A 57,671-nucleotide genomic window follows, 5' to 3' on the forward strand; every position below is an offset into this window, starting at 1 on the left:
TATAACAAAAAAGTAGACATGTTTTTTTTATGTCTACTTTTAGTTTACAACTTCACCTTTAAAGGCTGGTCTATATTATATTATAACATGAAATTTATTTTTCTTCTGCTGTTGAGAAACAATGAGGAGGTCTAGAAGTACCTCCTGTTGTTGGAGGGATCTCCACTTGTCTATTTTGTAAAATTTTAACTGTAAGTTCTATAACCATTTTTTCTTCTATTTTGTGGAAGAATTTTTCCTCAAATGGAAACTCGGAATCATAAGGACGATGACGACCAATAAATTCGTCAAATTCAAAAATTCTTGCACTAATTAATTCACAGAATGGAAGTTCATTGAAATTCTCAACTATAATTTGATTAAATTCGGAGAAGTCTCCTGATAATAATTTATCTTTTTCAGCAAAGTGTTTATGTGGTAAATCACTTACTTTAAAGAATTCAAATTCTGCACTAGAGTTTACCGCAAGTTCTGCCGGTGGTGTAGAGAAAGTAACAGGTGTAGAGCATTCAAAAGGAACATCTATTGTGCAATGGTGTAGTTCTCCGCATACTCCTTCCATATTTGCGCATTTTCCTGTAGAATAGTCAATGTTTTTACGAACAAATCCTTTAATGAATAAAACATTGGTAGGTTGCAGCAAAGTACATTGAGTGATCTTTACTTTTTTCTTTATATTCTTAATTTCAAGGGCTAGTTCTGGCAGCTTAATCAATGCGTTAACATTGAATTGTATAGTTAATTCAGCTAACACTACTGGAATTTTAGCAGTAACGCCGGTTGTTATTCCAGTCGGGGTAACTGGAGTATTAGCACAGCTATCTAAAACATTACTTTTAACATCAACACAAAAATTTTGATGTTTTGAGTTAGTATTACATTCAGGAACTGAAGGTTTGCTATTACATTTTGATTGACCATGGCTACTATCAAAGACTCGTATATTACTAATATTTGTATTTCCTATTGCATTGTACATACTTTGTTTCCTCCTTAATATTATTTAGATGTGATATTTTTATGTCTGTCCATACTACAATATATTCCTAAAATTTAATTAGGTGATAATATTTATTAAAAAGAAAATAAAATCATAAAAAAAATGTCATAAAATAATTTTTGTAAAAATAATCATAATATGGTATAATATTTCTAGTTTCGAAAAGAATAATCGCTGAATTCGCTTTTGAAGCGGGGGAACCAATATTTTGGGGTGAATCCTTTAGAGGACGGGCATAACCCTTTAGCCCGAACCCGACAGCTAACCTCGTAAGCGTATTAAAGGGGGCATGAAATTGTACTGATTTCAGACTATGGTTGCCCATAGTTTTTTTTGTCCCTCCAAATCGGTTGACATAAAAAATGAGAGGAGAGATATAATGATGGGATTGAACTTTAGTATTATTGGTGCTGGAAATGGCGGTATGGCTATGGCTGGTTATTTAGCCATTATGGGATATAAGGTGAACCTATATAATAGAACCTTAGAAAACATAATACCTCTAATAAAAAATCCAATGATATCTTTAACAGGTGAAAAAAAAGGAACAGGGGTATTAAATAGAGTAACAAATATAATGAAGGATGCCATAGAAGGAGCAGATATAATTATGGTAACAGTTCCTGCCATAGGACATTATCAGATGGCAGTAGAGATGGCACCATATTTGAAAGATGGTCAAATAATAGTACTTAACCCTGGGCGTACAGGAGGAGCTTTAGAAGTATATGAGACAATAAGAAAACATAAATGTGATAAAGACGTAATTGTTGCAGAAGCTCAGACTTTTATATATGCTTGTAGAACTACCTCAAGTAATAGTGCACATATTTTCCAAGTAAAAAATGAAGTGACCATAGCTGCCATACCTTCATCTAAGACAAATCATGTTATTAATCTACTAAAATTTGCTTATCCACAATTTATTCAAGCCAAAGATGTTTTAGAAACAAGTATAAATAATTACGGAGCAATTTTCCATCCAGCACCAACACTATTGAATAGCGGTCATATTGAAAGAGGGGCGCCTTTTGAATATTATACAGAAGGAATAACTCCATCTATAGGAGATTTTATAGAAAAGATGGATCAGGAGAGAATGGAAATAGGAAAAGCTCTTCAGATAAATACCTTATCGGCTAAAGATTGGCTATACGAATCCTATGGCGCAAGAGGAAAAAATCTATATGAAACAGTACAGAACAATCTGGCATATAAAGGCCTTCAAGCACCAAAGGGTCTGTCCATTAGATATATATATGAGGATGTGCCATATAGTTTAATACCAATGTCTTCCATAGCTAGAGAACTAGGGATTAAAACACCAGCTATTAACTCAATTATAAATATTTCAGAATTAATTACTGGAAAAGATTTTTATGCGGAGGGTAGAACAATAGAAAGATTAGGTCTTAAAGGTTTATCAGTACATGAAATGCATAAAATTGCACAAATAGGCAAAATAGATAAAAAAGATGAGGAAGGTGTTGCTTAGTGAAAAAGATTATTGCAGGTACTTTAGGTAATTGTGTTCATGTAGCAGGAATAATGAACTATCTAAATTTAGCTGAAAAAGAGAACTATGGCACTGACTTTATTGGAATAGGGAAGTCGGTAGATGAAATAATAATGCTAATTAATGAAAAAAAGCCTAATATAGTGGCTTTATCCTATAGATTAACACCTGAACCACTTCATAAAATTTTAGAGGAATTGAAGGATAAAATAAATAAGAATAGTGTTAAGAATATAATTTGGCTATTTGGAGGGACAGAGCCAACAGCCTTAGTAGCAAAAGAATGGGGAATATTTGATAAAATATTTGATGGTACAGAAGATATCGACGAAGTTATAGCATATTTAAAAGGAAAAAATTATTCTGGAGAAGAGTCCTATCCAAGAGAACTGATATCCAGAATAAAGTCTAAATATCCATATCCAATATTAAGACATCACTTAGGATTGCCTACCATAGAGGAAACTGTAGAAGCTATAGAAAAGGTGGCAGAAGCAAGAGTAATAGATATAATATCAGTTGCACCAGATCAAAATGCCCAAGAATTTTTCTTTGATCAAGAAAATATGGATGAAAGATTAAATGGTGCAGGAGGAGTGCCACTTAGGTCTAAAGAAGATTTTAGGAAGCTTTACAAAGCAGCAGAGAGAGGTAACTTCCCACTATTACGTTCCTATAGCGGAACCAAAAATATAGTTCAATTTGCAGAAGTGCTAAAGGAAAGCATAGATAATGCTTGGTGTGCAGTTCCACTATTTTGGTATAGTGAATTAGATAAGAGAGGACCTAGAACTCTATTAGATGCCATAAGAGAAAATCAGCTAGTGATGAAATGGCATGGAGAAAGAAATATACCTGTGGAAGTAAATGATCCACATCATTGGGGATTAAGAGATGCTCACGATGCTATAGGTGTTGCAGTAGCATATATAGCTGCATATAATGCAAAAAAAATGGGTGTAAAAGATTACATTGCTCAATATATGTTTAATGTACCAGCATCGATTTCACCTGAAATGGATTTGGGAAAGATGCTGGCAAAGATAGAACTAGTAGAAAGCCTTATAGATGAAAATTTCAAAGTATATCGTCAAGCAAGGGCAGGCCTTGCCAGTTTCCCAGCAAACCTATATCAAGCTAAAGGACAATTAGCAGCATCAGCGTATCTAGCCATGTCAATTAAACCTCATATTTATCATGTTGTTGGATTTTGCGAAGCTCATCATGCAGCTAGATCGGAGGATATAATAGAGTCGGCTATGATAGTAAGAGGAATACTCAAAAATGAATTCTTAGGTTCAGTGGATATGACAAAGGATAAAAATGTAGTTGAAAGAAAAAATGCTTTAATAGAAGATGCAAAGATAATAATAGAGAGCATTAAATCATTAAATTTAAACTTAGAAAATCCATTAACAGATCCAGAAACTTTAACAGAAGCGGTGAGAATTGGAATATTAGATGCACCACATTTGCAAGGATCGCAAATAGCTAAGGGACAGTTGAAAACAAGAATGGTCAGTGGTGGATTATATGCTTATGATGAGAAACAAAAGAAGATAATTACAGAAAAAGAAAGAATTAATTTGCTCCTAAAAGAAGCAGGATATTTACAGATATAAAAATTAATAAAGAATGAATAAAGGAACTAAGAATATGGTTTAGTTGTTTTACTATATTAATTAAAATATTCTTATAAATAAGATTCAAAATATGTAGTTATAAATATATTAATTAAATATTTAATACGATAAAAAATACGGAGGGCATTCTCCACAAGAGAGAAGTCTCCGTATTTAATTTATTCTATTGCAAATAAAAATTCACCTTCACAAGCAAGTTCATCTCCAACATAAGCTTTACCCTCGCCAATTCCTATGGAACCTCTGATTCTAGTCAAAACTACTTCCATCTTAAGTGTATCTCCAGGTACTACTTTTCTTTTAAATCTCACTTTGTTTATTCCAGCAAAGTAAGGTGTTTTTCCCTTATGCTTTTCATCAGATAGTAGGATCACAGCTCCTACCTGAGCCATAGACTCGACTATTAAGACACCTGGCATCACAGGCATATTAGGGAAATGACCTTGAAAAAATGGTTCATTTATAGTTACGTTTTTATATCCTATGCCTTTAACGCCTACTTCTTCTATCAAAACTTTATCTATAAAGAGAAAAGGATATCTATGGGGAATAATTCCCTTTATTTCTTCTATATTTAATGATTTATCCATAAAACCCCTCCTTTTTAATCTTTTTTAGGGAAAAATTAATGATTGATTATTTTATTATATTCATATATACTAAGTCTTAAAGTTTTATTCATATCATATTAATAATAATCTAAAGAAAATTAATTTGCAAATATTTTTAAAGGAGGTGGTAGATGGGAATAGTAAGTAGTAAATCACAATTTAATATGGAGGTGGAAAATGAAAAACATTTGTGTAGGAATTTCTGGTGTAGGGAGCTATGTACCTGAAAAAATTGTTACCAATCATGATCTCTCCAAGATTGTAGAAACATCAAATGAATGGATCATAGAAAGAACGGGGATACATGAAAGACGAATAGCAGATGATGATATGGCAACCTCTGATATAGCAACTAAAGCAGCAATAAATGCTTTAGAAGATGCTAGGTTAAGACCAGAAGATATTGATCTTATAATTGTGGCAACAGTAACAGCTGACCATGCTTTTCCATCAACTGCCTGTATAATTCAGAAAAATATAGGAGCAGTAAAAGCGGCGGCATTTGATATAAGTGTAGGATGTTCAGGATTTGTTTATGGATTATCAATAGGAGAAAACTTCATCAAATCAGGGACATATGATAAGGTTTTAGTCATAGGTGCAGAGACACTATCTAGAGTAGTGGACTGGCAAGAGAGAAATACTTGTGTATTGTTTGGAGATGGTGCAGGAGCCTGTGTACTAGAAAAATGTGAGGAAGGATTTGGAATTCTTTCAATTGAGCTAGGCTCTGACGGTTCTAATGGAGAGGTATTAGTTCAGCCAGCAGGAGGCTCTAGATTACCAGCCAGTATGGACACTGTAGAAAATAGACTTCACTTTATAAAAATGGATGGTAAAGAAGTATTTAAATTTGCTGTAAGGGTCATGGAAAGAGCATCTACCAATGCTTTAGAAAAAGCTAATCTTCAATTGGGGGATTTAGATTTTTTAGTTCCACACCAAGCTAATATGAGAATAATAGATGCAGCAGCTAAGAAGTTAAAACTTGAAAAAGATAGAATTTGTGTAAATCTAAATAAATATGGCAATATGTCTTCAGCCTCTATTCCAGTAGCCCTTGATGAAGCAGTTAAGGATAATAAAATTAATAAGGGTGATAATATACTTTTAGTAGCATTTGGAGCAGGTCTTACTTGGGCTTCAATGACTATAAAATGGAGTAGGAGGGAAGATAGATAATGTGGAAGACTAGAATAACAGATATGTTAAATATTAAGTATCCTATAATACAAGGGGGTATGGCCTGGGTAGCAACTCATGAATTAGCTGCAGCTGTATCAGAAGCTGGAGGGTTAGGAATCATAGGATCAGGCAATGCACCAGGAAAAGTAATAAGAGAAGAGATTAGAAAGCTTAAGGAACTGACAGATAAACCATTTGGTGTAAACATTATGTTAATGTCACCTTTTGCTGAGGATATTGTAGGTATAGTATGTGATGAAGGAGTTCCTGTTGTAACTACAGGTGCAGGAAATCCAGGGAAATATATAAAGAATCTAAAAGAGAATAATGTAAAAATCATACCTGTAGTACCTACTGTGTCTTTAGCAGTGAGATTAGAGCGAGAAGGCGTTGATGCCGTAATAGTAGAAGGAACTGAAGCCGGCGGACATATTGGAGAATTGACTACTATGGTTTTAGTACCTCAAATTGTTGATGCAGTTAAGATTCCTGTTATAGCAGCAGGAGGAATAGGTGATGGAAGAGGATTTTTAGCAGCTTTGACTTTAGGAGCAGAAGGAGTGCAGATAGGCACTAGATTTGTATGCTCAACTGAAGCCAAGGTTCATATAAATTATAAAGAGGCTATAGTAAAATCAAAAGATAGGGAGACTTCAGTAACTGGGAGAAGTACTGGCCATCCCGTAAGAGCGTTGAAAAATAAATTTACAAGGGAATTTTTGGAGCTTGAAAAAATAGGTGCTCCTTTAGAAGAACTAGAGTTATTAGGTTCGGGAAGATTAAAACTAGCTGTAGTAGAAGGAGATATAGACAAAGGTTCTTTAATGTCTGGGCAGATTGCAGGACTTATTAAAGATATTAAGCCATGCAAAGAAATAATTGAAGATATAGTTTTTTCAGCACAGAAAAGATTAGATTCATTGCATTCACTAAAGGAAGGTGATATCAATGGATAAACTAGCATTTATATTTCCTGGGCAAGGATCACAATATGTTGGAATGGGCAGTGATTTTTACGAGAATTTTGCAGAGTCAAAAAAAGTATTTGATGAAGCAAATGAAGTATTGAATATGGATTTAAAGAGTATATGCTTTAATGGCAGTGAAGAAAATTTAAAAAGAACGGAAAATACTCAGCCGGCCATATTAGCTACAAGTATAGCAATCCTTAAAGCTATACAAGGTAGAGGTATAGATTGTGAATATACAGCAGGACTTAGTTTAGGTGAATATAGTTCATTAGTTAGTAGTGGAAGTATGGAGTTTAGAGATGCTCTTAAAGTTGTAAAAGAGAGAGGTAAATTTATGCAAGAGGCAGTTCCCTTAGGAGTGGGAGGAATGGCTGCAATACTTGGATTAAATAGGGAAAAAATACCTTCTATTTTACAAAAAACTAAGGAATACGGATTAGTTGAAGTAGCAAACTATAATAGTCCGGAACAAATAGTTTTATCAGGAGAATTAAAAGGTCTTGAGATTGCATGTGAAGAAGCAATTAAACTAGGTGCTAAAAAAGCAGTACCATTGTCTGTATCTGCACCATTTCATTCGTCTTTATTAGTTTCAGCAGGAGAAAAATTGAAGAATGAATTATCTAAAGTAGATATAAAAGATGCTCAAAAGAAATTTATCTCTAATGTAGATGCTAAGCTCTTATCGAGCAAAGATGAGATCAAGCCAAAACTAGTAAACCAAGTAAGTAACTCGGTATTATGGCAGCAATCTGTGGAATGTATGATAAATGAAGGTGTAGACACATTTATAGAAATAGGACCGGGCAAATCTCTCTCAGGGTTTGTAAAACGTATTGGCAAAGCTATGGGCAAGGAAGTAAAGGCCTTGAGTGTCAATGACGTGGTTTCTTTTGAAGAAACTATAAACTATATCAAGGGAGGGGAAGAAGATGAGCCTAAATAATAAAGTAGCCTTAATAACTGGAGGATCAAGAGGTATAGGAAAAGAAATCGCCTTAGAGTTAGCAAAAAATGGTGTTAATATAGCAATCACTTATGTTAATAATCTAGAAAAAGCTAAAGGAGTACTAGATGATATAAAATCCTACGGAGTCAAGGCAGTTGCCATAAAGGCAAATGTGTCAGTAGAAGAAGATGTACTACGAATGATAAAGACCATAGAAGAAGAATTGGGCACTATAGACATTTTAGTAAACAATGCAGGAGTTACAAAAGATAATTTAATCATCAGGATGAAAGAAGAAGACTGGGATGAGGTAATGGATGTTAACCTAAAGGGGACATTTCTCTGCACTAAGGCAGTATCAAGAATAATGATGAAGAAAAAATATGGAAAGATAATAAACATTACTTCTGTAGTAGGAATAATAGGAAATGCTGGTCAAGGAAATTACAGTGCGTCCAAGGCTGGAGTCATTGGATTTACTAAATCTATGGCAAGAGAATTAGCAAGTCGTGGTATTAGAGTAAATGCCATAGCACCAGGCTTTATTGAAACAGATATGACAGATGTATTGAAGGACGAAATAAAAGAAGCTATGCTAAAATCCATACCCTTAAATAGCTTTGGAAATCCAAAAGATATTGCAAATTTAGTAGTATTTTTAGCCAGCGAAAGATCAGACTATATAATAGGCCAAGTAATAAACGTAGATGGCGGAATGATTATGACCTAACACAACGAACGACAGTGAGTTGATGTAGGTCAAACGCAATGAGCACCAAATTTGCACGACCATTAGGGAGTGAACAAATTTGAGTTGCGAAACTGCGTCGTAACTTTGAATCTTGAATTTAAATTTAAGGAGGAATATAAAAATGATATTTGAAAAAGTTGTAAATATAATAGCAGAACAATTAGGAGTAGATGATATAGAGAGCATAACTATGGAGACTTCTATTATGAAGGACTTAGAAGCAGATTCCTTAGATGCAGTAGAGATTATGATGGCACTAGAAGACGAATTTGGAATTACTGTGCCTGATGAAGATGCAGAGAAGTTTAAAAACATTGGAGATATAGTAGAATATGTAGAAGGAAAAACTGAATAGTACCTTAATATTGGAGGTAAAAAAATTGAAAAGAGTCGTAATAACGGGATTAGGTGCTATAACACCTATAGGCATAGGGAAGGAAAGTTTCTGGAATTCTCTAATACAAGGAAAATCAGGAGTTGGGCTTATAACTAGATTTGATACAGCAGATTTTGACACAAAGATAGGTGCTGAGGTTAAGGACTTTAGTCCATCTGATTATATGGATAAGAAGGAAGCTAAAAGGATGGATAGATTTACTCAATATGCAGTAGTAGGTGCAAAGCTAGCCTTAGAAGATGGAAAAATAGACTTAGATAAATTAAACTTAGATAAAGTTGGTGTTGTAATCGGAATTGGTATCGGTGGCATGGAGACTATGGGAACTGAATTTTCAAAGCTAGAAGATAGAGGACCAAGTAGAGTTAGTCCTTTATATATACCAATGATGATATCAAATATGGCACCTGGACAAATATCTATGACCTTTGGATTCAGAGGTCCAACTATGACAATAACCACAGCCTGTGCATCAGGCACCCATGCTATAGGGGAAGCTTTTAGGATGATAAAATCAGGTAATGCGGATATGATAGTAACAGGTGGAGCAGAAGCGTCTATAACACCTATTTCATTAGCAGGTTTTTGTTCAATGAAAGCTCTTTCAACTAGAAATGATGATCCTATAAAGGCATCACGTCCTTTTGATAAGGAGAGAGATGGATTTGTAATGGGAGAAGGAGCAGGTATATTGATTTTAGAAGAGCTAAATCATGCATTAGCTAGGGGAGCAAGTATATATGGTGAAATCGTAGGATATGGTTCTACCTCAGATGCTTTTCATATAACTCAGCCAGATCCAGAGGCAAAGGGAGCATCAAGAGCTATGGAAATGGCACTTAACGAAGCAGAGGCTGATTACCATGATATAGAATATATAAATGCCCATGGTACATCTACGTATTTCAATGACAAACTAGAAACTCTAGCAATAAAAAATGTTTTCAAAGAACATGCAAAGAATATAAATATTAGCTCAACAAAATCAATGACAGGTCATTTACTAGGAGCTGCCGGTGGAATAGAGGCTATAGCAGCTATTATGGCAATAAAGGAAGGGATAATTCCTCCAACTATAAACTATGACAATCCAGATGAGGAATGTGACTTAAACTACACACCAAATAAAGCAGTAAAAAGAGATATAAACTATGCTCTATCAAATTCATTAGGATTTGGTGGACATAATGCAACGGTATTATTTAAAAAATATATAGGTTAGAATGAAAGGACTTTGAGAGATCAAAGTCCTTTTAATTTTAAGGTAAATTACATAAAAACTGTAAGTTTCTACGAAAATATATATAAGTTTCAACAAGTGCCAAAATACAGGATACTTATATGATAAGATCGCATTACTAAAAGTAAAACGGAAAATAATAGGGGGATGATATTTTAAGAAAGGCATTTTTCTATATCATTAGCATTAAGCCTTAGAGAAATAACATTAATTATATCTATATCAATTTTTATATTAAGTTTGATAACTGATAATTATAGACTAGATAAATTATAACAAACATTATGTATTGAGAATCAAATTTCTATATATCTAAAATAGGGGGTGATACTAATGAGAGTATTGGATGATAAATGACAGTTATTTATTAGTTATGTTTCTAGATTTATAAATTGATATTTTGAAAGGGGATTGGGATTATGAAAAAAAGTTTTTTTATTAGTTTGTTAATTTTATGTCTTTTAGTAGCAAATACAGTTGTATTCGCTACTGAGAACAAAACAAATGTTGGCCTTTCTACAATAAAACCATATGAAAGTGAAATTACAATTAGTGGTACTAAAGTTCCTACATCAACGTGGAATATAGCTACTGAAGGTATTTATGAATTTGCAGGTCAAGCAGCATATGAAACTTTATACACAGAATATCTAATAACGGGGAAAACATCTTATGATATTAGTGTTTATAATAAGAAAGGCTATTTAGATTATTTAAATATTGAAGTTTTTAAAAAGAAATTTGGATTTGATGAATCTTTAAAAACACAAAGTATACAGGGGCAAACCACAAAGAACTTTTCTGTTTCTAATTTAAAAACTAGTGATAAAATATATATAGCTTTTTATGTCCCAGTACATGCTAATGGAAGTATAAAATAAACAATAAATAAAGAGATATTAAGTCTTTATGAAATACAGGAAACCTTATATATTAAGTCTAATTTTAACTAACTTTTATATAAGGTTTCTTTATATAACATTAAATAAATGATTCTATAAATAAGAGAGGTTTTACTATATTAACTATATTTTGAAAGGATATTATAAAATGACAAATACAATATTAAAAAGAAGAAATACAACATTTAAAATGACAAGTACTATGTTGAAAATTTTTGCAATGTTATTTATGTTATTTGATCACATTTGGATCTTTATTCCTAATATTCCTTACTTCTTTCATTGGATTGGAAGACTTTCTGCACCAATTTTTATATACTGTTGTGTTTTGGGATTTATTAACACAAAAGATAAGAAGAAATATATTATAAGGTTATACGTTTTTAGCTTAATAATGGGTATAGAAAATTATCTTTTGGATATAAATTTTAATTTTATAAGAACGCTCTTCTTAACTTCTATAATTCTTTTCATTGTTGAAAAGCTTAAATGTAGAGAGAAGAATTCAAAATTATATTTATTTCTTTTTATATTTTGGCAGATAATAACTTCATTACTTATTACTTTTTTAGTATTTAATTCAAATCTAACTGAAAAAAGTCTATATATGATTGTTACCGTATTATTTAATATATTTAATCTTGATGGTGGAATATTATTTATTCTTTTAGGTGTAGCAATGTTTGTTTTCAAAGATTCAAATGAAAAGCTTCTAATATCATTTATATTAATTACATGTATTTTTGTTGCTTTGTTTAATACTAACTTATTGTCAAGAGTTTCTAGTTTATTAGGTCTACGTGGTAAATATGCTGCAATATTTAATTCTATCTTTAACCTTTTATTTCAGGCTCATCCTTCTGTTGCAAATGCAGATTTGTTTTATGGCAATCCCCAGTGGATGATGATTTTTTCACTGATATTTATTTTTATGTATAATGGAGAGAAAGGAAAAGGGTTTAAATATTTATTTTATATCTTTTATCCATTACATATAGCTATACTATTTTTTATGCAATCTATATTATTTTAAATTTAAGTTCAAATGTAGCCGTAAACATTGTCTAAAATTAATACAATAAAATTGAAGTTAAATAAATGTTAAAATGGTTTAAAATAGAATTAGGGAGATAGAAAATCTATCTCCTTGTTTCGATTAGACAATTATATAAGATTATAGTAAAATAAAGTCAAAAATATATTGCACAAATTGGAAATTGCTAATAACCTAATATTTAACCTTGGGGAAGGTGATATTCAATGTTAAGAATAGCCATATGTGATGATGAAAAATCAATATGTAATCAATTAGAAGAAATTTTAGAGAAACTTGGAAGAGAATTTCTAGAGGATATACAAATAGATATTTTTTACTCTGGGGAGGAATTATGTCAATACTTAGCTGTAAATAATTATTTTGATATTATTTTTCTTGATATTGAACTAAAAATAATGAACGGTGTAGAAGTAGGACAAGTAATAAGGGATAGGATGTTAAATGAAACTACCCAGATCATTTATATCTCAGGTAAAGAATCTTATGCAATGGAGCTCTTTAAGATAAGACCATTAGATTTTATTATTAAACCTTTCAACTATGAGAAGATAAAGGAAATATTCAAGATTGCATTGAGAATTATTCAAAAAAATGAAAATATTTTTCAATATAAAATTGGACATACAACTTATAATGTATTAATAAAAAATATTTTGTATTTTGAAAGTAGAAATAGAGAAATCATAATTCATGAAATAAATGGTACAGAAGTATTTTATGGAAAATTGAAAGATGTGTATGAAAGCTTAAGGCGATTCAAATTTATTCAGATTCATAAATCCTATTTAGTTAATTACAATCATGTTATTAAACTTGAATATCATCAAGTTACTATGTCTAGCAAGGTGATACTGCCTATTAGCCAAGCAAATAGAAAGCGGATAAGAGAATTACAACTAGAACTAGAGAGGGATAGAATATGGGGTTAAATATCCATGATTATGTTTACTTAATAACTAGTATTTTTGGAACATATACTATTTATAAATTTATGGAGGTATTTTTTGATACCAGTAAAACAAATAAAAAGGTGGAGTTTTTTTCTTATATAATTTATTTTGTATTAATTAGTGTAATATATTTAGCTTTAAATATTCCTATATTAAATTTGATATCGAATATATTGCTTTATTTTGCATTATCCTTTAATTACAAAGCATCATTAAAGAGTAGAATTATTTCTGTTTTATTTATTTATATGATTTTGATATCCATAGAAAGTACAATTGTCTTGTTATCGGGATTTGTCTATACTCATGGTCTTAATAGAAATCCACTATATTCATCAATAATCGGAATGATTACTATTAAAGTAGTTTCATATATGGTTGCGCTGATAATGGGAGGCTATAAAAACATAAAAAAAGGCACAGATATTCCGAGTATTTACTGGATATCTATATTCTTAATACCATTGGGAAGCTTGTATATTATCTTAACTCTTTTACAGAATTTTAATCTAAATATTTATATCGTTACAAGTTGTATTATTATACTGTTTTTAATAAATATAATTGTTTTTTATTTATATGATACTTTAAGCAAAGTATTTAAAGATACAATTGAAAAATTAGCATTAGAAGAACAAAACAAATATTACCAAAGGCAGCTTGAGATTATAGATAATTCTTATAATAATATCAAGTTTGTACGCCATGATATGCAGAATCATTTAACAGCTCTAAGAGGATATATAGAAAAAGAGGAAAAAGAAAAGGCTATTAATTACATCTCTGAGATCAATGATATTACTTGTGAAAAGAAAGAACTTTCCAGCTCTGGAAATATAAATATAGATAGCATTCTAAACTATAAATTACAAGAAGCACAATCAAAAGGAATTTTAATATCACTAGAATTGAAGGTTCCTTACAAGCTTAATATATCTTCCCTCGACACAGTAGTAATTTTAGGAAATTTATTAGATAATGCTATAGAGGCTAGTTCTAAAGTTAAAAATGATAAAAAAATTGATATTAAAATTAAATATAAAAATAGTATATTGTTTATTTATATTAGCAATACCTTCAATGGTTCCATTATTTATGAAGGCGAGAAAATAAGAACAACTAAAGAGGATAAAGGAAATCATGGCATAGGGTTAGTTAATATAGAAAATATCCTAAAGAAATATAACGGGACTATGAAAATATATCATACTGAAAATAAGTTTAATGTTGATATATTGATGTATATTGATTAAAAACTTTAAGTTTCTACAAAAATACATATAAATTTCAACAACTTCTAAAATGTGACATATTTAATATGATAATATAAATTTAACAGAAATAGAAAATAACAGGGGGGACGATCTATTTGAAAAAAGTTATATTAAAATTTAGTGGAATTATTGCAAGTTTGGCATTGATGGTAACATCTATGAATGTAAATTCAACATGTATATACCTTGCATATCAACCTGAGTTACCAAAAAGTGCAGAAAAGTTACGTAAGAATTAGTAATGAATAGCATATTAGAAAGACTAACAAATCATTTTGTTGTAAACGAGGTAATAAGAGATGAAGATAGGGAGATTTACTATTATGGGTTATATCAGGGATTTTTAATTATAGTAAATATTATAACAGCAATTATAATAGGGGTCATATTTAGGATGGTTTGGCAAAGTATTCTATTCATGCTAGCATATGTTCCTTTACGAACATATGGAGGAGGATACCATGCTAAAACTGAAGGGAGGTGCTATTTGATTTCTATAGCTTTAGCTTCAGGAGTACTTTTAGCAATCAAGTTTATTCTAATGACAGATTTGAATATTCTAGGTTTAACTGGAATGGGAGGAATTATAATTTTTGGACTAGCACCCATAGAAGATAGTAATAAACCTTTGAATCAAGTGGAAAAGAGAGTGTTTAGAATAAGGACAAGGGTTGTTTTAACTTTACAAGTACTAATTGTTATATTAACAAATGCATTGGATTTTAAAGAGATAGCATTGGTTATATCTATATCAATTTTTACATTAAGTTTGATGTTGATTCTAGGGAAAATAAGAATTACAGACTAAATAAATTATAATAGACATTATGTATTGAGAAGTAAATTTTTATATGTTTAAATAAGAAGTGATATCAATAAGAATATTTGATAATAATAGACAGCTATTTATCAGTTATATTGGCAGGTTTATAAACTGATATTTTGAAAAGGGATTAGTGGTAAAGAAATTTAAATTAGTTTTTTAATTTTATGTTTTTAAGTGTGAGGACCTATGACAAACCAAACATGGTGGGTTATATATTTGATTTTAACAAAGAAAAAGTTGAAGCTTTGAATACAGTGTTTACAAGCATTATGAGTTATGATACGCACTAACATCTATATATGGAGGTGATTCTGATGAAAAGTTAAGAGAACGCCATCGGAATCAAGCTGTTTAGATGAGTCTTGGGTTTTAAATATAAGGAGGTTATTTAATGAAGCCAATGAGAGTATTTTGTATAATGCTTATATCTACTATATTATTGTCATTTTCTAGCTTGCCGATATTTGCTGAGAGTATAGCGGATAGTGAGGATATCTTTATAATGAGTAACTATGAAGATGAGTATACAAATGATGTACATGAAGAAAATGGATGGGGTATAGTAGTTTTTTCTGAAGAAGGTGAAACAGTTATTGAATTTATTATTGATGTTCCTGATTTCGAGGAAGACCTTATATCAGAAATAGTGGGGAAAATGATTTTTGAAGAATCAAATCAAAAAAATGGTGAAGAACCTAGCTATCAAGAGGTAAAGCCTAGTGGCATCACTTGTTGTGACAGAACAAGTTGGAGACGCTATAAACTTGAAGTTCATTCGAGAACAAGTCCTACTTGTTATGTAGATGTTTATGATTTTTTCGTTTGTGATAATTGCGGAGCATCCTATAGAGAATATAAAGAATCATATTCTCATTTACGTGCAAATTGTCCATATTAATAAAATGTAATATGAATTAAGAACAATTATTATTGAGATATCTCTTAATATATAAAGGACTTTGAATCTATTTTCAAAGTCCTTTTATCTTGATATTTTATCCTAGAAAAATTCATCCTTAATTAGAAATCTTATTTATTATATCTTAACTTCCTGCCAAGCAGAAAAGGATAGTGTAACCATATTAGAAAATAAGAAAACAATAATCTAGAAAATGAATTTATAGTAAATATTACTGTTAATAGAATAAATAAATTGGTTGATTTTTATTACCTAAAATTGAAGAACCAATATTAAGTCAATATTAAGAGATATATTATTGAATAAAATTATTTTATTTATATATCTTAAACGAAAGGCTTTGGAAATCATTCCAAAGCCTTTTGCTGTATAAAAAAACTTGTCTATCACAAATACTATGCTATACTAAAAGAAGATAATATACTGGAGTGATATTATGGTATTTAATATTCCAATATATGTGGAAATAATCATAGATAGACTTGAAGAAAAAGGTTTTGATGCATATATAGTAGGAGGATCTGTTAGAGATATATTAATAGGAAGAGATCCATCTGATTTTGATGTGACTACAGATGCTTTGCCAGAGGAAATAGAAGAAATATTTAAAGACTTTACAACATTGGAAGTGGGGAAAAAATTTGGTACAGTAGTTGTAGTACAGGATGAAGGAATTGTAGAAGTAACTACCTTTAGAGCTGATGGAGAATACATAGATGGAAGAAGACCAGAAAAGGTATATTTTTCAAAAAATATTCTCGATGATTTATCTCGTAGGGATTTCACTATCAATGCTATGGCATATAATAAGAAGATAGGGGTCATAGATTATTTTAATGGAAAAGAAGATTTAGAGAAAAAGACAATAAGAGCTGTAGGGAATCCTCATGAGAGAATGAGAGAAGATTATTTAAGAATTATGAGAGCCATAAGGTTTGCAGCACAACTAGAATTCTCCATTGATGATTCTACCTTTGAATCATGCAAACTATATAGTGAACATATAGCTACCATTAGCATAGAAAGAATTAGGGAAGAATTTTTCAAGATACTATTATCAAAAACACCTTCCTATGGAATTAGATTAATGAAGGATACAGGGATACTTGATATAATATTGCCTGAAATGATAAAAGCAATAGGATTTGATCAGCATAATCCACATCATGATAAGGATGTATTTGAGCATATATTATGTGTATTAGATAAAACATCACCTACTTTACATCTAAGACTTGCAGCTTTATTTCACGATATAGGAAAACCACATACCTTAACTATAGACGAAAAAGGTATAGGACATTTCTATGGTCATGATAAGCTAGGAGCTAAAATGGCTAAAGAAATATTACAAAGATGGAAGGCTCCAAATGAATTGGTTGAAAAAGTTAGACTGCTAATATATAAACATATGACTCAGCATGCTAATCTAAAGGAAAAAGGACTAAAAAAGTTATTATCTATTTTTGGAAAAGATGAGATATTTACTTTATTAGAATTACAGAAGGCTGATAGGTCTTGTTCAAATGAAGAGGCTGATATAAAAGATTTATTAGAAAGAGAAGAAAAAATAAAGGATATTATAGAAAACAAAGAAGTATACGAAAAAAATCAATTAGCAATTAATGGCTATGATGTGATAGAATTAGGGTATAAACAAGGAAAAATAATAGGTGAAATTTTAGATTATTTGTTAGAAAAAGTATTAGAAAAACCTGAGTTAAATGATAAGAAAAAATTGATAGAAATCATAAAAGAAAAATTTAAACTTAATTAATGGTGAAAAGTGAATAGTTTTATGTCAGATTTTTAGGTCTTAAGGCTTTTGACTATTAGTTATTAACTATTAGCTATTCACTGAATTTAAAGTTGGGAGTGTTAATTAAAATGGGAAAATTATTTGGTACAGATGGCATTAGAGGAATTGCAAACAAGGATTTAACCCCGGAGATGGCATTTAATGTAGGTAGGGCAGGGGCTTATATATTATCTAAGGGAAGCAAAGGTAAAATAGTAGTAGGTAAAGATACAAGGGCTTCAGGAGATATGCTAGAAGCTGCTATAACAGCAGGAATTTGTTCTATGGGGCTAGATGTAATATCTGTAGGCATCATACCTACTCCAGCTGTAGCATATTTAACTCGAAAATATGAAGCACTAGCAGGTATAGTTATATCTGCATCACATAACCCTGGAGAGTATAATGGAATTAAATTCTTTGACTATCAAGGATTTAAATTGCCAGATGGAGTAGAGGACGAAATAGAAGATATTATATTAAACAAAAAAGAATTAGAGATTAGACCTGTAGGAGATAAGATAGGTAAAGTAATCGCCGAAGAAAATGGTAGCAAGGATTATATAGATTACCTAATTTCCACAGTAAATATAGATTTAAATGGAGTTAAGATAGCAATGGATTGTGGTCATGGTGCATTATATAAAATCGCTCCAGAAATCATTAGAAAACTTGGAGGAGAAGTAATAGTTATAAATACAGATCCAACAGGAATGAATATAAATGACGACTGTGGTTCAACTAATCCAAAGATGATTCAGGAATTGGTATTAAAAGAGAAGGCAGATATTGGCATATCTTTTGACGGAGATGGAGACCGAATAATAGCTGTAGATGAGTTAGGAAATATACTTGATGGAGATCATATATTGTCTATTTGTGGTTCTTATCTCTACAAAAAAGGGAAACTAAAGAATAACACTGTAGTAGGTACAATTATGACCAATATGGGTCTAGATATGTTTCTAAAAGAAAATGATATAAACATTGTGAAAACTGCAGTTGGAGATAGATATATATTAGAAGAAATGGTTCGTTCAGGCTATGTACTAGGAGGAGAGCAATCAGGTCATATAATTTTCTTAGATTATAATACTACAGGTGATGGTTTGGCTACAGGGCTTCATTTGCTTGAAGTAATGAAAGAATCTAAAAGAGCTATGTCCGAACTTAATAATTTAATGACAAATTTCCCGCAGGTTCTTGTTAATGCCAAAGTTAAGAATGAATTAAAGTATAAGTATAATGAAAATGAAGAAATAATGAAAGAGATAAAAAAAGTTGAAGAGATTTTTCATGGGCAAGGTAGGGTTGTTATAAGGCCTTCAGGTACAGAACCTTTAGTTAGGGTGATGATTGAAGCGAAAGAAGATATTGGATTATTAAAAATTGCATCTGATTTAGCTAAATTTATTGAAGATAGAATAGGAATTAACTCTTAATAAAATACTTTATGAGGTGATGAGATGAATTACAAAATCGTAGCAGACAGTAGCTGTGATTTAAACGAAGCATTAAAAGAGCAGCTCAACATTAAACTAGTTCCATTTAAAATAGATGTAGATGATAAGAAATTTATAGATGATGAAGAAATGAATACGATGGAACTAATAGATGCAATGAAGAATAGTCCAAATCCAGTTAGAACTTCATGCCCTTCACCAGGAGATTTTGTATCTGAGTATAGAAAGGCCGATAATATATTTGCGGTTACAATATCAGGACAATTAAGTGGCACATATAATTCTGCAGTATTAGCAAAAGATATGATACAGGAAGAAGAGCCTGAAAAATTTGTTCATGTTTTTGATTCAAGGTCAGCTAGTATTGGAGAAACCTTAGTAGCCATGAAGATACAAGAATTAATAGAAAAGCAACTAAATAATTTTGAAATAGTTGAAAAGGTAGAAAGTTATATTAATGGAATGAAAACATTTTTTATTTTGGAAAGTCTAGATAACTTAATAAAGAATGGAAGAATTTCTAGGACAAAGGGATTAATAGCTAATGTATTAAATTTAAAACCTATAATGGGATCTACTGATAACGGAGAAATAAAGCTTGTTGAAAATGTAAGGGGAACTAAAAAGGCATTTAAAAGATTAATTGAAATAATTGGAGAAACTGGGGAAAAATTTGAAGAGAAGATTCTAGCTATTTCTCATGTTAATGCTTTTGAGAGAGCGCAAGAGTTAAAAAATGAGATTCAGGATAAATATAATTTTAAAGATATTATTCTAGTTAAAACAGCAGGACTTAGTACTGCATATGCAAACGATGGAGGAATTATTTTAGTTTTTTAAAGACAATAGAAAATCTTTTTTAAGATAAAAAAATATATTGACAAGTACAAATGGCATGTTATAATAATAAAGTAAGTAAAAATTACTTTATTCATGCGGGAGTGGCGGAACTGGCAGACGCGCTAGACTTAGGATCTAGTGTCATTGACGTGGGGGTTCAAGTCCTCTTTCCCGCACCATGTTTAAACCAGTGGATTTGTACCATTGGTTTTTTTACTATGTTTTGTTATATATAATATTGGATATTATTATTTGTTATGTTATAATTTTATGATATAATAGATTAGCTAAAAATGGATAAATAGATAGGGGAGGAAATTGCAAATGAAGGCGATTCTAGAAAAAAAAGAAAACAATAAAGCTACTTTTACTTTTGAAATATCAGAGAGAAATTTCGAAGAAGCATTACAAAAAGCATATTTACAAAATAGAGGAAAATTTAATATTCCAGGATTTAGAAAAGGAAAAGTTCCAAGAAAAATTATTGAAATGAACTATGGAGCAGAAATTTTCTATGAAGAAGCTATTAATATAATTTTACCAAATGCCTACAATGATGCAGTTGAAGAATTGGGATTAGAGCCAGTAGATCAACCAGAAGTACACATTGAAGAAATTGAAAAAAGTAAACCGATAATTGTTAAAATAGAAGTAGCAGTAAAACCAGAAGTAGTTCTTGGAGATTACAAAAGTATAGAAATTGAAAAAGTAGAGTATAATGTAACAGACGAGCATGTAGAAGACGAACTAAAATCAGTTCAAGAAATGAACGGAAGAATAATTGATGCAGGAGATAGAGTGGTTAAAGTTGGAGATATTTTAACTATCGATTATGCAGGATATGTTGATGGAGCTCAATTTGATGGTGGAACTGCTGAAGGTCAAACTTTAGAAATAGGTTCAGGGAGATTTATTCCAGGTTTTGAAGAACAATTAGTGGGTAAAAATAAAAGTGAAGAAGTAGATGTAGTTGTGACTTTCCCAGAAGAATATCATGCTGAAGATTTAAAAGGTAAAGAAGCTACTTTTAAGGTAACAATTCATGAAATAAAGGAGAAAGAATTACCAGAATTGGATGACGAATTTGCAAAAGATGTATCTGAATTTGATACTATAGAAGAATATAAAAATAGTATTAGAGAAAAACTAGAAGAAGAATTTAAAAACAAAGAAGAAGTAGAAAATGAAAATAACTTGATAGAGAAAGTAATAGAAATCTGTGAAGTGGATATACCAGAAGTTATGATAGATTCTCAATTAGAAAATGAATTAGGAGAATTTGATTATAGAATGAGAATGCAAGGTATTAACTTAGAGCAATACCTACAAATAACTAATTCAACAGAAGAAAGCTTAAAAGAGCAGCTAAGACCTATGGCAGAGAAGAGAGTTAGAGGAGACATAATTCTTGAAGCTATTGGCAAGGCTGAGAATATAGAAGTAACAGAAGAAGATATAGATAAAGAATTAGAAAAAATGGCAGATTCTTACAAACAAGAAAATAAAGAACAGTTTATTAAAGATATGAGAAGAGGAGATTTATCCTTCTTAGAGACAGCTATTACAAATCAAAAGGTTATTGAGTTATTAAAGGCAAATGCTAAATTCAAATAATTATTGGAGGGATGTAAAATGGCTTTAGTTCCTATGGTTGTAGAACAAACAAACAGAGGAGAAAGATCCTATGATATTTACTCTAGATTATTAAAAGAAAGAATAGTATTTTTAGGTGATGAAGTTAATGATGTTACTGCAAATTTAGTAGTAGCTCAATTGTTATTCCTTGAATCAGAAGATCCAGATAAAGATATTCAACTTTATATAAATAGTCCAGGTGGCTCAGTAAGTGCAGGGTTTGCTATATTTGATACTATGCAATATATTAAACCAGATGTATCAACTATCTGTATGGGTATGGCAGCTAGTATGGGTGCTTTCTTGCTTGCTGCTGGTACAAAGGGAAAGAGATTTGCATTACCTAATGCTGATATTATGATACATCAACCTTTAGGTGGAGCTAAAGGTCAGGCAGAGGACATTAGAATTCAAGCAGAAAAGATAATTGAGATAAGAGAAAGAATCAATAAAATATTAGCTGAAAGAACTGGTCAGCCGCTAGAAAAGGTATCTAGAGATACAGACAGAGATTATTATATGACAGCTGAAGAAGCTAAGGAATATGGTATAATAGATGCTGTAATATCAAGAAAATAAATTAAGTGAGGTGTCATCGTGGCTAAATATGATGAAAAACAGCTTCGTTGCTCTTTTTGTGGAAAGCCACAGGAACAAGTTAGGAGACTTATTGCTGGACCCAATGTTTATATATGTAATGAATGTATAGAGCTATGTCAGGAGATAATTGAAGAAGAATTTATCGATAACTTCGATTATGAGATACAAGACTTACCTAAGCCTATTGTTATAAAAGAGACTCTAGATGATTATGTTATAAAACAAGAAAGGGCCAAAAGAGCTTTAGCTGTAGCAGTTTATAATCATTACAAGCGAATAAATAAAAAACCAACAAAAAATAATGATATTGAACTTCAAAAGAGTAATATTGTTATGTTGGGGCCTACGGGTTCAGGGAAAACTCTGCTTGCTCAAACCTTAGCAAAGATACTGAATGTACCCTTTGCTATAGCAGATGCCACTTCTTTAACAGAAGCTGGATATGTGGGTGAAGATGTTGAAAATATAATATTAAAACTTATTCAAGCAGCAGATTATGACATTGAAAGAGCTGAAAAAGGGATAATATATATAGATGAGATAGACAAAGTGGCTAGAAAAACTGAAAACCCGTCTATTACAAGAGATGTAAGCGGTGAAGGTGTGCAGCAAGCATTATTAAAGATTCTTGAGGGAACTGTTGCAAATGTTCCGCCTCAAGGAGGAAGAAAACATCCACATCAAGAGTTTATTCAAGTGGATACAACTAATATATTATTTATAGTTGGAGGAGCTTTTGATGGATTAGATAAGATAATTCAAAATCGTGTAGGTAAAAAATCTATGGGATTTGGAGCAGAAGTATCATCTCAAAAGGATGTAAAAATTGGAGAACTTTTAAAATACTTACAGCCTGAAGATCTTCTGAAATTTGGATTGATTCCAGAGTTTGTTGGAAGGCTACCTGTTATGGTTACTCTAGAAGAACTAGATGAGGAATCATTAGTTAAAATCCTTACAGAACCAAAAAATGCTCTTATAAAACAATATAAAGAGTTGTTTTCAATGGATGGGGTAGATCTTGAGTTTGAAGATGGGGCTCTTCTTTCCATAGCTAAAAAGGCAATCGAAAGAAAAACAGGCGCAAGAGGACTTAGAAGTATAATAGAAGAAACCTTGCTAGATATTATGTATGAACTCCCTTCAAGAGATGATATAGAGAAATGTGTTATAACAAAAGAAACAATAGAAAACAAGGTAGAGCCTACTTTGGTACTCTCAGATAGAAAAAAGAAAAGTAGGTCTAAGAAAACTAGTAACAAGGAATCTGCATCTTAAAGGCTCACATTTGTGGGCTTTTCCTTGTATTTAGAGATTTAATTACTATTGACGTACATAGGGAGGGATAAACAAGGATGAAACATTATGAAGTACAGAATAGAACCCTACCACTAATACCTTTGAGAGGAATATCAGTATTTCCTCATATGGTTGTTCATTTTGATGTTGGGAGAGAAAAATCTATTAGTGCCTTAGAAAAGGCAATGTTAGATGATGCTTCTATATTATTATGTACTCAGAAAGATCAAAAGGTTAATGAACCAACTGTAGAGGATTTTTACCATGTAGGTACTGTGGCTAAGGTTAAGCAGATGCTAAAATTACCTGGTGGTAGTATTAGAGTATTAGTCGAAGGTATGAATAGAGGTAGAGTTACTAATATAGTCCAAGAAGAACCATACTTCGTAGCTGATGTGGAGGAATTATCCTATGATGAAGAGGATATAAAAAAAGATATAGATTTAGAAGCAGCTATGAGGCTTGTAATAAATGACTTTGAAGAATATCTTTCTTTTAATGATAGAGTTTCTTCTGATGTTTTAGTTACTATTTCAGATATTGAAGATCCAGGTAGATTGGCAGATGTTATAGCATCTTATATATATTTAAAGATAGAAGATGATCAAAAAATATTAGAAACTTTTGATTTTTATGAAAGATTAGAATTTCTTCATATAATATTACAAGAGGAAATAGAGGTATTAAAAATCGAAGATAAAATAAATCAGAGGGTAAAGAAACAAATAAATAAGGTTCAAAAAGAATATTATCTTAAAGAACAAATTAAAGCGATTCAAAAAGAATTAGGTCAAGACGATGATACTATGGCAGAAGTAGAAGAATATGAGGAGAAGATAGAAAAGATAAAAATGCCTAAGGAAGTAAAAGAAAAGGCAATGAAGGAAGTTGAGAGACTTACAAAACTATCATCTCATTCACCAGAAACAGGAGTAATTAGAACCTATTTAGATTGGATAATAGATTTACCTTGGGATAAAGAGACAAAAGACAAGATAGATATTAAGAAATCAAGAGATATATTAAATGATGAACACTATGGACTTGTAGATGTAAAGGAAAGGATATTGGAGTTTATAGCTATAAGGAAGTTAACTAATAGTATGAAAGGCCCTATAATTTGTTTAGTAGGACCTCCAGGAGTAGGTAAGACTTCTATTGCAAGATCTATAGCTAAATCTCTTAATAGAAAGTTTGTTAGAATGTCCTTAGGAGGCGTAAGGGATGAAGCCGAAATAAGAGGACACAGAAGAACCTATATAGGTTCTATGCCAGGAAGTATAATTAATTCCATGAAAAAGGCAGGGACTAAAAACCCAGTGTTCTTATTTGATGAAATAGATAAATTAGGTAGTGATTATAGAGGAGATCCTTCTAGTGCTTTGCTTGAGGTACTAGATCCAGAGCAAAATGTTACATTTACAGATCACTATTTAGATGTACCATTTGACCTATCTAAAGTGTTATTTGTAACTACGGCAAATACTACAGCTACTATACCAGCACCACTTTTAGACAGAATGGAAGTAATAAGAATATCTGGTTACACAGAAGAAGAAAAAGTACAAATAGCTATGAATCATTTACTTCCAAAACAGTTAAAAGAACATGGTCTAAAAGAAGATAATCTAATGGTATCAGAATCTGCTATAAGAGGTATAATCAATAATTATACTAGAGAAGCAGGAGTACGAAATTTAGAAAGAAACATAGCTAATGTTTGTAGAAAAGCAGCTAAAAAAATAGTTGAAAAAAATCTAAAAACTGTAAGAATAAATAATGGAAATTTATCAAACTATTTGGGAGTTGAAAAGTATAGATTTGACACTTTAGGAGAAGAAAACCAAATTGGTGTAGCTAATGGTTTGGCTTGGACAGCAGTTGGTGGAGAAACTCTTTCTGTAGAAGTCAATACCATGAAGGGAACTGGGAAAATTCAATTAACTGGAAAGTTAGGAGAAGTTATGAAGGAATCAGCTATGGCAGGAATTAGTTATATCAGAGCCAACTCCAACCTATTGGGAATTGAAGCTGATTTCTATAAAGATATGGATATTCATATTCACGTACCAGAAGGAGCAATACCTAAAGATGGACCATCAGCAGGTATTACTATTGCTACAGCAGTTATTTCAGCACTATCTAATACTCCAATTAGTAGAGAAGTAGCTATGACGGGAGAAATAACTTTAAGGGGTAGAGCTTTACCAGTAGGAGGAATCAAAGAAAAGGTGCTGGCAGCAAATAGAATGGGGATAAAGAAAGTATTGCTACCCATTGAAAATGAAAAAGATTTAGAAGAGATTCCAGATAAAATAAGAAAGAAAATGACTTTTGTTCTAGTAAAATCCATGGATGAAGTATTAGAACATGCATTGATAAAGAGGAATGATATAGATGAAAATAATTAAATCTGACTTACATGCTATTGCAGTAGGGCCTAAACAATATCCACAGGATGAGCTTCCAGAAATAGCATTTGCAGGTAGATCTAATGTTGGAAAATCATCTTTCATAAACTCAATGATTGACAGGGCAAATTTAGCTAGAACTTCTGGTAAGCCTGGTAAAACAAGGACAATTAATTTCTATATTATCAACGATAGCTTTAGATTCGTAGACCTTCCAGGCTATGGGTATGCTATAGCTTCTAAAACTGAGAAGGAAAAATGGGGAGAAATAATAGAAAGATATCTTACAGATAGAAAGAACTTAAAAGAGGTAATATTAATTGTAGATATACGACATGAGCCAACAGACCAAGATCTTATGATGTATCAATGGATAAAATCCTTCGGTTATACAGGAATAGTTATAGCAACTAAGGCAGATAAGATATCAAAGGGAAATTGGAAAAAGCATGTAAATATAATAAAGAAGAAACTAGAAATAAAAGATATAAACCTCATTATACCTTATTCATCTGAAAAGAAGATAAATAAAGATAAAGTTTGGGAAGTGTTTCAAGGAATATTACAGCAGTAGATAAGGCTCACTGTTTAATTGAAAAGACAAAGACCAGTAGTTTTTCACTACTGGTCTTTATGTAGAGGACCGCTATATTGTGTCCTTCTTACTATTCTTTTGAAAATTGATCCTTATCAGCACCACAAACTGGACAAACCCAATCTGCTGGTAGATCTTCAAAAGCTGTTCCTGGAGCTATTCCGTTATCTGGATCTCCTTCAGCTGGATCATATACATAACCGCATGGATCACATACCCATCTTTCCATTTACATTCTCCTTTCTATTGTGTAATCATATAGATGATACCCAGAAAAGATAATAATAAACTTAAAAATTTATGTAAGAAAATAATTATTTTAAGCAACTGTACAAATAGGTTAGACTGACAAAAATATGGGTAAAATAGAAATATATTAAAAGAACATAATAATATAATTAGATGGAAGTGATGACAGTGGATTTTAAGTATAGCGGAACAGTATGCTCTGACTTAGATATGATAAAAAACTTTGTGGATGATATTTTAAAGAAACTTAATCATATAATAGAAAACAGTGATATAATGTTTGACATAAGGTTGATACTCAATGAACTTGTTATTAATGGCGTCCTGCATGGAAATGATTGTGTTAATACAAAATGCGTCAAACTATCATTAGAAGTAGATAAAAATAAGATAATAATTCAAGTGGAAGACGAGGGAAGAGGTATAGATTATGATTTAAAATCCTATGATCCTAGTGATTTAAAATGCTGTGGTAGAGGATTGGTCATTGTTAATGGTCTTTCAGATGAATTTTATATACAGAAGAATAAAGTAACTGCGGTAAAACATATAAATTAGGGGGTGCGATTGTGAAGAAAGTATCAATTCTTTTATTAACTGCTATGGTGATTATTAGTGGACTGATACCTAGCAGAGTTTATGGAGAAAATAATTATGACAAAAAACTAGAAGAAGCAATACTCAAATGCAAGAAACTATTTAATATTTCAGACAAGTATGATAAATTCACATCTGACGTAAGCTCATATGATGGAGTTACTAATTTTTATTTAAATTGGGTAGATTCTGGAGAAAAACTAGATACGATTAGCGTTAATATTGATAGTGATGGTAACATTATATTTTATGATAGCTACCCGCCAGTATACGAGGAGCCAAGTTCAAAATTACCTAATTACACGAAAGACGAAGCACAAAAATTTGCTATAGAGTTTATAGCTAAGGTAGACCCAGATATTGCAAAAGAAATTAAATTGATTCCAGAAAATTATCCAACGAGTTCTATGGATACTCAATACTATTTTAATTTTAAACGTTATGTAAATGACATACAATTCCCAGAGAATTCAGTTACCGTAAATGTGAATAAATATACTGGAGAGATTAGGCACTATTATGTTAGTTGGGATAGAAAAGCAGTGTTCCCTTCACCAGAAAAAGTAATAACCCTAGATAAGGGAAAGGAAGCATATAGAAGAGAAATAGGCATAAAACCAATATATAAGACTAATAATTACTATTATAGACCTATGCATATAAATGGAGAAGAAAAAGATTACTATTTAGCATATTCAATATTTGGACCAAGTAAGGGGATTGATGCTTTCACAGGTAAAAAAATAAATTTAAGTTATTATGGACCTTATTATGGAGCTGAAGAAAATGCGAAGGCCATGGATTCGGGAGCAGGACTTACTCCAGAAGAACAAGCATCTGTTGATAAATTATCAGGATTATTGGACGAAAAATCAGCAGAAAAAAAAGCCAGAGAAATATTAAATATAGACTCTAGTTATAAGTTAAATGGAAAAAATCTTTATAATAATTATAAAAATCCAGGGGATTTTAACTGGTATTTATATTTTAATAAAGAAATATCAAAGGATAATCTCTTGTATATGGATATAGGATTAGATGCCAAAACAGGAGAAATTATAAATTTTAATAAAGGAATAAACTATGGAGAGAATTCAAAGCCAAAGATAAGTAAAGATAAAGCTTTGGATATTGCAAAAGAATTCATAAAGAAAATGCAGCCAATTAAAGTAGATCAAATAGAGCTAATGGAAGACCAATATACAGAAGAAAATCAACTAACCTATAATTTCAATTTCATTAGAAAAGATGGAGATATATATGTTGAAAATGATAGAATTCATGTAGGAGTAGATGGAGTTGGAGCAGAAGTATATTCTTATAATTTAGATTGGTTCAAAGGTAACCTTCCACCAAAGGACAAACTTATTCCGATAGATGATGCCTATGAAATCTTATGGGATAAGATTGGCTTGGAGTTAATGTATACTAAGACTTATGATCATACTAAAACAGAAGGTCAAAATTTTGAAATCAAACTAGTATATGCATTGAATCAAAATAAACCTGCAATAATATCTGGAACAACAGGAGAAATATTAGATTACTCAGGAAAGCCATATGAAGAGATGAAACCGATATCCTATAAGGATATAGATAGTTCCTATGCTAAGGATAAAATAATAACATTAGCTGAATATGGAATTGGTTTCAAAGGGGAAGAATTTAAACCAAAGGATAAAATAAAGCAAAAAGATTTTGTATATATACTTTGGAAATCAATGAACCAATATAGAACAGATAATATAACTGAGGATGAGATATATAAATCATTTATCTCTGCAGGTTATATGAAAGAAGGAGAAAAGAATCCAAATAAAATTGTTACCAAAGAGGAAGCTATAAAATATATAATTAGAGCAATGAGAATGGATAAAGTAGCTGAGATAGATGGTATTTATAAAGATATCTTTAAAGACGATAAAGACATATCGAAAGGTCTAAAGGGATATATAAATATTGGTTATGGATTAAAGATAATATCAGGAGATGGAGAGGGAAATATAAATCCAAAATATGAATTAAATAGGGAAGATGCAGCAAATATGATTTATAATTATATGTTTAATCAATAAATAGAAAAATCAGGTCTTAAATTTAAGACCTGATTTTTCTATTTCAAAAATTATATAAAATTAATCATTTAAAAATCGGATAAATATAAAATATTAGAACATATAGAATCTTAAGATATGGTCAGACAAAATATTAAATTTGTATATTGTATAGGTTTAGTACATATTATTTTCTTGATATGAAGATATAATTTAATGAAATAAATTAATTAAATATTAAATCAGTATCTAATGATAAAGATATATTTAATTTTTTATTACATGAGAAAAGAGAATGATAGAGTTAAGGAAACTAAAGAATTCCCTCATGATCTGTGTTTAGTGAATAAAAGATTATTATTAATATATGCCCATCATCCTTACTAGATATAGTAAAAGTGATGGGTAAAAATAGAAGGTTCATTAATGACTATAAATCAATACCAAAAATTTCTCTACAATTCTCTATAATTTCGTCTTTAAGTTTGTTCTGGCCGAGGGCTTCACATAAAGTTATTGAAACATTGAGAGATTGTATATATTCAGATTTTTTAAGATGGAATTCAGCAATTCCTTTTCCATAATATAAGAGATTCAGTCCATTCAGATTTCTTATTTCTTGGCAAACCCTAATACCTATGTTAGAAAATTTCAAGGCTTTTTCAAAATCTTTGTTTCTTCTATAAACACCAGCCAAATTGTGACATAGTTTAGGATAAATTTCATCATTAATATCAGTAGATTGGAAACAAAACTCCATTATCTCCAGATATTTTTCTTTAAGATTTAACCTATTTAATATAAATGCAATATTCATCAATATTCTTATTTCCATAGAAGAATATACAAATGAATTATAATCATTTAAGTCAAAGCGGGGAGTAGTCATTTTAAGAGACTCTATTAGCATATTAAGAGCTTTATTATCCATGTCACTATTATTTTTATATAGAAGAATAGCTTCTGTAAATAAGATCAATTGTTTAATAATTACTTTATAATAGTTATTTTTAGTGGACAATAATAAAATATTTAGTTCTTTAAATTCATTATGTAAAGTATTAAATTCTACACTATCTAGTTTGAACTCTAATCTATTTTTAATTTCATAGAAAGTTAAATAGTCATCAAATCTATATTTTAATAATAAATTAATTAAATCCTGTTTATAAATAGGAGATAATATTTCTAATGTATCCAATTTGGGTACTACTTTTCCATTTTCTATTCTTCGAATAGTTACTGAATCTATACCTGCTAATTCGCATATTTTTTTTTGAGTCAGATTTAAATTTTTTCGTATTTGTTCCATTTTTTTTCCAAACAAATCAAGATTATAATTCAAGAAAAGCACCTCCCAATCCAGATTTGTGTTTATTCTCCAGAACCAACATGGTAAAAGCGACATTAAAGTCGCTTGAAAAAGAATTATTTATTTTATAGTATATAGATAAGAGTTAATAAAGTAAAGGAGAGATTGATATATGAAAAAAAATTTAGTAGCAGTTATAATGTTATTTACTATGATTTCAGCATTTATACTAAACTATGGGAAATCTACGAAATATATAGCTAAAGGTGATGGCGAAATCGAATGGCTTGCCTATAGCCAAGAAAGGCTAATATAGGAAACTATAATTAATCTCAAAGAATAAAAAAGTAATAGAATATTTATCATATTAATTTTGAAATATATACTGAAAATTAGAGAGCTCGGATATTTTAATATAAAGTCTATGATTTATATGAAAGGAGATTACTAGGGGGAATTATCGTGAATTCATTTGATAACATAGACTATAAATAGATATTAACATTACAATATTTTGAAAGAATAAATGGATATTAAAATTAATAGACGTAGCTAAAGGGTCAGAAAATTTGAATAAGTTGACTTAAGATAAAAATATTCAGTAATTTCATCTAAGGAAATAGATATATAAGAATTATCATATCAATATATGATAAAGATAAAAACATTAATAGAAAATCAAACTCAAAGTCTTCCAAGATCTATTTTTGGAGGATTTTCTAATATAAGATTTGAAATTCATTTTATTTTTTTATTGTAAAACATTCAGTGATAGCTTAAATGAACTTATGGTACTTGTGCCACCTGTGATTATAAATGTTATGATTGTCCCACAAGAATATACACAATGTGTGTATACCTATATTTAATCTTAAATTTACAATTAATATACAAAGATAAAGTTATTAGTTAATTAAAATGATTAGCTAATTAGATTTATTAGGAAGAGGCAAAACTTGATATATTATGTAGATAATAATATATCAAGTTTTCAATATTTGACATACAGAAAGGATGGACTTGCCTAAATGAAGCTACTATATAATCTAGAGTTAGAAAGAGTAAAAAAAGTTATAGATGTAGATACAAATGTAGTATTGCTGAAATCCTTAAATAAAATGGTGGGTATAATTAAAGATCCATACAGACTCAATGAACTACTTGTTGATAAAGGCAATAGTGAATCTATCGTGAGTATATATTCATCAATATGTATATTTATAGGAGAAGTTAAAGAGTTGATAAGTGAGGATATTGATATTGAAGATTTATCTTATAAGTATATGACAATGATTAGGCAAATAATTCGAAGTAGAGGTCAATTAAGGGTTCCTCTATTTGGAGGTCTTTCGGATCTAGGTTATGGGATTAATTCAATTTATAAATCAACAGGTTATTTTAAGAGATTTATTGATAGCTTCAATAAGTTGATAATTTCCTTAATAGAAGATGAATTACCTAAATTAATAGCCGATATAGATGATTTAAAAGCTGAAAGTTTTGATACTATGGCAGGAATGGCAGGAGTAGCTTCATATCTGCTACTTTATAAAGATGAAGATAAGATAAGAAAGTGTATAGAAGATATATTTAGATATCTAATAATGCTAACAGAAGAAAAAGAAGTGTTTGGACAAAAGGTGTTAAGATATTATTTATCTCCAGATAATCATTATTCACAGAAAGAAAGAGAGTGTTATACTAATGGAAGTTTCAATTTAGGACTATCTCATGGAATAGCTGGTCCATTATCAATTCTATCTACTGGACTTAATGAAGAAATAGAAGTAGAAGGACAGAAGAAAGCTATAAAAAACATATTAAATGACTTAAAAACATTTTCCTGTATTAATGAAAAAGAATTTGTATATTGGCCTGAGAGAGTAGGGTTTGATGATTATGTAAATAGAAGAGTTAATATGGGAGCAAATAGAGCTAGTTGGTGTTATGGTTCCCCAGGAATAGCAAGAGCAATGTATTTAGGTGGAAAGGCAGTGGATGATGAAGATAGTATAATATTATCGCTAAAAGCAATAGATGGACTAGCTAAAATGAATATAAATCAATGGAGGCTAAACTCCCCAACTGTATGTCATGGATATGCAGGATTATTAGTAGTTATGGAGGCAATGTACATGGATACAGGAAGTATTAATTACATAAAATGTATCAACAAGCTGAAGAATATATTACTAAACTTTTATAAAGAGGACTCTATATTCGGATTCATGAACATAGATACAAAAGAGGTCGACAACGGAGCATATAAAATAATTGAAGAAGATAAGATAACATTGTTACAGGGTTCCATAGGAGTAATACTAAGTCTGTTAGCAATAGTTAAACCTATGGAAACTAACTGGATGAAGCATTTACTTATATAAATACATTTCTTATTAAAAGGAAAGCTATATTAAATTAAATAAAAAAGCAAAGAAGATTAGAAAGTATAGGGAGAAAATTATAAAGAAGTTTAATAAAGACTTTATGCAGTATTTTCTATAGTACTAAGTCTTATAGAATTTATATCAGCCTTAGCCATACTACTATATTAAAAATCTTGGTATCTTAATCGCCTAATGCATAGATAGATTATTTAAAAAATTGGTATGATCTAATATAAGGATCATACCAGTTTTTTAATAAAATTGAATAATATATTTTGATTTATCTTTGAAGTATGGTAAAATGAATTTTGTTAAAAACTATATGCAAGAATTTTAAATATGAAAGGATCTGTTGTATGAATATTAAGAGAGAGGATATAAGAAATATTGCAATAATAGCTCACGTCGATCATGGAAAGACAACTTTAGTTGATAGTCTATTAAAGCAATCAGGAGTTTTTAGAGCTAACCAAGTGGTCGAGGACAGGGTAATGGACTCCAATGATATAGAAAGAGAAAGAGGTATTACAATACTAGCAAAGAATACTGCTATATATTACAAAGATATTAAAATTAATATTATAGATACTCCAGGCCACGCTGATTTTGGTGGAGAGGTAGAGCGTGTGCTTAAAATGGTAAATGGTGTAATACTAGTAGTTGATGCTTTTGAGGGACCAATGCCTCAGACAAAATTTGTTTTAAAAAAAGCCTTTGAACTAGATTTACCGGTTATAGTGTGCATCAATAAAATTGATAGGCCAGAAGCAAGACCAAATGAAGTAATTGATGAGGTATTGGATTTATTTATTGAATTAGGTGCAAATGAAAAGAATCTAGATTGTCCTTTTGTTTTTGCTTCAGCTAAAAAGGGAACTGCTACTTTAGATTATAACGAAGATGTAGAAAATATGGATATATTGTTTAAGACAGTAATTGACAATATACCCGCACCAGAAGGAGATACAGAAGGACCTCTTCAAGTCCTTATATCTACTATAGATTATAATGAATATATTGGTAGAATAGGTATAGGTAAAATAGAAAGAGGCAAAATATCTACTAATCAGGAAGTAGTTATAGTAAATAAAGAATATCCTGAAAAGCAGGAAAAAGTAAAGATATCTAAAGTATACAAGTTTGAAGGACTAAATAGAGTAGAGGTAGAGTCTGCCACAGTAGGCAGTATTATAGCCATAACAGGAGTAGAGGATATTCATATAGGAGATACAATATGTGATGTTAATTCTCCAGAACCATTACCCTTCGTCAAAATATCTGAACCGACTATTGCAATGACATTTTCTGTAAACAATAGTCCATTTGCAGGGAGAGAGGGAAAATTTGTAACTTCAAGACAAGTAAGAAATAGATTATTTAAGGAATTACAAACAGATGTAAGTCTTAGGGTAGAAGAAACCGAATCTACAGATGCTTTTAAGGTATCAGGCAGAGGAGAGTTACACTTATCAGTTCTAATTGAAAATATGAGAAGAGAAGGATATGAGTTCCAAGTATCTAAGCCAGAAGTACTCTTTAAAGAAGAAAATGGTAAGAAAATGGAGCCGATGGAAAAAGTAACTATTGATTTATCCAATGAATTTGTAGGAGCAGTTATAGAAAAATTAGGGCAAAGAAAAGGAGAATTAGTTAGTATGACTGAGTCCAATGGAGGATATGCAAGGCTAGAATTCCTTATACCTGCTAGAGGACTTATAGGCTATAGACAAGAGTTTATGACAGATACCAAGGGTAATGGTATACTTAATTCTGTGTTTGATGGTTATGCTCTTTATAAAGGTGAGATTCCTAAAAGAAAGGTAGGTTCAATTATTTCCTTTGAAACAGGAGAATCTACTGCATATGGGCTTTATTCTGCTCAAGAAAGGGGTATATTATTTATAGGAGCTGGTATTCAAGTATATACTGGAATGATAGTAGGTGCTAATCCCAAAGGATTGGATATAGATGTAAATGTATGTAGAAAGAAACAACAATCTAATATTAGAGCTTCAGGATCAGATGAGGCTTTAAGACTTTCTCCAGCTAAAGATATGTCACTAGAGGAAGCTTTGGAATTTATTGAAGATGATGAATTAATAGAGGTAACACCACTTAACTTTAGAATAAGAAAGAAAATATTAGATAGTACTAAAAGGTATAAATCAAAGAAAAATAATTAGTTTCTAGGGGGATATTATGGATTTCCTATTTACATCTTATGGATGGGTATTTAGAAATATATTATGGTTAAATATTCTATTTGCTATTTTACTTGTATTTTTTGAAAGAAGGAATCCCACCTCGACATGGCTATGGCTTATGGTTTTAACTTTTTTACCTGGCATAGGCTTTATTCTATATTTATTTATTGGTCAGGATTTAAGTAAAAAGAAACTATTTAAAACCAAGGAAGAGGAAGATTATTGCTTTCGTGATATTGTATTAGTTCAAGAGAAACAAATGGATAAAGATGAATATAGGTATCGAGATCCTAATTATATTAAATATGAGGATCTAATAAAAATGCATTTAATTAGTTCAGAATCATTTTTTACACAAGATAACAATGTTGAAATATATTTTGATGGGGAAGATAAATTTAGGGCATTATTAGATGGAATTCATAATGCAAAACATTATATTCATTTACAATACTATATTTTTAAATCTGATGGATTAGGAAAAAAAGTGATAGAATCATTATGTAAAAAAGCCCGTGAAGGTGTTGAAGTAAAACTTCTTGTTGATGGAATGGGCGGTCGAAAATTTTCAAAAAAATATATTAATCAACTAAAAGAATCAGGAGCAGAATTTGGGGTGTTTTTCCCCCCATTTGTGCCCTTAGTAAGCCTTAGAATTAATTATAGAAACCATAGAAAAATATGTATAATTGATGGAAGAGAGGCATTTGTAGGAGGATTTAATGTAGGTGATGAGTATATAGGATTATCAAAAAAATTTGGATATTGGCGTGATACTCATATTAAAATAAAAGGATCTGCCATATCTTCTCTTCAATGGAGATTTTTTTTAGATTGGAGATTTGCTACTGGTAAGGAAATAACTCAGTGTCAAACATATCTTGCAGAAGAAGATTCTTTAGGCGATACAGGAATACAAATAGTATCATCAGGACCAGACTCAAAATGGCCTAGCATAAAAGATGGATATCTTAAGATGATTTCCAATGCAAGAGAAAAGGTTTATATTGAGACCCCATATTTTATACCTGATGATAGTATATTTGAAGCGCTAAAGCTTGCAGGATTATCTGGTTTAGATGTTAGAGTAATGATACCATGTAAACCTGATCATCCCTTTGTCTATTGGGCTAGTATGAGTTATATTGGTGAGCTCTTACAGGCTGGAGTAAAGTTTTATACCTATGAAAAAGGTTTTCTTCATTCAAAAGTAGTTTTAATGGATGATTTTGTTTCTTCTATTGGGACTGCGAACCTAGATATTCGAAGTTTTAAATTAAATTTTGAAGTTAATGCATTTTTATATGATGAATCTATAAATTTAAAATTAACAGATAAATTTTTAGATGATTTACAATATTGTAAAGAAGTTACATTAGAAGAATATAATAACAGAAGTGGAATTGTAAAAGTAAAAGAGTCTTTTTCTAGATTGTTATCTCCTATTCTTTAATAAGAAATCACTATAAAAAAGACTTCTATTGAGAAACTATATTAAGGTTAATTAGAATTTTCACATAGGTTATAATAAAATCACCTCTGGAGATAATAATCTAGAGGTGATTATTTTGAAAAAGATTAAATGGTATATATTATTTATAGTAATGATATTTACATTAAGTGGTTGTAGAGCTCAGAGAAATCAGACAGTTAAATTCGAAAAAAAGGATAAAGCCCCTAAAGCACTGGGAGATATAAGTAAAGGGCTTCAGGATATATTGAAGGAAACTGAAAAGGTAGAAAGTATATTAGAAGGAACAGATTATGATGTAAATAAAGTTGAATTGGAGAGAGCTAGGGCAGAAGAGAAAGCCAAAATAGAGAAAACTATTGAAATAAAAAATGAAACAGGGGGAGCAATGGGTACTCAAGGAGACAGTGGTGGAAACCAAGGGAAAAGTGGTGGAAGTCAGGGTAATCAAGGAGGTCAGCCTGGAGATCAATCTCAAGGTGCCAAGAGTAAAGAGCAAAAAAAGCCTGAGGGTAGAGAAGAAAAACTTTTAAGTACATGGGAACAAATAGATAAGAAAATCGAAGAAACTCATAAGAAGTGGAATGAATATGAGGTAGAAGGAGTAAAAAAGGGGGTAACCTTAGAGAGAACTGAAAAGTTTAAAGAAAGTTTAAACGCTTTAACTAAGTCTATTGAAGATAGAACAGTTGTAGGCATTTACAATTATGGCAGTCAGAGTATGTCAAATCTTGCTCCTATGTTTGAAATATATAAAGATGAAATATGGGGAGAAATAAATAAAATAAAATATTCTACTTATCAGTCATACTTAAAGGCTTTAGAGGGAAAAGATATTGAAGCCTCAAGTATGTTGGGAAATCTAGAGGAAGAAACAAATAAAATTAGGTTGAAGCTTGAAAAAAATGATAGTAAAATAAAGATGTTAGATAATATTAATTTAGCAATAATAGATATGAAAAATGCATTAAATGAAAAGAGCATAAAATTGACCAAGATAAAAAAAGATATAATAATAAAAAGTCTTGAGAAATTAGGGGAATAAAAATAAAAAGGGGGATAAAAATGAAACCAGAAGCAATTAAAGATTATTATGTTATAAATGGACAGATTAATACTACAGAAAATGCGGAGATTTTTGAAAAGATAGAAAGACCACCTATTTATGAAGTAATTAGGGTAATTGATGGTGTACCTCTTTTCCTAGAAGATCATTTAAATAGGATGTTCGATTCTGCAAACATAATAGGATACAATATAGATAGAGATGAACAAGAAATAAGAAAAGATATAAAAAGTCTTATTTTAAAAAACAACATAGACAAGTTAAATATAAAGCTTTTATCTACAGAAATTGAAGGTAAGGCTAAGGTGTTTTTAGTCTATAATATTGATAGCTTTTATCCACCAGAAGAATATTATAAGAATGGAATTCATACTATATTATTTCACTATGAAAGAAATAATCCTAATGCAAAAGTATTATTTACTTCTTTTAAAGAAGAAGTGTCAAAAGCTTTAAAAGAAAAGAATGCATTTGAAGCTTTACTGGTGAATAAACTAGGATATATACCTGAGGGAAGTCGTTCTAATATGTTTTTTGTGAAGGGTGATAAGGTATATACTGCCAAAGCATCAGAGGTTCTAATAGGTATTACAAGAAAGCATATTTTTGATGTTTGCAATAAATTAAATATTAGAATAGTAGAGGAAAGTATTCATATAGAGGACTTAAAAAAACTGGATGGAGGTTTTATGTCTGGAACTTCCGTAAATGTATTACCTATTTCAAGAATTGACGATATATCCTTAAATTCTATTAATAATGAGATAATAAAAGAAATAAATAATGGATATATAAGAGAAGTGGAGAATTATATTTTAAAACATAGAAATGAATGGGTTTAAAAAATAATGGCAAATGCCCTTAGATTAATCTAAGGGCATTTCTTGTACTAATTCTATTATTTTTAAGATAGTCTCCACTGACTTTTCCATAGCGAATATAGGAATATATTCAAATCTACCATGATAGTTATGTCCTCCTGTGAAAAGGTTAGGGCAAGGTAATCCTATATAAGAAAGTCTGGCTCCATCAGTACCTCCACGAATAGGTTTAATCAAAGGTTTAATGTCTAAATTTTCCATAGCTTTTTTAGCAATATCTATTACATACATAACGGGTTCAATTTTTTCCTTCATGTTGTAATAAGAATCACTTATTTCCAAGGTAATAATATCACCATATTTATGATTCAAGAATTCTGCAGCTCTTTTTAAAGTTTCCTTTTTGGTTTCGAATTTTTCCATAGAATGATCTCTTATAATATATGCAATTTCTGTTTTTTCAACGGAGCCATTGAAAGCCATTAGATGATAAAATCCCTCATATCCCTCAGTATATTCAGGCCTTTCATATACAGGAAGCATAGAGTTGAGCTCATTAGCTATTAATATAGAGTTTATCATTTTGTTTTTAGCTGTGCCTGGATGAACATTTCTACCTTGAATATATATTTTAGCTGTTGCAGCATTGAAGTTCTCATATTCTAACTCACCTATTGGACCTCCATCTACAGTATAAGCAAAGTCTGCACCGAATTTCTCTACATCAAAACAATCAGCACCTCTACCAATTTCTTCGTCAGGAGTAAATCCAATTTTTACAGTACCATGAGGGATATGTGGATTTTGAATTAAATATTCCACCGCTGTAATGATTTCAGCTATTCCAGCTTTATTGTCAGCCCCCAATAAAGTTGTACCATCAGTAGTGATTAAATCATGCCCGATATAATCTTTTAAATCAGGGAAATCTTTTGTCGACATAATAATATTTTCTTCATCATTTAATACTATATCTTCACCATTATAATTAGATATGATTTTAGGCTTCACATTATTACCTGACATATCTGGGCTAGTATCCATATGAGCTATAAAACCTATGATTGGAGCCTTATTTTCAGTATTTGAAGGTAAGGTAGCCATCACGTATCCATTTTCGTCTACGGATACATCAGATAATCCAATTTCTTCTAATTCTCTCCCCAATATTTTAGCAAATTCAAGTTGATTAGATGTACTAGGCACTGAAGTAGAACTTTCATCTGAAGTAGTTTCATGTTTAACATATTGTAAAAACCTATCAATTAATTTACTCATCATATTCCCTCCCATATTTATTTTACATTATCTATATTATACAATATAAAAAACAATATATTGTGGAATTTTGTAGAAAGATTAAAAAAAAATTAATTTCGTTTTATGTTACTAAGTGTTATAATGTTCAAGTGAGTGAGAGTAGGCTAACTATAAAAAAATACAAAAGAGGTTTTTTAAATAATAAAATTGGGTATACTACAATAAAGCATTAAATTGAAGATGTGTATCCAGAAGGGTAATGGTAATGAGATGAAAAGAGAGGTAAAGGGAGTAATCATGAAGAAGAGCATGAGCATAGAAGAATTAAAAGAAGAGATTCAAAAGAAGCGGGAGGAACTCAATAAAATTGTATCAGAAGGTTTGGATAAAGATAGGATTCTAAGGTATAGTCAAGAATTAGATCAACTTATAAGTAAATACTATTCACTAGGAGCATAGGATAAAAAATAGCAGATAAATTATCTGCTGTTTTTTTTATCCTAGAGTAACATCTAGTATCATCATTATAATAAATCCAATAACTACTCCGTATGTTGCTTGTCTTTCATACCCGTTATTATGAGTCTCTGGTATTATTTCATCAGATATAACGAATAACATTGCACCAGCTGCAAAGGCCAATATAAATGGAAGTATAGGTTTAAAAATAGATACAAGTCCAATTCCCAATAATCCGCCGACAGGTTCTACTAAACCCGTTAGTAATGCAATCAAAAAAGCTTTCTTAACATCATATTTTTCTCTAACCAAAGCTAGAGCCACGGCTAAGCCTTCTGGCATATTCTGAAGACCGATGCCGAGGGCTATAGATAAACCATTTTTTATGTTATCATCACCAAAGCCAACACCAACGGCCAATCCTTCAGGAAAGTTATGTAGAGTTATTGCAATAATAAAGAGCCAAATCTTTTTTAAAGATGTGCTAGATCCTTCTACTCTTTTATCTAGTAGATGTACATGAGGAGAGTATTTATCTGTTAAATCAAGAAAGACAGAACCCACTAAAATACCTAAACCAGTTATTAGTGCGCCTTTTATTCCGCCACCTGAAGCTTCTAAACTAGGAACTATAAGGGAAAAAGAAGTAGCGGCTAACATTACGCCAGCAGCAAAGCCAAGTAAAGTATCTAACATTTTTTCAGAAATATTCTTTGTAAAAAATATAGGTATCGCTCCTACACCTGTCATTACACCAGCTACTAAACTAGCTAAAATACCTAATATAAAAGTGTTCTCCAATAGACCCATTCATAATCCTCCTTTTATAACCCATAGGAAAGTCTTATTTTTATTTTATGTAAGCTTTCTGTCTAGATGGGTTTCATAAAAGGATTCCTTAATATATTTGTGTTCAATAGAATCCTTTTATATATTAAGTATAAGAATGTATATTTCTTAAGTCAAGGCCTAAACTAAAAAAGGAATCCCTATGAAGAAAACAATTATTAAAAGTAATATTGCAATTATCCAAAATAAAGTCTTTTTCTTAATAAAGAATAATTTCATAAGACCAACTCCTTAAAATAATAGTATTATAATCTATTTTAAAAATAAAAAATATATGCCATTATTTTCATTTTTATGTTAAATCTATGAATATAATAGTGTATAATATTATATGGGAAAGGGAGGTAATAAAATGTCAATAAAAATATTAAGTGACAGTGCCTGTGATTTGTCAAAAGAAATAATAGAAGAATATAATATAGATATTTTACCTATAATCGTAATTAAGGGGGATGAAGAATATCTAGATAATGTTACAATAACACCAAAAAAAGTATATGAAGATATGAGAAATGGTCAAACGTATAAGACTGCACAAATACCGCCAAACGCATTTAGTGATAAGTTCTCAGAATATGCAAAAAATGGAGATAGTATCATCTACATAGCTTTTTCATCTGGATTATCAGGAACTTATCAAACTTCTTTATTTGTAAGAAAATCAATACTTGAAGAGTATCCAAATTTTGATTTAGATATAGTAGATACAAAAGCAGCTTCAGGTGGTTTTGGACTCATAGTTTTACAAGCAGCAAAATTGGCAAAGGAAGGTAAAAGTAAAGAGGAGATATTAAAAGCGATTGAATTTTATAAAGAAAATATTGAACATATCTTTACAGTAGATGATATAGAATATTTATTTAGAGGTGGAAGAGTATCAAGAGTTCAGGCTTTTGTAGGAGGGTTGTTAAATATTAAACCTGTGCTTCATGTTGCAGACGGGAAGCTAGTTCCCTTAGAAAAGGTAAGGGGTAGACATAAGGTATTTAAATGTATGCTAGATCTAATGGAAGATAGAACAAAAAATGCAAATCTAAGTGAACAAATAATAGGAATTACTCATGGAGATGATCTGGAGGGAGCTTTGAAACTAAAAGAGTTAATTACTGAAAGATTTGGAGCTGAAAAATTTGTCATTAATATGATAGGTGCATCAATAGGTGCACATTCTGGTCCAGGTACAATAGCTTTATTTTTCTTGAGAGAAAATTACGAGAACTAAAGAATCTAAAACTAAATAAGAAAATATTTTCTTATTTAGTTTTTTTTATTATAAAACTATGGACAAATATAAATGAAGGTAGTATAATAATAAATGTTGAAAAAAACATATGCACCTTTAGCTCAGTTGGTAGAGCAACTGACTCTTAATCAGTGGGTCCAGGGTTCGAGTCCCTGAAGGTGCACCAAAGTAATATAAAGGCTTACAAGGTTTTCTTGTAGGTCTTTTTTAATGCCAAAAACCCTAAAATGGGTACTAAATGGGAACTAATAAAAAAAGATGGGGTTTTAATCCATCTCTAAGCATTTTTATTTATATTAATATTTTCATTTTTTTTATCGAATAAATTGTTTAGCATATCTGTAGCTTTATCATCTGCAGATTTCAATCCATGAACATATATATTCATTGTTGTAGAAGTTTGAGCATGGCCCAACCTTGCTGATACTGTTCTGATATCTGTATTGTTGCTAATTAATAGTGTAGCTGATGTATGTCTTAGCTTATGGAAACTCAATTCAGGTAATAGATACTTATTTCTATCTTCATCTGATATAGCTTCATCATTTAATATTCCATCATTATACCTTCTTATTACTTCTAATAACCACTTAGTAAGCCTATTATAGGACATTCCTTCACCATTCCATTGAGTTAATAGCCAAGGTTCTTTCTCCCATTCTAGGGTCCATAGAGTACCACAGGTTGCTTTTTCTCCATTCTGCCATAGCTTATACTCTTTTAGAAGCCTTATGAGCATATCTGGTATACCTACTACCCTTATGGAGCTATTGTTCTTAGGAACCTTTGTAATCATTCCTTGACCTACTATATAGCTTCTAGACTTGTTTACACTTAAAGTTCTATTTTCAAAGTCAATATCATTCCAAGTCAAGCCAAGTATTTCTCCATTTCTTAAACCGCAGAATAAAGCAATATTAAAAGCTACTTGATATTTAAGAGCTTCATCTTTAATTATTTCTAATAGGGTAGTAACTTGATCCTCGTTAAAACTTTCTATTTTAGCATTACTAAATTCTTTTTTATTATTAATGTTCTTAGGGACTTTAACCCTTTTACAAGGATTATCAGGAAGTATCTGCCAGTACACAGCTTGTTGGAGCATGGAGCTTAATATCTGCCATTGGTACTTAATAGTCCTATCAGAATAACCACCTGGTCTACCATCTTTCCTAATACCATCTTCCATTAGATTATTTAAAAAAGATAGTATTCGTACTGGGGTTAACTTATCTAGTTTTATATGGCCTAGAGCAGGCAATATCTTACCGTTTAATTCACTTTTATAAGATTCTAATGTCTTAGGTTGTAGTTGAGCTTCTCCATATTCCTTAAGCCATCTATCAGAATATTCCTCTAGAGTAGAGCTGGAATCTATATGAAGGCCTCTTAATACTTCCGTTTCAAATTTTAATGCTAGTCTATTAATTTCTTTTTCCCATTTCTTATCGGTCATATCGTCAGGTCTTTTAAATGACTTTCTCCTTAGTATCTTCTTACCGGCAGAATCATAGCCATCTGATACCGATACCCTATAGCTATTACCTCTTTTTTCTATGGTAGCCACTGGTTAATCCTCCTTTTGTATTTATGGCTCATCAACAATATTTATTTCTTCGAGAGTTGACTTGTGTTTATCATCATTAAGTTTATTATAAGACCTATCAACTGTGAATTTAACATAGTCCATAACGGTGTCATGCATATCAATTAACTCATCTTTATTTATAATTATTTCATCATCATATGAGGAAAAGAAATATTTATCACCATAGTCCGATAAATCATAACCTACCTTACTCAATAATATTTTAAAGTCACTAAGCATTTTTTCTATAGCATCTTCCCTATGTTCCTTTGCAGTTTTCCCGTCCGGAGATCCTATTAATAAATCCCATCTTTCGACATCTAAAGCTTTGGCAATATCACCAATAATTTCTAATGATGGAGTAACATCATTGGCTTCATATTTTTGAACCATTCTTAAAGACTTTTCAATTAATTCAGCTAATTCAGATTGTGTTATTTTTTTTGCTTTTCTATATTTCTTAATGTTTTCACCTAATCCCATATTATCACCTTTTCTTTGTTTATTTATTATGATTATAGCACAATATGAAATAAAAGTACACATATTAAAAATAAATACTTGACATGCGAATTAAAAGAGCGTATACTATAATTAATACGAAACATAAGTGCGCATTGGAGGTGAGAAAATGAAGAGAAAATTCTTAATAATAAAGAGGATAGAAAAGAATTTGTCCCAAAAAGAATTAGCTGAACGCGTAGGGATTACCAATCAATCTGTATCTGATTACGAAAGAGGGAAGTCTAATCCCAGCTATGAAGTTATGAAAAGAATTTCAGAAGAATTAGAAGCTCCTGTAGATGAATTGTTTTTCAGTTACGAATAGTAAAAAACTATATTCACTAAAAAGAAAATTAGAAGATTCTTAAGTTATACCTAGAGAGTGTGAACATACCACTAGAAAAGGGGGTTATTTGTAATGTCAATAGATAGAACAGAGCTTAGAAAGAAACAAAAGCAAAAGAGAATAAATTCAGCTATTGAGAGAAGGTTAAATAAAAAAAAATGAATTTGGCATAAATGATCCGACACCATTTGAAGCTATTAATGGAATTATAGGGAAGCAAAAGAGGGTGAAGATATGCGAAAACGAGTAGGATTAAAAGAAGCTTCAAGAATAACAGGACTAAGTGAGTGGGAACTTAGAACTGGAGCAATTGCAGGAAAATATCCTCATTTTAGAGTAGGTGGACCAAGAGGTAGGATTATATTTGATATTGAGATATTAGAGAGTCATATAAACAATATGATACTTAATAGCATTACACAAGAAGAGCCAACGGATTATGGTGTGTTAAGGAAGGTAAAGTAATGGGGTGAAATAAATGGATAAGATTATTTTAAGTAAAGAAGATTTAAAATTAACTCATGAACTTGTTCTTATAAATAAAGTTGCAAATTATTATATGTATCCTGATAGAACTTCATGTGATGAAAAAATAATATTGAATGAAGCTATTAGAAAGAATAAAGATATCCATTATAAAGCTCTTGAATTGGTAAGAAAGAGATTCCGTAAGAAGTATAGGGGAAGAGGGGAATGACTAATGATGTACAACTTCAAAATGGATATACGAGAATAGCGAATGAAATATTAGAAGCATTGGCAAGAACTGATTTAAACGGGACACAGAGAAGAATTATTGATGTAGTAATTAGGCAAACAGATGGATACCAGAGGAAAGAGCATGAAATGTCTCTAAATTTTATATCCATTGCTACTAATATTCATAAAATGCAAATACAAAGAGAGCTTACTTCACTGATAGATAGAAAAATAATAACAGTAGTATCTGAAGCTAGTTTTAATAAATCTAGAATGATGGCACTAAATAAGAATTATAACAGTTGGCTAAATAGTGAACAGTTAACTAAAAAGTTAACAGTAAGCGAAACCGATAATCATACAGTTAGCGAAAAAGCTAATACAACAGTTAGCGAATTAGCTAACCAAATAAAGAAAAAAGAAAATACTAAAGAAATATATAGTACATTCTTTGAAGAACTTTGGAGTTTATACCCATCTAAAGTAGGGAAGGGGAAAATATCTGATACTAGGAAAAAAGAATTATATATATTAGGCGATGAATTTAAAAGGTGTATCAGTAGATATATTAATTATGTAAAAGTAGAAAGAGAAAAAGGCTTCACAGATTTAAAATATCAAAACGGAAGCACATTCTTTAATAGTGGATATGTTGATTATTTAGATGAAAATTATAAAGAGGCAGTAGTAGAGCCTTTGGATGATAGTAATTGGCGAGGAAGTGATAAGAGATTATGATTTCAAATGATGATTTAATATTAGAAATGCAGATAATAGGAAGTCTAATAATAGATAAATCAGCCATAGATTTACTTCCAAGACTAAAGGAAGATGATTTTCTAGATGCTACCAATAGAAAAGTAATAAAGGCTATGCATGATCTAACAGCTGCCAAACAAGACATTGATTTATTTACAGTTCACAAAAGGACAAGTATTCCAATATCAACTATAGCGAATATAACAGATATTATTGCCAGTACAGCAAATGTAGAAAGTAACATAAAGGTCCTAAAAGATAAGTCTAATCGAAGAAAATTAATTAATAAGGCAAATAAAATAATACAGATGGCTAAAGACAATACATTAGATATGGATACTATAAAAAACAATGCTATGAGAGAAATAGAAGAGTTAGAGGATACAATAGATGATGAAGTGGTCACACTAGGACAAGCCATGCTAGAGACAATAGAGTTACTACAAAAGAGATATGAGAATAGAGGGGACACTTCATTTTACATTGGAATACCTAAATTTGATGAAGCTACCGCAGGGTTACACCAAGAGGAATTAACCACTATAGGGGCAAGACCAGGGGTAGGAAAAACAATCCTAGGTATGCAAATAGCTCAGAACATAGCAAAGAAGAAAAGAAAGGTTATGTACACATCACTAGAGATGTCAGTAACTCAATTATGCGAAAGGATTATTTCATCTAGTGCGAAGGTAAATTTATCAAAACTCAGGACAGGCAATATTGAGAGTGATAAAGAATGGACCAATGTCTACAATACAGCAAATGAAAATTCAATAGATAATTTTTTACTAGATAAAACTAGCAGGACCATTCAGCACATAAGAACTAAATTAAGAAAACATAAACCTGATTTGGTGGTTATAGACTATCTTCAACTCTTAAGATCATCAGAAAAGCATTACAGCAGAGAACAAGAGGTTGCAACTATAACAAGAGATTTAAAGCTTATGACATTAGAGTTTAAGATACCTATAGTAATTTTATCTCAGTTAAATAGAAATGCAGAAGGTAATAGACCATCTATGGCAGATTTAAGAGAATCAGGAGCCATAGAGCAAGACTCAGATAACATCATATTCCTACACGAGCCTAATGGAAAAGACATAGATAACTTAATAAAAAATGGGATATACAGTAACGGATTCTTTAAGGCACTGGAAGATAACAACCGGAAATTAAGCCAACTCATAATTGAAAAGCAAAGGAACGGGCCAGTAGGAACTATAGATGCAATTAAAGCACCTGAGATTATGAAGTTTATAGAAATAGATAAAAGTTAAGAGAAAGGTGATGAGTGAGATGAGGAAAAATAACGAGGTTAAAAATTATCTCTATTTAAAAGCATGGGATAGAGTTTTAAAAGAATATACACAAAATCCAGATATGGTAAATAGAAGAAAGTGTATTCAAAAACTTGTATTTTATGGGGTAAAGTATGTAGTTACAAATTCAGTTAGAGAAGATACAACAAGAGAACAGGCTGAATTAGATTTTCAACTTATCAGTATTATTAAATCATTAGTTGGGTTACTAGAACCTAGTGAGTTTGTGGAAATGTTCCCTATAACTAAAGATTATGATGGTGATAAATATCAGACTAAAGATTACTTCTATACAAGGGATTACATTAATACATTAGACCCTAATGTGCCTATAGGAGAAAAAGAAGATCCTTTAATGTTTTTATGGGAGTATACAAATAAAGATATTGAAAATTTTAATATAAAATCTATGTTAGCTTTAAGTAAGTTAAGGCAGTTTGATGGTTACCCTTCAATAGGGCAGGAATTTGCGGACATTATGGGAATAAAGACACAAGAGTTGCATACAGGATCAAATGGCCAAGAGTTTTTTATTAACGATAAAGGCAAGACAGTAAGAATGACCAAGAGAAGACCAAGATATTTAAAGGTAGTTAAATAGGAAGATGTCTTACAAAAATAATATTAATTCCAATATATTAACTTAATGTTAAGGGGGCTGTAATGATTGAATTAGAAAAGCCTTTAAGTGAATTAAAGCAATTAGAATTGCTAAAAAAGAAAGATGACCCTAAAATTAAAGAAAAATTAATATTACACAACCTTAGATTGGTAAATTGGATTTCTAAGAAATATGCAGTTGATAAGCCAGGGAGGGAGTCAGAAGATCTATTTCAAGAAGGAGTTATAGGATTAATTAATGCTATTGACGATTATGACCCTAAGAAAGGTTCTTTTAGTAATTATGCAGTAATCCATATAAGTGGAAGTATATTAAGGTCTATTACAAATACTGGGCATACAATTAGAATTCCTTCTTATATGGTACAACTAGTTAATCAATACAAGCGGAAGTTTAGTGAATTAGAAAAAGAATTGGGTAGAGAGCCAACTCCTGAGGAAATGGCTTTAGAAATGGATTTAGCTTATAACAAGGTAATCGAAATAATTAACTTAATTGATGATCCTATATCTTTAAATACGATTCTAAGAGGTGAAGAAAATGACATGACCTTAGAAGATACTATTTCTGATGATGGTCCTTTAATAGAAGAGTTCATAGAAAGTAAAGTTTTTATAGAGCAATTCAAAGAAGAATTTAAAGACAAAATACCAGAATTAGAATTTGAAAGTATAAGGCTATTTTATGGCCTAGATTGCCCTGAACATACTCTTAAAGAAATAGGAGAAAAGTATAATAAAAGTATTGAGCGAGTAAGGGAGGCTAGAAATAAAGGGTTAAGAGTAGTAAGGCAAAGTAATTTTATAAGAGAATTAGATAATAGGACAACTTGGATTAGAAGTATTGATTATAGTGAACCTAGAGTTACAGGTGGATTAAGAACTTCACCAGTAGAGCGCATAGTCCTAGAAAGAGAAGAACTATTTAATAAGATTAAAAGACAAAATTAAAGGAGAAGATTAAATGATTAGTGTAGATATCAAAGCTAGAATAAAAGAAATAAGTTTTTCAGGTGATAAATCTTGTTTATTTGTAGTAGAAACAGAAGGAAAAAATGAGTTAGTATGCACCATTACAAAGAAAAATATAGAATTGGCTGATTTAGTAAAAGAAAACCAAGAGATTGAATTGAAGGGAAATATAGCAGCTTATAGGAGGGTTAAAAACGAAAGGGAATATATAAGCAATACCTTATATGTTGACAGCATAACTCATGTAGAACAAGAGCAAATGACTAATTAATTAAAAAATGGAGAGTGAATAAAAAAGATGAAAGAATTATTAGCAATAGAACGGGAATTACAAGAGATACAAGAAGAAGGTGACAAAAGAGTATCAGAGTATCAAGCAGAGATTAATACAGCTATAGAAAATGAGAAAAAAGCAAATAAGGCAGTTATTGAAGCTAAACAAGGTGATGATCCAGAAGCTTATGCTAAAGCTATTGAGGAAAAACGAATGGCTATTAATATAGCACAATACTTTGAAGGTAAGATTGAAAAAATAAAGGACGAGCCGTTTATAACTGAAACTGAATATAGAGATTACACCAAGAGAATTAAGGCAGAAATGGACGCTATAAACAATGAGGGTAAGGCTAAGGTCAGTAAGTTGTTTAAAGAACTGGAAGCCATAAAAGAAGAAGTAGCCCCAGCATATGCTAAAGCCAATAACCTATTAAGGGAACTACAAAATAATATCTATAAGTTTACTTATGAAAAACAAATGGCAGAAGCAAAAGAAAAGGGTACCCCAATAAATACCGACAGGCTACACAACGAATACAAAGATTATAGCTTAATTAGAGGGATAGATAATATCCTAAATAGCCAAGCAGCAGAAACAATTAAAGAAGGGGGAGCAAGTAATGAATAATTGGAACTATGAAGAATTAGGATTTAGAAGTCAAAAGGAAATGGAAGAGAGTATTGAGAGAGTAAAGGCAGCAAAGGCCAACCCTAAGAATGATTTGGAACTAAGGGCAGAGAATAGAGCAAAGTTTGAATCAACAAGTGAAAATGGCGGTATAGACTTTAAGGGGCTAGAAGAAGGGGCCAGGCTATCAGAACTTGATAGGGTAGTAGCTAGTAAATTGTATTGGGAGAAGAAAGAAGCCAAGAGGAAAGCAGAGCAAGAAGAAATAAGTAAATTAATGGGAGCAGTAGCTGATAATAATGAAGCGGAGAAGGAAGCAGAAGCACAAAGAGAATTTAAAAAGCAGAAAGCTAAAGCAGAAGAAAAACTACAAAAGGAAATCTACTCAAAACACAATGTAAAGACTGACAAAGAAATAGAGGAAGAAGAAGCATACAAAGGAATGTTAAAGGGTTTGAATATATAAAAATTAGTTACTTAAAGGGGGTGATTCTATGAGGGAGCTTTAAAAGATTCATTTAAAAAATATATTGAAAGGAGATGAAAAAATTGGCTACAGAACTAGGAAAAGCATATGTACAGATAATGCCATCGGCTAAAGGAATAAGTGGGAGCATATCAAAAGCATTAGGCGGTGAAGCTACATCAGCGGGTAAGTCTGCAGGTAGCAGTATCATGGGCGGAATAAAAGGAGCCATTGTTAAAGCAGGTATTGGAGTAGCAATTGCAAAGACTATAACCGATTCAATCAAAGCAGGTGGAGCCTTAGAACAATCTATAGGCGGTATTGAAACTCTATTTAAGGATCAAGCAGAAACAGTTAGGAAAAACGCAAGTGAAGCCTATAAGACAGCAGGGGTATCGGCTAATGAGTACATGGAGAATGTAACATCATTTTCAGCATCATTACTACAATCTATGGGTGGCGATACAAAAGAAGCTGCTAAAGTGGCCCATATGGCAATGGTTGATATGTCAGATAATGCCAACAAGATGGGAACTGATATGAGAGATATACAAAATGCATATCAAGGATTCGCAAAAGGCAATTATACAATGTTGGACAACCTTAAACTTGGCTATGGTGGAACTAAAACAGAAATGGAACGACTACTAGCAGATGCAACAAAATTGACAGGCATTGAGTATAACATTGATAATTTAGCTGATGTATATGAAGCGGTAAACGCTATTCAAAAAGAAATAGGAATAACAGGTACAACAGCTTTAGAAGCGGAACAAACTATAAGTGGTTCGTTTAGTGCTATGGCAGCCGCCTTTAAGAACACATTAGGTAGTTTAGCTATTGGTGAAGGATTAAAAGATTCAATGAAGGGTTTAGCAGAAACAACATCAACCTTTTTATTCGATAACTTACTACCAATGTTAGGTAATATAATTTCTGCATTACCTGGGGCTATTATAACCTTTATTCAAGCAGCGGGGCCAGCATTTATGGAAAGTGGAGGAGAACTCATTTCATCTATAGCTAATGGAATTGTAACGGGGGTACCTTTATTCTTTGAGACCATGGCAGAATTTATGGGGAATGTAGTTACCTGGATAAAGGAACAATTACCTACTATTTTAAAAGAAGGGGTAGCCTTTATCTCTAATTTTGCAAATGGGATAATGGAAGGCAGGCCTGGTGTAATAGAAAGCATAGGGGACATTATAAGTAATCTTATGGTGGCCATATGGGAAGCGGTGCCTGTAATATTAGAGTCAGGAATCCAGTTAATTGCTAACCTAGCTAAAGGTATTTGGGACAATCTACCTGCAGTAATTGAATCAATAAAAAATGTACTCGCTTCATTAATCAATACGATCATTGAACATTATCCAGAGTATTTGGAAAAAGGTATCGAAATAATTACCAATGTAGCTAAGGGGATATGGGATAATTTACCTCATATAGTATCTACTTTAGGTGATTTAATAAACAAATTAATAGGGAAGATAGTAGAGAATTTACCTAAATTCCTAGACAAAGGCTTTGAATTAATAGTTAAAATGGCAAGTGGAATAGTAAAAGCAATCCCAGATATAGTTGCTAAGGCACCAGAAGTTGTTAGTGCTCTGGTGAAAGCTTTTGGCAGTTTAATAGGTGAGTTTGTAGGTATAGGTGCTGATATTGTAAAAGGACTATGGGAAGGTATCAAATCAGTTAAAAATTGGATACTGGATAAAATTAGTGGTTTTGTTGGTGATATTACATCAGGGATAAAAGATTTCTTTGGTATCAAATCACCTTCTAAGGTCATGGCTGATGAAGTGGGTAAATGGTTACCTATGGGATTAGCGGTAGGTATTGAAGATAATATAAAACTAGTATCAAAAGCAATGGAGCTATTAGGTGAGGAAGCTAGCTTTAGCAGTAATTTGTCATACAGTCTACCCCGAGGGGCTTTTAATGTTGCAAGCAATCAAAGCGATAATGTAAGTCCTGATTCTGATAAAGATATAAACTTACATCTTACAGTGCAATATGGAGAAGATACTATAACTCAAAAGGTCATTAATGGCATCAATCGCCAAAGCCGAATAAATGGAAATAATGTAATAAAAGTATAGGGACAGCAAATGATATGAGTATAGAATTAAACAATAAGTTTAACTCTACCAGTAGAGGAAGAGGAACAACCACTTGGTAGATAGGAGCGATTAAAATCCCTTGTAAGCATATAGGGGGCATTACCCCCTCCCTCTATGTGTAAGCGACCTTCATGCCGTCTACTGTGCATATAATCTCGTGTCCTTATGTCTGTTATGCCTATTAGGCAATAATATTAACTTAAATACTACCAAAAGAGGGTGATTAGATGATAAAGACCTGTCAAATATGTCATAAGGAATTTGAAACAACATATCCCAATAAAAAATATTGTAGTAAAGAATGTAACAGAGAAGCAATCAGAGAAGCTGATAGATTGAGAAAACGCAAGGAAAGGGAAATCATAAAGAAGAAACGGACAGCCGAAGAAGTGGAACGTAGAAGGCAAAAGAAGGCAGAGATTGACAAAAGGACAGAGGAAATAGCAAGAGAGAAAAAAGCAGACTTAGAAAAGAGATTAAAAAAAAGAGATCCAAAGGCAATAATGGAGATTACTAACCACTTTGACATTGAATACTGGGAAGCATACAAAGAAGATTTTATGCAAGATCACTTTAATAAGAACTATATCCAATATGTAAATGATATTAGCGTATATGATGATGATTTCCCCAATAAAGTGATTGATAGTATTAAAGAAAAAGGAAGTATATGCAGTAGATTAGTCAGAAATAAAAGCAGCAGGGAAACAACAAGTAACAGAATTAACAATTAGAAGAGCTATCAATTCAGGAGCATTAAAAGCATTTAAGGTTGGCAGGAGTGGAGAATTGAGAGAAAAGAAGTTTTAAAATGGTTAAAAGAAGAATAAAAAAGGAAGGTGAAATATGACTAAATTATTTACTCAACAAGACCTAGCTAGCAGGTGGCAAGTAGATATTTCTACTATAACTAATTGGCGGAAAGAGGGGATAATAACTCCTGCTAAGGGGATACCAGCAATACGGTTTACTGAACAGCACATATTGGAATTAGAAGGTGTGAAGTTGGAAAAAGTATCCCCACTTATGTATAGGAAATTAGAAAGAGAATTGGAGACGATAAAAGAAGAAAACAGCAAATTAAAGGTAATATTGACTAATATCTTAGCGGAAAGTAGTAAGGTAGTAAGTTTAGTAACAGAAAAATAAAAAGGTACCCATCTAAGCGACCAAACTTATGACATGGATACCTGGAACTAATACCTTGAAGGTAATAGTCTATTATATAGATTGTATCACCTTTGAGGTTAAAAATCAAAGGAGGATTATATAGTGGAAGAGTGCATAAAGTTATTAAATGGTTTATCCGAAGAAGAATTGGAGAATTTATTACAAATTATAAAAGAAATTAGAAACAATTATTCGTTAGAAGAAATAAATAAAATGGCTAGTTAAGGGGGATATATTAAAATGGAAAAGGAATTTACTAAAGAAAGAAATGCAATAAATAGCGTTATAACACCTATATTAAGAGAGGAATTTGGGATGTGGTTGAATTTCATTCAAATGGATACAGTAATACAATTGATAGAATATTACAATGGCAAAAATAAGAATGATCCTTCACTTGCTTATATATTTGAAGAGATAGAAAACAATCAGAAAAACAAGAAGACAAAGAAAAAACAGAATAAAAATGATAAAGCAATGACTAAATTAGAAAGTGAAAATATTAGTCTAAAACAAGAAAATAAAGAATTAAAATCGTTAATGAAGGATATAGGAAATTTTCTTTCGAATAAAGAAGAAAATCAACAATTAAAGACTAGTTAAATCCGGTCTTTTCTTATACTTAGAAAGGGGGTGGTTATATGAGGATGCTATAATACTACCATTCTTTTAACTAAAAGAAATGTTGGATTTTGCTAGAGCACCTAAAAGGAAAAATACAATGAGGAAGAGGGGATAATATGGATAAGCTTCTAACCAAAAAAAAGACCTTGCGGAAAGATGGCAAGTGTCCATTACTACTATAAATAGGTGGGTGGATGATAAGGTTATAACACCTGTAAAAGGTATTCCTTCAATCCGCTTCAATCCATATCATATATTAGAATTAGAGGGTGTTAAGATAGATAGATTATCACCTTTAGAGAGAAAGAAACTAGAGAAAGAAATACAAGAGTTAAAAGATAGAATAACAGAATTAGAGAAAGAAAATACAGAAATGCAAGAGTATATAAGACATGTATTCACTGGGGCGTCGAGATTTATAGGGATAAAATGATAAGCTAATATTTAACTAGATGATTTTCTTAAATCAGGAGAAATAAAAGCGTAGATGAGATATCCAATCTATAGGGATGAAAACTTAAGGGTTTATGGATATCTCATCTACATACTAAAGATTAAAAGATATTGTGTATAATGTTTTGAGATTCATTTAACATCATAAGTGATAAAGGAGGGAAAAATGGACGCTTATACAATTATAATAAAAGTAATTAAAAGGCTGATTGAAAAAGATAAGAAACGTTAAAGTCAATATTAAAAGATCAAAAATCCACGATGGTAAAAGATATAGCGGAGAGAATTAAAGGTAATTAATCAAGCTATCAATATTAATAGAAAAAGATTTAAAGATGGTTTAGATATTATCGATTTGAAGTCAGTCAATTTTATTGACCGAGATTTATTAAATAACCTCAACTTTAGCAATAGTTCGATAGCAAACTCTAAGAATATTTATGTCCTATCCGAAAGAGGGTATTCAAAATTATTAAAAATCCTAGAAGATGATTTTGCATGGGAACAATACGAAAAATTAGTAGATGGTTATTTTAATATGAGACAAGCTATAGAAATAATAAAAGAAAGAAGGCAAGAGGAAAATTTGAAGACTTTAGATGAGTTTGGAAGAATGAAGGAAGATAAAACTATTATATAAATAAAAATAAATTAGAACATTATTTAAATGGTTTACACAGAAGGATTAGGAGATTTAGACTTCGTTACAAATTTAGTGAGTAACGAAATTGATATCATAGATTTAAAGATATAATAGAAAATAGAATTGATAGATATTCCAGGAGGTGATTATATAATTGAAGAAGATTTGAAAAACTATCCACCAATATTAAGTGTTACTAATTTAAAAGAGCTCAGAGGGATTTCCAACAATAGACAGAAATATTACTGGCAGAAGAATACTAGTACCAAAACAAGGGTTTATAAATTGGTTAGAAAAGCAATGCCAATATAGTAACAAGGAAATATAAATAATGGATATAGCTAATCTGAGGAGGTTATTAATGAGTAAGAACATGAGTGTAAGAGAAGCCGCTGAAATATTAGGTAAAAGTCAGCAATTTGTGAGATTAGGATTACAGAGACAATTGCTCCCAATAGGTACAGCAGTAAAGCTTTCGTCAAAATGGACATATCATATCAGTAGAAAATTGTTAGAAGATTATATAGGCAGAATTGATTGAGATAGAAAATGTAAAATATATAATCTTAAATTATCAAAAAAGAAATTCAACATAAATCAAGCCTTTAAAATGTGATTTAAGAGTTTTTATAGTTTCAACTATGTTAATCATTGCTAATCATATTTTAACCTAAGAACATGGCGAATAACAAGCTACACATACATTAAAGCAGGGTTGAAATATACCTTGCTTTTAAAATGGGAACTATGAAGTTAAACAATGGGATAACTGACAGTAATCAGTGGGGTATAAATGGGAACTAAATGGGTGCTATTGATACAAAAATACACTAAAAACCACATAATTAGAACATAGACTGAACGTTGAAAACATAGTAACATCAATGATTAGAGTAGTTTAGCATACTTTACAAAATGAGGTGATTAAGACTCTTAATCAGTGGGCCCAGGGTTCGAGTCCCTGAAGGTGCACCAAAGGAAAAACCCGTATTCTCAATGAACACGGGCTTTTTTATTTTACTTAACAACTCTTAAATATGGTGCTCGCGTGCCACTTTCAAATTCTTCTTATTTCTCCCCTTTATTTTTTGTATATATGTCGTCGAATACATTTGCTTTTTTTCTTTCATTAGACTTGAGGGCATGGGTGTAAAAATCCGTTGTGGTGGAAATTTTGGCATGTCCTAAGCCTTTCGAGATGCCAGCAATATCCTATGCCTTCTGAAATTAAAATCGTCGTATTCGTGTGTCTAAGACCGTGAAAAGTGATTTTCCTTAAATCATGTTTTTCTGAAAATTCAGCAGACCATTGTGACGGTGTAGAAACATACATAGCCTTTCCATTTCTCTGAGTAAATACAAAATCGTCTTCATGCTTATGATTCTTTCCATAAAACCATTTATCTCCTAACCACTCTTTTTTGTCCAGTTCATTTTTCTCATGTTCTTTAAAGAATGAAACTAAGAATTTAGGAAAAGCTACTTCTCTTACTGAAGTATTATTCTTAGTCTCTTTAATAAAACTTCCTATACTTTCCGCATAAGCATTAGATTCAAAGAATTTTATCTTTAATTTGTCATAATTTACATATTTCTATCTAACCGCCCAGCAATAGACAATGATGGTGGCGGAGAAACTGTTAGAGGTGGAGGTAAATGCGATTTAG

59 protein-coding genes, 3 tRNA genes, 1 pseudogene and 1 riboswitch are annotated in these 57,671 nt (G+C 31.0%); of the genes and pseudogenes, 54 read left to right on the forward strand and 9 right to left on the reverse strand.

Annotation, left to right across the window (positions count from 1 at the left end; translation table 11 throughout):
- Positions 1–94: 94 nt before the first annotated feature.
- Positions 95–979, reverse strand: coding sequence for a CsxC family protein (locus tag RDK80_RS01625; RefSeq protein WP_201259925.1), 885 nt, complete (start codon positions 977–979; stop codon positions 95–97).
- A gap of 183 nt (positions 980–1,162) precedes the next feature.
- Positions 1,163–1,291, forward strand: a riboswitch (cyclic di-AMP (ydaO/yuaA leader).
- 88 nt (positions 1,292–1,379) lie between these two features.
- Between RDK80_RS01625 and RDK80_RS01630 the strand changes: the two genes are divergently transcribed.
- Positions 1,380–2,495 (forward strand): NAD/NADP octopine/nopaline dehydrogenase family protein, encoded by a 1,116-nt coding sequence (locus tag RDK80_RS01630; RefSeq protein ID WP_308523308.1) that lies wholly within the window; start codon positions 1,380–1,382, stop codon positions 2,493–2,495.
- Positions 2,495–4,138, forward strand: coding sequence for a cobalamin B12-binding domain-containing protein (locus RDK80_RS01635; RefSeq protein WP_143598572.1), 1,644 nt, complete (start codon positions 2,495–2,497; stop codon positions 4,136–4,138). Before RDK80_RS01630 ends, RDK80_RS01635 begins: the two co-directional genes overlap by 1 nt.
- A gap of 179 nt (positions 4,139–4,317) precedes the next feature.
- On the opposite strand, the gene fabZ is transcribed toward RDK80_RS01635, so the two are convergent.
- Positions 4,318–4,749, reverse strand: a complete 432-nt coding sequence (gene fabZ, locus RDK80_RS01640) for a 3-hydroxyacyl-ACP dehydratase FabZ (protein ID WP_094902799.1) — start codon at positions 4,747–4,749, stop codon at positions 4,318–4,320.
- A gap of 198 nt (positions 4,750–4,947) precedes the next feature.
- On the opposite strand from fabZ, the gene RDK80_RS01645 reads away from it, so the two are divergent.
- The 22 genes from RDK80_RS01645 to yihA all read left to right on the forward strand — a co-directional run bounded on the left by RDK80_RS01645 (position 4,948) and on the right by yihA (position 26,811).
- Positions 4,948–5,952, forward strand: coding sequence for a beta-ketoacyl-ACP synthase III (locus RDK80_RS01645; protein ID WP_094902801.1), 1,005 nt, complete (start codon positions 4,948–4,950; stop codon positions 5,950–5,952).
- Entirely contained in the window at positions 5,952–6,911 is a 960-nt protein-coding gene (fabK, locus tag RDK80_RS01650; protein ID WP_308523309.1) for an enoyl-[acyl-carrier-protein] reductase FabK, read from the forward strand. The genes RDK80_RS01645 and fabK overlap by 1 nt, the downstream gene beginning before the upstream one ends.
- Entirely contained in the window at positions 6,904–7,872 is a 969-nt protein-coding gene (fabD, locus tag RDK80_RS01655; RefSeq protein WP_094902805.1) for an ACP S-malonyltransferase, read from the forward strand. Before fabK ends, fabD begins: the two co-directional genes overlap by 8 nt.
- Positions 7,859–8,605: a 3-oxoacyl-[acyl-carrier-protein] reductase gene (gene fabG / locus RDK80_RS01660; RefSeq protein ID WP_308523310.1), complete on the forward strand. Its 747-nt coding sequence runs from the start codon at positions 7,859–7,861 to the stop codon at positions 8,603–8,605. Before fabD ends, fabG begins: the two co-directional genes overlap by 14 nt.
- 142 nt (positions 8,606–8,747) lie before the next feature.
- Positions 8,748–8,981, forward strand: a complete 234-nt coding sequence (acpP, locus tag RDK80_RS01665) for an acyl carrier protein (RefSeq protein ID WP_201259926.1) — start codon at positions 8,748–8,750, stop codon at positions 8,979–8,981.
- A gap of 25 nt (positions 8,982–9,006) precedes the next feature.
- Positions 9,007–10,245: a beta-ketoacyl-ACP synthase II gene (fabF, locus tag RDK80_RS01670; RefSeq protein ID WP_308523311.1), complete on the forward strand. Its 1,239-nt coding sequence runs from the start codon at positions 9,007–9,009 to the stop codon at positions 10,243–10,245.
- 437 nt (positions 10,246–10,682) lie between these two features.
- Complete coding sequence (locus RDK80_RS01675) at positions 10,683–11,144, forward strand: hypothetical protein (protein WP_216556798.1); 462 nt, start codon at positions 10,683–10,685, stop codon at positions 11,142–11,144.
- A gap of 169 nt (positions 11,145–11,313) precedes the next feature.
- Positions 11,314–12,198, forward strand: coding sequence for a TraX family protein (locus tag RDK80_RS01680; RefSeq protein WP_216556800.1), 885 nt, complete (start codon positions 11,314–11,316; stop codon positions 12,196–12,198).
- Positions 12,199–12,425: 227 nt separating this feature from the next.
- Positions 12,426–13,151: a LytTR family DNA-binding domain-containing protein gene (locus tag RDK80_RS01685; protein ID WP_216556802.1), complete on the forward strand. Its 726-nt coding sequence runs from the start codon at positions 12,426–12,428 to the stop codon at positions 13,149–13,151.
- The gene (locus RDK80_RS01690; protein ID WP_216556804.1) at positions 13,142–14,425 is read left to right on the forward strand and encodes a sensor histidine kinase; all 1,284 of its coding nucleotides are present in this window, start codon (positions 13,142–13,144) and stop codon (positions 14,423–14,425) included. Before RDK80_RS01685 ends, RDK80_RS01690 begins: the two co-directional genes overlap by 10 nt.
- 116 nt (positions 14,426–14,541) lie before the next feature.
- Positions 14,542–14,685 carry a cyclic lactone autoinducer peptide gene (locus tag RDK80_RS01695; protein ID WP_216556806.1) on the forward strand — a complete coding sequence of 48 codons (144 nt, stop codon included), beginning with the start codon at positions 14,542–14,544 and terminating at the stop codon, positions 14,683–14,685.
- 2 nt (positions 14,686–14,687) lie between these two features.
- Positions 14,688–15,254 (forward strand): accessory gene regulator ArgB-like protein, encoded by a 567-nt coding sequence (locus RDK80_RS01700; RefSeq protein WP_216556808.1) that lies wholly within the window; start codon positions 14,688–14,690, stop codon positions 15,252–15,254.
- A gap of 409 nt (positions 15,255–15,663) precedes the next feature.
- Entirely contained in the window at positions 15,664–16,170 is a 507-nt protein-coding gene (locus tag RDK80_RS01705; RefSeq protein WP_256311066.1) for a hypothetical protein, read from the forward strand.
- A 457-nt stretch (positions 16,171–16,627) separates the two neighbouring features.
- Positions 16,628–17,968 carry an HD domain-containing protein gene (locus RDK80_RS01710; protein ID WP_308523312.1) on the forward strand — a complete coding sequence of 447 codons (1,341 nt, stop codon included), beginning with the start codon at positions 16,628–16,630 and terminating at the stop codon, positions 17,966–17,968.
- A 110-nt stretch (positions 17,969–18,078) separates the two neighbouring features.
- Positions 18,079–19,431: a phosphoglucosamine mutase gene (gene glmM / locus RDK80_RS01715; protein WP_216556815.1), complete on the forward strand. Its 1,353-nt coding sequence runs from the start codon at positions 18,079–18,081 to the stop codon at positions 19,429–19,431.
- Between the two features lie 24 nt (positions 19,432–19,455).
- A complete protein-coding gene (locus tag RDK80_RS01720) occupies positions 19,456–20,292 on the forward strand; it encodes a DegV family protein (protein WP_216556817.1) in 837 nt (278 codons plus the stop codon).
- Positions 20,293–20,387: 95 nt separating this feature from the next.
- Positions 20,388–20,471, forward strand: a tRNA-Leu gene (locus RDK80_RS01725).
- A 145-nt stretch (positions 20,472–20,616) separates the two neighbouring features.
- Positions 20,617–21,906 (forward strand): trigger factor, encoded by a 1,290-nt coding sequence (gene tig / locus RDK80_RS01730; protein ID WP_216556819.1) that lies wholly within the window; start codon positions 20,617–20,619, stop codon positions 21,904–21,906.
- 18 nt (positions 21,907–21,924) lie between these two features.
- Positions 21,925–22,506 (forward strand): ATP-dependent Clp endopeptidase proteolytic subunit ClpP, encoded by a 582-nt coding sequence (gene clpP, locus RDK80_RS01735; RefSeq protein ID WP_094902819.1) that lies wholly within the window; start codon positions 21,925–21,927, stop codon positions 22,504–22,506.
- 18 nt (positions 22,507–22,524) lie between these two features.
- On the forward strand, positions 22,525–23,805 hold the full coding sequence (gene clpX / locus RDK80_RS01740; RefSeq protein ID WP_216556821.1) for an ATP-dependent Clp protease ATP-binding subunit ClpX: 1,281 nt from the start codon (positions 22,525–22,527) through the stop codon (positions 23,803–23,805).
- Between the two features lie 77 nt (positions 23,806–23,882).
- On the forward strand, positions 23,883–26,237 hold the full coding sequence (lon, locus tag RDK80_RS01745; RefSeq protein WP_216556823.1) for an endopeptidase La: 2,355 nt from the start codon (positions 23,883–23,885) through the stop codon (positions 26,235–26,237).
- Complete coding sequence (gene yihA / locus RDK80_RS01750) at positions 26,224–26,811, forward strand: ribosome biogenesis GTP-binding protein YihA/YsxC (protein WP_216556825.1); 588 nt, start codon at positions 26,224–26,226, stop codon at positions 26,809–26,811. Before lon ends, yihA begins: the two co-directional genes overlap by 14 nt.
- A 91-nt stretch (positions 26,812–26,902) precedes the next feature.
- Here yihA and rd read toward each other — a convergent pair whose 3' ends face one another.
- Positions 26,903–27,061, reverse strand: a complete 159-nt coding sequence (gene rd / locus RDK80_RS01755; protein WP_094902827.1) for a rubredoxin — start codon at positions 27,059–27,061, stop codon at positions 26,903–26,905.
- A 182-nt stretch (positions 27,062–27,243) separates the two neighbouring features.
- Between rd and RDK80_RS01760 the strand changes: the two genes are divergently transcribed.
- Both RDK80_RS01760 and RDK80_RS01765 read left to right on the forward strand, forming a co-directional pair.
- A complete protein-coding gene (locus tag RDK80_RS01760) occupies positions 27,244–27,639 on the forward strand; it encodes an ATP-binding protein (protein WP_308523313.1) in 396 nt (131 codons plus the stop codon).
- 11 nt (positions 27,640–27,650) lie between these two features.
- A complete protein-coding gene (locus RDK80_RS01765; RefSeq protein WP_216556829.1) occupies positions 27,651–29,753 on the forward strand; it encodes an S-layer homology domain-containing protein in 2,103 nt (700 codons plus the stop codon).
- Between the two features lie 409 nt (positions 29,754–30,162).
- Here RDK80_RS01765 and RDK80_RS01770 read toward each other — a convergent pair whose 3' ends face one another.
- Positions 30,163–31,077 carry a helix-turn-helix domain-containing protein gene (locus RDK80_RS01770; protein WP_216556831.1) on the reverse strand — a complete coding sequence of 305 codons (915 nt, stop codon included), beginning with the start codon at positions 31,075–31,077 and terminating at the stop codon, positions 30,163–30,165.
- A gap of 139 nt (positions 31,078–31,216) precedes the next feature.
- Between RDK80_RS01770 and RDK80_RS01775 the strand changes: the two genes are divergently transcribed.
- The 6 genes from RDK80_RS01775 to RDK80_RS01800 all read left to right on the forward strand — a co-directional run bounded on the left by RDK80_RS01775 (position 31,217) and on the right by RDK80_RS01800 (position 39,014).
- A complete protein-coding gene (locus tag RDK80_RS01775) occupies positions 31,217–31,360 on the forward strand; it encodes a hypothetical protein (protein WP_216556833.1) in 144 nt (47 codons plus the stop codon).
- Positions 31,361–32,072: 712 nt separating this feature from the next.
- A complete protein-coding gene (locus RDK80_RS01780) occupies positions 32,073–33,428 on the forward strand; it encodes a lanthionine synthetase C family protein (RefSeq protein ID WP_216556835.1) in 1,356 nt (451 codons plus the stop codon).
- Positions 33,429–33,787: 359 nt separating this feature from the next.
- Positions 33,788–35,614 carry a translational GTPase TypA gene (gene typA / locus RDK80_RS01785; RefSeq protein ID WP_308523314.1) on the forward strand — a complete coding sequence of 609 codons (1,827 nt, stop codon included), beginning with the start codon at positions 33,788–33,790 and terminating at the stop codon, positions 35,612–35,614.
- 16 nt (positions 35,615–35,630) lie between these two features.
- On the forward strand, positions 35,631–37,088 hold the full coding sequence (cls, locus tag RDK80_RS01790) for a cardiolipin synthase (protein ID WP_216556838.1): 1,458 nt from the start codon (positions 35,631–35,633) through the stop codon (positions 37,086–37,088).
- 115 nt (positions 37,089–37,203) lie between these two features.
- A complete protein-coding gene (locus tag RDK80_RS01795) occupies positions 37,204–38,151 on the forward strand; it encodes a hypothetical protein (RefSeq protein WP_216556840.1) in 948 nt (315 codons plus the stop codon).
- A 20-nt stretch (positions 38,152–38,171) separates the two neighbouring features.
- The gene (locus RDK80_RS01800; RefSeq protein ID WP_216556842.1) at positions 38,172–39,014 is read left to right on the forward strand and encodes an aminotransferase class IV; all 843 of its coding nucleotides are present in this window, start codon (positions 38,172–38,174) and stop codon (positions 39,012–39,014) included.
- 24 nt (positions 39,015–39,038) lie between these two features.
- Here RDK80_RS01800 and pepT read toward each other — a convergent pair whose 3' ends face one another.
- Positions 39,039–40,271, reverse strand: coding sequence for a peptidase T (gene pepT, locus RDK80_RS01805; RefSeq protein ID WP_308523315.1), 1,233 nt, complete (start codon positions 40,269–40,271; stop codon positions 39,039–39,041).
- A 252-nt stretch (positions 40,272–40,523) separates the two neighbouring features.
- On the opposite strand from pepT, the gene RDK80_RS01810 reads away from it, so the two are divergent.
- The gene (locus RDK80_RS01810; RefSeq protein ID WP_158220201.1) at positions 40,524–40,712 is read left to right on the forward strand and encodes an aspartyl-phosphate phosphatase Spo0E family protein; all 189 of its coding nucleotides are present in this window, start codon (positions 40,524–40,526) and stop codon (positions 40,710–40,712) included.
- A gap of 36 nt (positions 40,713–40,748) precedes the next feature.
- Here RDK80_RS01810 and RDK80_RS01815 read toward each other — a convergent pair whose 3' ends face one another.
- Positions 40,749–41,522 (reverse strand): ZIP family metal transporter, encoded by a 774-nt coding sequence (locus RDK80_RS01815; protein ID WP_216556846.1) that lies wholly within the window; start codon positions 41,520–41,522, stop codon positions 40,749–40,751.
- Positions 41,523–41,913: 391 nt separating this feature from the next.
- On the opposite strand from RDK80_RS01815, the gene RDK80_RS01820 reads away from it, so the two are divergent.
- Complete coding sequence (locus tag RDK80_RS01820; RefSeq protein WP_308523316.1) at positions 41,914–42,783, forward strand: DegV family protein; 870 nt, start codon at positions 41,914–41,916, stop codon at positions 42,781–42,783.
- A gap of 111 nt (positions 42,784–42,894) precedes the next feature.
- A tRNA-Lys gene (locus RDK80_RS01825) sits at positions 42,895–42,970 on the forward strand.
- A gap of 111 nt (positions 42,971–43,081) precedes the next feature.
- Here RDK80_RS01825 and xerC read toward each other — a convergent pair.
- Complete coding sequence (xerC, locus tag RDK80_RS01830; RefSeq protein WP_308523317.1) at positions 43,082–44,371, reverse strand: site-specific integrase; 1,290 nt, start codon at positions 44,369–44,371, stop codon at positions 43,082–43,084.
- A gap of 21 nt (positions 44,372–44,392) precedes the next feature.
- Positions 44,393–44,875: a helix-turn-helix transcriptional regulator gene (locus RDK80_RS01835; protein WP_308523318.1), complete on the reverse strand. Its 483-nt coding sequence runs from the start codon at positions 44,873–44,875 to the stop codon at positions 44,393–44,395.
- A 148-nt stretch (positions 44,876–45,023) separates the two neighbouring features.
- On the opposite strand from RDK80_RS01835, the gene RDK80_RS01840 reads away from it, so the two are divergent.
- The 19 genes and pseudogenes from RDK80_RS01840 (at position 45,024) to RDK80_RS01930 (ending at position 56,979) form a co-directional block, all read left to right on the forward strand.
- Entirely contained in the window at positions 45,024–45,221 is a 198-nt protein-coding gene (locus RDK80_RS01840; RefSeq protein WP_308523319.1) for a helix-turn-helix transcriptional regulator, read from the forward strand.
- A gap of 255 nt (positions 45,222–45,476) precedes the next feature.
- Positions 45,477–45,707, forward strand: coding sequence for a hypothetical protein (locus RDK80_RS01845; protein WP_308523320.1), 231 nt, complete (start codon positions 45,477–45,479; stop codon positions 45,705–45,707).
- Positions 45,708–45,720: 13 nt separating this feature from the next.
- A complete protein-coding gene (locus RDK80_RS01850; protein ID WP_308523321.1) occupies positions 45,721–45,939 on the forward strand; it encodes a hypothetical protein in 219 nt (72 codons plus the stop codon).
- A complete protein-coding gene (locus tag RDK80_RS01855; RefSeq protein ID WP_308523322.1) occupies positions 45,936–46,679 on the forward strand; it encodes a replication protein in 744 nt (247 codons plus the stop codon). The genes RDK80_RS01850 and RDK80_RS01855 overlap by 4 nt, the downstream gene beginning before the upstream one ends.
- Positions 46,676–47,980, forward strand: coding sequence for a DnaB-like helicase C-terminal domain-containing protein (locus RDK80_RS01860; RefSeq protein WP_308523323.1), 1,305 nt, complete (start codon positions 46,676–46,678; stop codon positions 47,978–47,980). The genes RDK80_RS01855 and RDK80_RS01860 overlap by 4 nt, the downstream gene beginning before the upstream one ends.
- Before the next feature lie 19 nt (positions 47,981–47,999).
- Positions 48,000–48,623: a hypothetical protein gene (locus tag RDK80_RS01865; protein WP_308523324.1), complete on the forward strand. Its 624-nt coding sequence runs from the start codon at positions 48,000–48,002 to the stop codon at positions 48,621–48,623.
- A 62-nt stretch (positions 48,624–48,685) separates the two neighbouring features.
- Positions 48,686–49,594 carry a sigma-70 family RNA polymerase sigma factor gene (locus tag RDK80_RS01870; RefSeq protein ID WP_308523325.1) on the forward strand — a complete coding sequence of 303 codons (909 nt, stop codon included), beginning with the start codon at positions 48,686–48,688 and terminating at the stop codon, positions 49,592–49,594.
- Between the two features lie 13 nt (positions 49,595–49,607).
- Entirely contained in the window at positions 49,608–49,886 is a 279-nt protein-coding gene (locus tag RDK80_RS01875; protein WP_308523326.1) for a hypothetical protein, read from the forward strand.
- 27 nt (positions 49,887–49,913) lie between these two features.
- Positions 49,914–50,519, forward strand: coding sequence for a hypothetical protein (locus RDK80_RS01880; protein ID WP_308523327.1), 606 nt, complete (start codon positions 49,914–49,916; stop codon positions 50,517–50,519).
- Positions 50,512–50,985, forward strand: a complete 474-nt coding sequence (locus RDK80_RS01885; protein ID WP_308523328.1) for a hypothetical protein — start codon at positions 50,512–50,514, stop codon at positions 50,983–50,985. Before RDK80_RS01880 ends, RDK80_RS01885 begins: the two co-directional genes overlap by 8 nt.
- An 83-nt stretch (positions 50,986–51,068) precedes the next feature.
- On the forward strand, positions 51,069–53,093 hold the full coding sequence (locus RDK80_RS01890; RefSeq protein ID WP_308523329.1) for a hypothetical protein: 2,025 nt from the start codon (positions 51,069–51,071) through the stop codon (positions 53,091–53,093).
- Between the two features lie 248 nt (positions 53,094–53,341).
- Positions 53,342–53,848: a hypothetical protein gene (locus RDK80_RS01895; protein WP_308523330.1), complete on the forward strand. Its 507-nt coding sequence runs from the start codon at positions 53,342–53,344 to the stop codon at positions 53,846–53,848.
- A gap of 112 nt (positions 53,849–53,960) precedes the next feature.
- Positions 53,961–54,263, forward strand: coding sequence for a hypothetical protein (locus tag RDK80_RS01900; protein ID WP_308523331.1), 303 nt, complete (start codon positions 53,961–53,963; stop codon positions 54,261–54,263).
- A gap of 123 nt (positions 54,264–54,386) precedes the next feature.
- Positions 54,387–54,509 carry a hypothetical protein gene (locus tag RDK80_RS01905; protein WP_308523332.1) on the forward strand — a complete coding sequence of 41 codons (123 nt, stop codon included), beginning with the start codon at positions 54,387–54,389 and terminating at the stop codon, positions 54,507–54,509.
- 15 nt (positions 54,510–54,524) lie between these two features.
- Positions 54,525–54,887 (forward strand): hypothetical protein, encoded by a 363-nt coding sequence (locus tag RDK80_RS01910; RefSeq protein WP_308523333.1) that lies wholly within the window; start codon positions 54,525–54,527, stop codon positions 54,885–54,887.
- 184 nt (positions 54,888–55,071) lie between these two features.
- On the forward strand, positions 55,072–55,341 hold the full coding sequence (locus RDK80_RS01915) for a hypothetical protein (protein WP_308523334.1): 270 nt from the start codon (positions 55,072–55,074) through the stop codon (positions 55,339–55,341).
- A 312-nt stretch (positions 55,342–55,653) separates the two neighbouring features.
- Positions 55,654–56,001 (forward strand): annotated as a pseudogene (locus RDK80_RS01920) (hypothetical protein); the annotation flags it as partial.
- Positions 56,002–56,365: 364 nt separating this feature from the next.
- A complete protein-coding gene (locus tag RDK80_RS01925; RefSeq protein ID WP_308523335.1) occupies positions 56,366–56,545 on the forward strand; it encodes a hypothetical protein in 180 nt (59 codons plus the stop codon).
- Between the two features lie 360 nt (positions 56,546–56,905).
- Positions 56,906–56,979: transfer RNA gene (locus tag RDK80_RS01930), tRNA-Lys, on the forward strand.
- A 154-nt stretch (positions 56,980–57,133) separates the two neighbouring features.
- Here the strand turns inward: RDK80_RS01930 and RDK80_RS20070 are convergent.
- On the reverse strand, positions 57,134–57,571 hold the full coding sequence (locus RDK80_RS20070) for a tyrosine-type recombinase/integrase (RefSeq protein ID WP_374041661.1): 438 nt from the start codon (positions 57,569–57,571) through the stop codon (positions 57,134–57,136).
- Between the last annotated feature and the right edge of the window lie 100 nt (positions 57,572–57,671).

The organism is uncultured Tissierella sp., assembly GCF_902479755.1.
GTDB lineage: Bacteria > Bacillota > Clostridia > Tissierellales > Tissierellaceae > Tissierella > Tissierella carlieri.

What these genes read in the sequence shown, in the direction of transcription:
- yihA (WP_216556825.1), top strand. Translation starts at nt 26,224, where the DNA reads ATGAAAATAATTAAATCTGACTTACATGCTATTGCAGTAGGGCCTAAA.
- fabK (WP_308523309.1), top strand. Translation starts at nt 5,952, where the DNA reads ATGTGGAAGACTAGAATAACAGATATGTTAAATATTAAGTATCCTATA.
- RDK80_RS01645 (WP_094902801.1), top strand. Translation starts at nt 4,948, where the DNA reads ATGAAAAACATTTGTGTAGGAATTTCTGGTGTAGGGAGCTATGTACCT.
- RDK80_RS01895 (WP_308523330.1), top strand. Translation starts at nt 53,342, where the DNA reads ATGATAAAGACCTGTCAAATATGTCATAAGGAATTTGAAACAACATAT.
- RDK80_RS01690 (WP_216556804.1), top strand. Translation starts at nt 13,142, where the DNA reads ATGGGGTTAAATATCCATGATTATGTTTACTTAATAACTAGTATTTTT.
- RDK80_RS01820 (WP_308523316.1), top strand. Translation starts at nt 41,914, where the DNA reads ATGTCAATAAAAATATTAAGTGACAGTGCCTGTGATTTGTCAAAAGAA.
- RDK80_RS01710 (WP_308523312.1), top strand. Translation starts at nt 16,628, where the DNA reads ATGGTATTTAATATTCCAATATATGTGGAAATAATCATAGATAGACTT.
- RDK80_RS01900 (WP_308523331.1), top strand. Translation starts at nt 53,961, where the DNA reads ATGACTAAATTATTTACTCAACAAGACCTAGCTAGCAGGTGGCAAGTA.
- cls (WP_216556838.1), top strand. Translation starts at nt 35,631, where the DNA reads ATGGATTTCCTATTTACATCTTATGGATGGGTATTTAGAAATATATTA.
- tig (WP_216556819.1), top strand. Translation starts at nt 20,617, where the DNA reads ATGAAGGCGATTCTAGAAAAAAAAGAAAACAATAAAGCTACTTTTACT.
- RDK80_RS01700 (WP_216556808.1), top strand. Translation starts at nt 14,688, where the DNA reads ATGAATAGCATATTAGAAAGACTAACAAATCATTTTGTTGTAAACGAG.
- RDK80_RS01625 (WP_201259925.1), bottom strand. Translation starts at nt 979, where the DNA reads ATGTACAATGCAATAGGAAATACAAATATTAGTAATATACGAGTCTTT.
- RDK80_RS01800 (WP_216556842.1), top strand. Translation starts at nt 38,172, where the DNA reads ATGAAACCAGAAGCAATTAAAGATTATTATGTTATAAATGGACAGATT.
- fabZ (WP_094902799.1), bottom strand. Translation starts at nt 4,749, where the DNA reads ATGGATAAATCATTAAATATAGAAGAAATAAAGGGAATTATTCCCCAT.
- RDK80_RS01775 (WP_216556833.1), top strand. Translation starts at nt 31,217, where the DNA reads ATGAAAAAAAATTTAGTAGCAGTTATAATGTTATTTACTATGATTTCA.
- RDK80_RS01815 (WP_216556846.1), bottom strand. Translation starts at nt 41,522, where the DNA reads ATGGGTCTATTGGAGAACACTTTTATATTAGGTATTTTAGCTAGTTTA.
- RDK80_RS01810 (WP_158220201.1), top strand. Translation starts at nt 40,524, where the DNA reads ATGAAAAGAGAGGTAAAGGGAGTAATCATGAAGAAGAGCATGAGCATA.
- glmM (WP_216556815.1), top strand. Translation starts at nt 18,079, where the DNA reads ATGGGAAAATTATTTGGTACAGATGGCATTAGAGGAATTGCAAACAAG.
- RDK80_RS01680 (WP_216556800.1), top strand. Translation starts at nt 11,314, where the DNA reads ATGACAAATACAATATTAAAAAGAAGAAATACAACATTTAAAATGACA.
- RDK80_RS01630 (WP_308523308.1), top strand. Translation starts at nt 1,380, where the DNA reads ATGATGGGATTGAACTTTAGTATTATTGGTGCTGGAAATGGCGGTATG.
- RDK80_RS01760 (WP_308523313.1), top strand. Translation starts at nt 27,244, where the DNA reads ATGACAGTGGATTTTAAGTATAGCGGAACAGTATGCTCTGACTTAGAT.
- RDK80_RS01705 (WP_256311066.1), top strand. Translation starts at nt 15,664, where the DNA reads ATGAAGCCAATGAGAGTATTTTGTATAATGCTTATATCTACTATATTA.
- RDK80_RS01780 (WP_216556835.1), top strand. Translation starts at nt 32,073, where the DNA reads ATGAAGCTACTATATAATCTAGAGTTAGAAAGAGTAAAAAAAGTTATA.
- RDK80_RS01885 (WP_308523328.1), top strand. Translation starts at nt 50,512, where the DNA reads ATGAATAATTGGAACTATGAAGAATTAGGATTTAGAAGTCAAAAGGAA.
- RDK80_RS01875 (WP_308523326.1), top strand. Translation starts at nt 49,608, where the DNA reads ATGATTAGTGTAGATATCAAAGCTAGAATAAAAGAAATAAGTTTTTCA.
- typA (WP_308523314.1), top strand. Translation starts at nt 33,788, where the DNA reads ATGAATATTAAGAGAGAGGATATAAGAAATATTGCAATAATAGCTCAC.
- fabD (WP_094902805.1), top strand. Translation starts at nt 6,904, where the DNA reads ATGGATAAACTAGCATTTATATTTCCTGGGCAAGGATCACAATATGTT.
- RDK80_RS01840 (WP_308523319.1), top strand. Translation starts at nt 45,024, where the DNA reads ATGAAGAGAAAATTCTTAATAATAAAGAGGATAGAAAAGAATTTGTCC.
- rd (WP_094902827.1), bottom strand. Translation starts at nt 27,061, where the DNA reads ATGGAAAGATGGGTATGTGATCCATGCGGTTATGTATATGATCCAGCT.
- RDK80_RS01675 (WP_216556798.1), top strand. Translation starts at nt 10,683, where the DNA reads ATGAAAAAAAGTTTTTTTATTAGTTTGTTAATTTTATGTCTTTTAGTA.
- RDK80_RS01685 (WP_216556802.1), top strand. Translation starts at nt 12,426, where the DNA reads ATGTTAAGAATAGCCATATGTGATGATGAAAAATCAATATGTAATCAA.
- RDK80_RS01855 (WP_308523322.1), top strand. Translation starts at nt 45,936, where the DNA reads ATGACTAATGATGTACAACTTCAAAATGGATATACGAGAATAGCGAAT.
- RDK80_RS01880 (WP_308523327.1), top strand. Translation starts at nt 49,914, where the DNA reads ATGAAAGAATTATTAGCAATAGAACGGGAATTACAAGAGATACAAGAA.
- acpP (WP_201259926.1), top strand. Translation starts at nt 8,748, where the DNA reads ATGATATTTGAAAAAGTTGTAAATATAATAGCAGAACAATTAGGAGTA.
- RDK80_RS01910 (WP_308523333.1), top strand. Translation starts at nt 54,525, where the DNA reads ATGGAAAAGGAATTTACTAAAGAAAGAAATGCAATAAATAGCGTTATA.
- RDK80_RS01835 (WP_308523318.1), bottom strand. Translation starts at nt 44,875, where the DNA reads ATGGGATTAGGTGAAAACATTAAGAAATATAGAAAAGCAAAAAAAATA.
- fabG (WP_308523310.1), top strand. Translation starts at nt 7,859, where the DNA reads ATGAGCCTAAATAATAAAGTAGCCTTAATAACTGGAGGATCAAGAGGT.
- RDK80_RS01865 (WP_308523324.1), top strand. Translation starts at nt 48,000, where the DNA reads ATGAGGAAAAATAACGAGGTTAAAAATTATCTCTATTTAAAAGCATGG.
- RDK80_RS01845 (WP_308523320.1), top strand. Translation starts at nt 45,477, where the DNA reads ATGCGAAAACGAGTAGGATTAAAAGAAGCTTCAAGAATAACAGGACTA.
- RDK80_RS01870 (WP_308523325.1), top strand. Translation starts at nt 48,686, where the DNA reads ATGATTGAATTAGAAAAGCCTTTAAGTGAATTAAAGCAATTAGAATTG.
- pepT (WP_308523315.1), bottom strand. Translation starts at nt 40,271, where the DNA reads ATGAGTAAATTAATTGATAGGTTTTTACAATATGTTAAACATGAAACT.
- RDK80_RS01850 (WP_308523321.1), top strand. Translation starts at nt 45,721, where the DNA reads ATGGATAAGATTATTTTAAGTAAAGAAGATTTAAAATTAACTCATGAA.
- RDK80_RS01720 (WP_216556817.1), top strand. Translation starts at nt 19,456, where the DNA reads ATGAATTACAAAATCGTAGCAGACAGTAGCTGTGATTTAAACGAAGCA.
- RDK80_RS01925 (WP_308523335.1), top strand. Translation starts at nt 56,366, where the DNA reads ATGAGTAAGAACATGAGTGTAAGAGAAGCCGCTGAAATATTAGGTAAA.
- clpP (WP_094902819.1), top strand. Translation starts at nt 21,925, where the DNA reads ATGGCTTTAGTTCCTATGGTTGTAGAACAAACAAACAGAGGAGAAAGA.
- lon (WP_216556823.1), top strand. Translation starts at nt 23,883, where the DNA reads ATGAAACATTATGAAGTACAGAATAGAACCCTACCACTAATACCTTTG.
- RDK80_RS01860 (WP_308523323.1), top strand. Translation starts at nt 46,676, where the DNA reads ATGATTTCAAATGATGATTTAATATTAGAAATGCAGATAATAGGAAGT.